The 52,775-nt window shown below is 60.1% G+C and carries 50 protein-coding genes and 1 tRNA gene; 15 read left to right on the top strand and 36 right to left on the bottom strand.

What is annotated here, in order from left to right; translation table 11 throughout:
- The 13 genes from GHO42_RS13495 to ccoN (GHO42_RS13435) all read right to left on the bottom strand — a co-directional run.
- On the bottom strand, nucleotides 1-1,839 hold a 1,839-nt coding region (locus tag GHO42_RS13495), incomplete at its 3' end, for a heavy metal translocating P-type ATPase (protein ID WP_153384157.1).
- 106 nt (nucleotides 1,840-1,945) lie between these two features.
- Complete coding sequence (locus GHO42_RS13490; protein WP_153326542.1) at nucleotides 1,946-2,488, bottom strand: FixH family protein; 543 nt, start codon at nucleotides 2,486-2,488, stop codon at nucleotides 1,946-1,948.
- A gap of 11 nt (nucleotides 2,489-2,499) precedes the next feature.
- Entirely contained in the window at nucleotides 2,500-3,915 is a 1,416-nt protein-coding gene (gene ccoG / locus GHO42_RS13485) for a cytochrome c oxidase accessory protein CcoG (protein WP_095002758.1), read from the bottom strand.
- Nucleotides 3,916-4,130: 215 nt separating this feature from the next.
- A complete protein-coding gene (locus tag GHO42_RS13480) occupies nucleotides 4,131-4,541 on the bottom strand; it encodes a type II toxin-antitoxin system VapC family toxin (protein WP_095002757.1) in 411 nt (136 codons plus the stop codon).
- Entirely contained in the window at nucleotides 4,541-4,792 is a 252-nt protein-coding gene (locus tag GHO42_RS13475) for a type II toxin-antitoxin system Phd/YefM family antitoxin (RefSeq protein WP_095002756.1), read from the bottom strand. The genes GHO42_RS13480 and GHO42_RS13475 overlap by 1 nt, the downstream gene beginning before the upstream one ends.
- A 143-nt stretch (nucleotides 4,793-4,935) precedes the next feature.
- Nucleotides 4,936-5,913, bottom strand: coding sequence for a cytochrome-c oxidase, cbb3-type subunit III (gene ccoP, locus GHO42_RS13470; RefSeq protein ID WP_095002755.1), 978 nt, complete (start codon nucleotides 5,911-5,913; stop codon nucleotides 4,936-4,938).
- Nucleotides 5,910-6,101, bottom strand: a complete 192-nt coding sequence (locus tag GHO42_RS13465; protein WP_003447209.1) for a CcoQ/FixQ family Cbb3-type cytochrome c oxidase assembly chaperone — start codon at nucleotides 6,099-6,101, stop codon at nucleotides 5,910-5,912. Before GHO42_RS13465 ends, ccoP (GHO42_RS13470) begins: the two co-directional genes overlap by 4 nt.
- A 5-nt stretch (nucleotides 6,102-6,106) precedes the next feature.
- On the bottom strand, nucleotides 6,107-6,718 hold the full coding sequence (gene ccoO, locus GHO42_RS13460; RefSeq protein WP_016780305.1) for a cytochrome-c oxidase, cbb3-type subunit II: 612 nt from the start codon (nucleotides 6,716-6,718) through the stop codon (nucleotides 6,107-6,109).
- Nucleotides 6,718-8,160: a cytochrome-c oxidase, cbb3-type subunit I gene (gene ccoN / locus GHO42_RS13455; RefSeq protein ID WP_095002754.1), complete on the bottom strand. Its 1,443-nt coding sequence runs from the start codon at nucleotides 8,158-8,160 to the stop codon at nucleotides 6,718-6,720. The genes ccoO (GHO42_RS13460) and ccoN (GHO42_RS13455) overlap by 1 nt, the downstream gene beginning before the upstream one ends.
- Before the next feature lie 468 nt (nucleotides 8,161-8,628).
- Nucleotides 8,629-9,567, bottom strand: a complete 939-nt coding sequence (gene ccoP, locus GHO42_RS13450) for a cytochrome-c oxidase, cbb3-type subunit III (RefSeq protein WP_095018988.1) — start codon at nucleotides 9,565-9,567, stop codon at nucleotides 8,629-8,631.
- Nucleotides 9,564-9,755 (bottom strand): cbb3-type cytochrome c oxidase subunit 3, encoded by a 192-nt coding sequence (locus GHO42_RS13445; RefSeq protein WP_095002822.1) that lies wholly within the window; start codon nucleotides 9,753-9,755, stop codon nucleotides 9,564-9,566. Before GHO42_RS13445 ends, ccoP (GHO42_RS13450) begins: the two co-directional genes overlap by 4 nt.
- Before the next feature lie 15 nt (nucleotides 9,756-9,770).
- Complete coding sequence (gene ccoO / locus GHO42_RS13440; RefSeq protein ID WP_095002752.1) at nucleotides 9,771-10,379, bottom strand: cytochrome-c oxidase, cbb3-type subunit II; 609 nt, start codon at nucleotides 10,377-10,379, stop codon at nucleotides 9,771-9,773.
- 10 nt (nucleotides 10,380-10,389) lie between these two features.
- Entirely contained in the window at nucleotides 10,390-11,814 is a 1,425-nt protein-coding gene (gene ccoN / locus GHO42_RS13435) for a cytochrome-c oxidase, cbb3-type subunit I (protein ID WP_019826669.1), read from the bottom strand.
- A gap of 72 nt (nucleotides 11,815-11,886) precedes the next feature.
- Between ccoN (GHO42_RS13435) and GHO42_RS13430 the strand changes: the two genes are divergently transcribed.
- Complete coding sequence (locus GHO42_RS13430; protein WP_095002751.1) at nucleotides 11,887-12,570, top strand: alpha/beta family hydrolase; 684 nt, start codon at nucleotides 11,887-11,889, stop codon at nucleotides 12,568-12,570.
- 49 nt (nucleotides 12,571-12,619) lie between these two features.
- Here GHO42_RS13430 and GHO42_RS13425 read toward each other — a convergent pair whose 3' ends face one another.
- From GHO42_RS13425 to acnA, 3 genes are all read right to left on the bottom strand, one after another.
- Nucleotides 12,620-14,185, bottom strand: a complete 1,566-nt coding sequence (locus GHO42_RS13425; protein WP_095002750.1) for a PAS domain-containing methyl-accepting chemotaxis protein — start codon at nucleotides 14,183-14,185, stop codon at nucleotides 12,620-12,622.
- An 80-nt stretch (nucleotides 14,186-14,265) separates the two neighbouring features.
- Entirely contained in the window at nucleotides 14,266-15,057 is a 792-nt protein-coding gene (locus tag GHO42_RS13420) for a CPBP family intramembrane glutamic endopeptidase (RefSeq protein ID WP_153326540.1), read from the bottom strand.
- A gap of 173 nt (nucleotides 15,058-15,230) precedes the next feature.
- On the bottom strand, nucleotides 15,231-17,975 hold the full coding sequence (gene acnA, locus GHO42_RS13415; protein ID WP_095020214.1) for an aconitate hydratase AcnA: 2,745 nt from the start codon (nucleotides 17,973-17,975) through the stop codon (nucleotides 15,231-15,233).
- Nucleotides 17,976-18,179: 204 nt separating this feature from the next.
- Here acnA and rlmM point away from each other — a divergent pair, with 204 nt between their 5' ends.
- Entirely contained in the window at nucleotides 18,180-19,259 is a 1,080-nt protein-coding gene (rlmM, locus tag GHO42_RS13410; RefSeq protein WP_095018984.1) for a 23S rRNA (cytidine(2498)-2'-O)-methyltransferase RlmM, read from the top strand.
- Between the two features lie 14 nt (nucleotides 19,260-19,273).
- Nucleotides 19,274-19,522 carry a sulfurtransferase TusA gene (gene tusA, locus GHO42_RS13405; RefSeq protein ID WP_095002746.1) on the top strand — a complete coding sequence of 83 codons (249 nt, stop codon included), beginning with the start codon at nucleotides 19,274-19,276 and terminating at the stop codon, nucleotides 19,520-19,522.
- Nucleotides 19,523-19,640: 118 nt separating this feature from the next.
- Here the strand turns inward: tusA and GHO42_RS13400 are convergent, their stop codons facing one another.
- The gene (locus GHO42_RS13400; RefSeq protein WP_178126936.1) at nucleotides 19,641-21,041 is read right to left on the bottom strand and encodes an MATE family efflux transporter; all 1,401 of its coding nucleotides are present in this window, start codon (nucleotides 21,039-21,041) and stop codon (nucleotides 19,641-19,643) included.
- Between the two features lie 174 nt (nucleotides 21,042-21,215).
- On the opposite strand from GHO42_RS13400, the gene pdxB reads away from it, so the two are divergent.
- Nucleotides 21,216-22,358, top strand: coding sequence for a 4-phosphoerythronate dehydrogenase PdxB (gene pdxB, locus GHO42_RS13395; protein WP_153326538.1), 1,143 nt, complete (start codon nucleotides 21,216-21,218; stop codon nucleotides 22,356-22,358).
- Nucleotides 22,359-22,450: 92 nt separating this feature from the next.
- Here the strand turns inward: pdxB and GHO42_RS25750 are convergent, their stop codons facing one another.
- Nucleotides 22,451-22,627, bottom strand: coding sequence for a PA1571 family protein (locus GHO42_RS25750; RefSeq protein WP_165446486.1), 177 nt, complete (start codon nucleotides 22,625-22,627; stop codon nucleotides 22,451-22,453).
- 252 nt (nucleotides 22,628-22,879) lie between these two features.
- Here GHO42_RS25750 and GHO42_RS13390 point away from each other — a divergent pair, with 252 nt between their 5' ends.
- Nucleotides 22,880-24,637, top strand: a complete 1,758-nt coding sequence (locus tag GHO42_RS13390; RefSeq protein ID WP_153326536.1) for an ABC transporter transmembrane domain-containing protein — start codon at nucleotides 22,880-22,882, stop codon at nucleotides 24,635-24,637.
- 123 nt (nucleotides 24,638-24,760) lie between these two features.
- Here the strand turns inward: GHO42_RS13390 and GHO42_RS13385 are convergent, their stop codons facing one another.
- Both GHO42_RS13385 and GHO42_RS13380 read right to left on the bottom strand, forming a co-directional pair.
- Nucleotides 24,761-25,042: a pyrimidine/purine nucleoside phosphorylase gene (locus tag GHO42_RS13385; protein ID WP_016780320.1), complete on the bottom strand. Its 282-nt coding sequence runs from the start codon at nucleotides 25,040-25,042 to the stop codon at nucleotides 24,761-24,763.
- Nucleotides 25,043-25,121: 79 nt separating this feature from the next.
- On the bottom strand, nucleotides 25,122-25,664 hold the full coding sequence (locus tag GHO42_RS13380; protein ID WP_095018981.1) for an exonuclease domain-containing protein: 543 nt from the start codon (nucleotides 25,662-25,664) through the stop codon (nucleotides 25,122-25,124).
- Between the two features lie 189 nt (nucleotides 25,665-25,853).
- Here GHO42_RS13380 and GHO42_RS13375 point away from each other — a divergent pair, with 189 nt between their 5' ends.
- The gene (locus GHO42_RS13375) at nucleotides 25,854-26,645 is read left to right on the top strand and encodes an ABC transporter substrate-binding protein (RefSeq protein WP_095018980.1); all 792 of its coding nucleotides are present in this window, start codon (nucleotides 25,854-25,856) and stop codon (nucleotides 26,643-26,645) included.
- 21 nt (nucleotides 26,646-26,666) lie between these two features.
- Here GHO42_RS13375 and GHO42_RS13370 read toward each other — a convergent pair whose 3' ends face one another.
- The 5 genes from GHO42_RS13370 to GHO42_RS13350 all read right to left on the bottom strand — a co-directional run bounded on the left by GHO42_RS13370 (nucleotide 26,667) and on the right by GHO42_RS13350 (nucleotide 31,924).
- Nucleotides 26,667-27,215 carry an RNA polymerase factor sigma-70 gene (locus tag GHO42_RS13370; RefSeq protein ID WP_095002740.1) on the bottom strand — a complete coding sequence of 183 codons (549 nt, stop codon included), beginning with the start codon at nucleotides 27,213-27,215 and terminating at the stop codon, nucleotides 26,667-26,669.
- Nucleotides 27,216-27,419: 204 nt separating this feature from the next.
- Entirely contained in the window at nucleotides 27,420-28,193 is a 774-nt protein-coding gene (dsbG, locus tag GHO42_RS13365) for a thiol:disulfide interchange protein DsbG (protein WP_153326534.1), read from the bottom strand.
- A complete protein-coding gene (locus tag GHO42_RS13360; RefSeq protein WP_095039344.1) occupies nucleotides 28,172-29,044 on the bottom strand; it encodes a TlpA disulfide reductase family protein in 873 nt (290 codons plus the stop codon). Before GHO42_RS13360 ends, dsbG begins: the two co-directional genes overlap by 22 nt.
- A complete protein-coding gene (gene dsbD / locus GHO42_RS13355) occupies nucleotides 29,045-30,787 on the bottom strand; it encodes a protein-disulfide reductase DsbD (protein WP_153326532.1) in 1,743 nt (580 codons plus the stop codon).
- Nucleotides 30,788-30,880: 93 nt separating this feature from the next.
- The gene (locus GHO42_RS13350) at nucleotides 30,881-31,924 is read right to left on the bottom strand and encodes a hypothetical protein (protein WP_153326530.1); all 1,044 of its coding nucleotides are present in this window, start codon (nucleotides 31,922-31,924) and stop codon (nucleotides 30,881-30,883) included.
- A 182-nt stretch (nucleotides 31,925-32,106) separates the two neighbouring features.
- Here GHO42_RS13350 and GHO42_RS13345 point away from each other — a divergent pair, with 182 nt between their 5' ends.
- The 7 genes from GHO42_RS13345 (at nucleotide 32,107) to lipA (ending at nucleotide 40,631) form a co-directional block, all read left to right on the top strand.
- Entirely contained in the window at nucleotides 32,107-32,790 is a 684-nt protein-coding gene (locus tag GHO42_RS13345; RefSeq protein ID WP_095002735.1) for a response regulator, read from the top strand.
- Nucleotides 32,787-34,112: an ATP-binding protein gene (locus tag GHO42_RS13340; RefSeq protein ID WP_095002734.1), complete on the top strand. Its 1,326-nt coding sequence runs from the start codon at nucleotides 32,787-32,789 to the stop codon at nucleotides 34,110-34,112. Before GHO42_RS13345 ends, GHO42_RS13340 begins: the two co-directional genes overlap by 4 nt.
- Before the next feature lie 392 nt (nucleotides 34,113-34,504).
- Nucleotides 34,505-35,914: a D-serine/D-alanine/glycine transporter gene (gene cycA / locus GHO42_RS13335; RefSeq protein WP_153326528.1), complete on the top strand. Its 1,410-nt coding sequence runs from the start codon at nucleotides 34,505-34,507 to the stop codon at nucleotides 35,912-35,914.
- Between the two features lie 85 nt (nucleotides 35,915-35,999).
- Nucleotides 36,000-37,529, top strand: coding sequence for a sigma-54-dependent transcriptional regulator (locus tag GHO42_RS13330; RefSeq protein ID WP_095002732.1), 1,530 nt, complete (start codon nucleotides 36,000-36,002; stop codon nucleotides 37,527-37,529).
- A 424-nt stretch (nucleotides 37,530-37,953) separates the two neighbouring features.
- Nucleotides 37,954-38,331 (top strand): glycine cleavage system protein GcvH, encoded by a 378-nt coding sequence (gene gcvH, locus GHO42_RS13325; RefSeq protein WP_153326526.1) that lies wholly within the window; start codon nucleotides 37,954-37,956, stop codon nucleotides 38,329-38,331.
- 49 nt (nucleotides 38,332-38,380) lie between these two features.
- On the top strand, nucleotides 38,381-39,634 hold the full coding sequence (gene glyA / locus GHO42_RS13320) for a serine hydroxymethyltransferase (RefSeq protein ID WP_153326524.1): 1,254 nt from the start codon (nucleotides 38,381-38,383) through the stop codon (nucleotides 39,632-39,634).
- A gap of 25 nt (nucleotides 39,635-39,659) precedes the next feature.
- Nucleotides 39,660-40,631 carry a lipoyl synthase gene (gene lipA, locus GHO42_RS13315; protein ID WP_130871716.1) on the top strand — a complete coding sequence of 324 codons (972 nt, stop codon included), beginning with the start codon at nucleotides 39,660-39,662 and terminating at the stop codon, nucleotides 40,629-40,631.
- A 153-nt stretch (nucleotides 40,632-40,784) separates the two neighbouring features.
- Here the strand turns inward: lipA and GHO42_RS13310 are convergent, their stop codons facing one another.
- From GHO42_RS13310 to GHO42_RS13260, 11 genes are all read right to left on the bottom strand, one after another.
- On the bottom strand, nucleotides 40,785-41,672 hold the full coding sequence (locus tag GHO42_RS13310; protein WP_153326522.1) for a metal ABC transporter solute-binding protein, Zn/Mn family: 888 nt from the start codon (nucleotides 41,670-41,672) through the stop codon (nucleotides 40,785-40,787).
- Nucleotides 41,673-42,572 carry a metal ABC transporter permease gene (locus GHO42_RS13305; RefSeq protein WP_095018972.1) on the bottom strand — a complete coding sequence of 300 codons (900 nt, stop codon included), beginning with the start codon at nucleotides 42,570-42,572 and terminating at the stop codon, nucleotides 41,673-41,675.
- Nucleotides 42,569-43,324: a metal ABC transporter ATP-binding protein gene (locus tag GHO42_RS13300; protein WP_095018971.1), complete on the bottom strand. Its 756-nt coding sequence runs from the start codon at nucleotides 43,322-43,324 to the stop codon at nucleotides 42,569-42,571. Before GHO42_RS13300 ends, GHO42_RS13305 begins: the two co-directional genes overlap by 4 nt.
- The gene (locus tag GHO42_RS13295; protein WP_095025035.1) at nucleotides 43,321-44,262 is read right to left on the bottom strand and encodes a metal ABC transporter substrate-binding protein; all 942 of its coding nucleotides are present in this window, start codon (nucleotides 44,260-44,262) and stop codon (nucleotides 43,321-43,323) included. Before GHO42_RS13295 ends, GHO42_RS13300 begins: the two co-directional genes overlap by 4 nt.
- 34 nt (nucleotides 44,263-44,296) lie before the next feature.
- The gene (locus GHO42_RS13290; protein ID WP_095002724.1) at nucleotides 44,297-44,851 is read right to left on the bottom strand and encodes a DUF6162 family protein; all 555 of its coding nucleotides are present in this window, start codon (nucleotides 44,849-44,851) and stop codon (nucleotides 44,297-44,299) included.
- Nucleotides 44,848-45,183 carry a hypothetical protein gene (locus GHO42_RS13285; protein ID WP_095002723.1) on the bottom strand — a complete coding sequence of 112 codons (336 nt, stop codon included), beginning with the start codon at nucleotides 45,181-45,183 and terminating at the stop codon, nucleotides 44,848-44,850. The genes GHO42_RS13290 and GHO42_RS13285 overlap by 4 nt, the downstream gene beginning before the upstream one ends.
- Complete coding sequence (locus GHO42_RS13280; protein WP_095002722.1) at nucleotides 45,183-45,722, bottom strand: thiamine pyrophosphate-binding protein; 540 nt, start codon at nucleotides 45,720-45,722, stop codon at nucleotides 45,183-45,185. The genes GHO42_RS13285 and GHO42_RS13280 overlap by 1 nt, the downstream gene beginning before the upstream one ends.
- A complete protein-coding gene (locus GHO42_RS13275; protein ID WP_153326520.1) occupies nucleotides 45,719-46,918 on the bottom strand; it encodes a PepSY domain-containing protein in 1,200 nt (399 codons plus the stop codon). The genes GHO42_RS13280 and GHO42_RS13275 overlap by 4 nt, the downstream gene beginning before the upstream one ends.
- A 292-nt stretch (nucleotides 46,919-47,210) precedes the next feature.
- Nucleotides 47,211-48,161, bottom strand: coding sequence for a siderophore-interacting protein (locus GHO42_RS13270; RefSeq protein WP_153326518.1), 951 nt, complete (start codon nucleotides 48,159-48,161; stop codon nucleotides 47,211-47,213).
- A 70-nt stretch (nucleotides 48,162-48,231) separates the two neighbouring features.
- Nucleotides 48,232-49,557 carry an Nramp family divalent metal transporter gene (locus GHO42_RS13265; RefSeq protein ID WP_095002719.1) on the bottom strand — a complete coding sequence of 442 codons (1,326 nt, stop codon included), beginning with the start codon at nucleotides 49,555-49,557 and terminating at the stop codon, nucleotides 48,232-48,234.
- Nucleotides 49,558-49,571: 14 nt separating this feature from the next.
- A complete protein-coding gene (locus GHO42_RS13260; RefSeq protein WP_153384156.1) occupies nucleotides 49,572-50,522 on the bottom strand; it encodes a 2-hydroxyacid dehydrogenase in 951 nt (316 codons plus the stop codon).
- A 202-nt stretch (nucleotides 50,523-50,724) separates the two neighbouring features.
- On the opposite strand from GHO42_RS13260, the gene gltX reads away from it, so the two are divergent.
- Both gltX and GHO42_RS13250 read left to right on the top strand, forming a co-directional pair.
- On the top strand, nucleotides 50,725-52,206 hold the full coding sequence (gene gltX / locus GHO42_RS13255) for a glutamate--tRNA ligase (protein ID WP_095002717.1): 1,482 nt from the start codon (nucleotides 50,725-50,727) through the stop codon (nucleotides 52,204-52,206).
- 347 nt (nucleotides 52,207-52,553) lie between these two features.
- Nucleotides 52,554-52,629 (top strand) — tRNA-Ala (locus GHO42_RS13250).
- Nucleotides 52,630-52,775: the final 146 nt, after the last annotated feature.

The raw sequence follows: 52,775 nt of genomic DNA, 5'->3' as shown, positions 1-52,775 counted from the left end.
GTCGCCCAGCAGCAGCCATTGGCCGGGTTCGTCCGGCATGTCCGGGATCGGGCACTGGCTCAGCTCACAGGCAAATCCTGGCTGGCCTATGCGCAAGCGCTGCTCGCCGACCAGCCCTTCAAGGCCCAGTCCAGGCACGCTGCGTACTTCTTCAGCGGCTTGCGCAGCGCGGCCAAACGCACGGGCAATCGGGTGCTCGGAGCGGTTTTCCAGAGCGGCCGCAAGGGCCAGGCAGTGGTCGCTGTCCAGCTCGCGCAAAGGGCGAATGGCCCGCAGCGCCAGGCGTCCTTCAGTCAGGGTGCCGGTCTTGTCGAAAATCACTGTGTCGATCTGGTTCAGGCCTTCGATCACATGGCCACGGGTCAGTAGCAGGCCCAGCTTGTGCAGGGTGCCGGTAGCGGCGGTGAGTGCGGTCGGCGTCGCCAGCGACAAAGCGCAAGGGCAGGTGGCGACCAGCATCGCCAGGACAATCCAGAAGGCCCGTGATGCATCAAGTTGCCACCACCACAGGCCGATACCCGCAGCAGCGATCAATGAGAACAGCAGGAACCACTGCGCGGCCTTGTCGGCAATCTCCGCAAGGCGAGGTTTTTCGCTTTGAGCGCGATCAAGCAGGCGCACGATGGCGGACAGGCGCGTGTCCTGGCCCAGCGCCATGACTTCAACGGTCAGCGCGCCTTCCACATTGAGGGTGCCGGCCGTGACGGCGTCGCCAATCTGCCGTGGTTGTGGCAGGTATTCGCCAGTCAGCAGGGATTCGTCGATGCTGGACTGACCATCCAGGATCTTGCCGTCAGCCGGCATGATTGAGCCGGGGTGCACCAGCACCCGGTCGCCGACCTTGAGTTCAGTCAGCAGAATGCGTTCGCTTTGCCCGTCAGCGCTCAGGCGCAGGCATGAGGCTGGCAGCAGGTTGACCAATTGCGCAGTGGCGGCGGCGGTGCGCTCGCGGGCGCGGCGCTCCAGATAGCGGCCGGCCAGCAAAAACAGGGCAAACATGCCCACAGCATCGAAATACAGCTCGCCGACGCCGGTGATGGCCGTCCAGATCCCGGCGATATAAGCACCGCCGATGGCCAGGGAGACTGACACATCCATGGTCAGGTGGCGGGTGCGCAGGTCGCGCATGGCGCCTTTGAAAAAGGGGGCGCAACTGTAGAACACGATAGGTGTTGTCAGAAACAACGCTACCCAGCGCAGGATGGTGTGCATCTCGGGGCTGAGGTCGATATTGAACTCTGGCCAGGTGGCCATGGTAGCCATCATGGCCTGAAACCACAGCAGCCCGGCGACACCGAGCTGGCGCAAGGCCAGGCGGTTTTCGCTGGCCAATTGTTCGGTGGCACGGTCGGCCTGGTACGGGTGCGCGGCATAGCCGATATGGCGCAGTTCGCTGAGGACTTCACTCAATGGCAATTGGCTATCGTCCCAGCGTACCTGCAGGCGATGGTTGGACAGGTTGAGTCGCGCTTCACTGACGGCTGGCAGATGGCGCAGGTGCTTTTCGATCAGCCAGCCACAGGCGGCGCAGCTGATGCCTTCGATCAGCAGGGTGGTTTCGGCTTGCTCGCCCTCATGTCGGACAAAGGGTTTTTGCACATCGGGGCGGTCATACAGCGCCAACTCTTCAACCAGTTGCACGGGCAGGGCTTGAGGGTTGGCGGATGCTTCACTGCGGTGCTGGTAATAGCTTTCGAGACCGCCAGCGACGATAGCCTCGGCCACTGCCTGGCAGCCGGGGCAGCAGAACTCGCGAACTTCGCCCAGAACAACGGCGGTAAACCGGCTGCCGGGGGGGACGGGCAGGGCGCAGTGATAGCAGGGAGCGGGAGTGGTCATGGTGCTCTATCGCGATATTGTGTCACCAGAAAATACGTCATCGCGGACAAGACCGCTCCCACAGGGTTCGCGCATCCCTGTGGGAGCGGGCTTGCCCGCGATGGGGTTATTTCGACTTGTGGTCTTCAGCGCCTTTAATGGGCTCGTCGCCCAGCAGCAGGTCCTTGTCGTGGCCGACCAGTTCTTCTTCGAACAGGCGCCAGGTCTTGCCATCTTCAACACCCAGCAGCTCAACAAAGCGGCGACCTTCAATCTTGTCATCCAGTTGGCCGATATAGCGACCCGGTTCCGTTGCGCTCTGGCTCAGGCTGACCTTGCGGTCTTTTTCCGGCTGGGTCGGTGAAATCAGGTTCAGTTCCAGCACTTGCGGCTTGCTGTTGCCCTCAAGCACCAGCACGACTTCGCCGGTCATTTCATCCAGGCGCAACTTGGCTTTGAGTTGCAGGGTCTGGCCCAGCAGCTCACGGTCCAGTGCCCGATTGATGCCTTTGCCCGCCTCGTAGTAATTATCGTTGACCAGGTTGTCCGGGTTGTTCACGGCAATGGTGACCATCGACAGGGTCAGGGTTACCGAGCAGGCCAGGATGGCAATGATGATCCATGGCCAGATGTGCTTGTACCAGGGGCTGGAAGCATTTGCTGCGGGCATGTCGAGTTCTCTTATCTGATTTGTGGGCCGATGAATCGGCTCTTGGCTTTAACGTTGACGTCGTTGTTGTCGGCGTCCTTGAGGATAAAGAACACCTCGTTGGTACTCGACGGCAGCTTCTCGGGGGCAATTGACAGCTCGACCGGCAGGCTGACGATATCGCCGGCCGCGACCTTGATTTCGCGTTTGCCCTGCAGCTTGAGATCCGGCAGGCCGGTGGCCTCCAGCACGTAGGTGTGGTCGTGCTGGTCCTTGTTCATGATCTTCAGGCTGTAGACGTTTTCGATCCGCCCTTCGGCGTTCTCGCGATACAGCACGCGGTCTTTGCTCACGTCGAAGCCTACCAGCGTGCGGGTAAAGAACGCAGCGGCCAGCAGACCCATCATGGTCAGCAATACCAGGGCATAGCCGATCAGGCGCGGACGCAGCTTATGGGTTTTCTGGCCGGAGAGGTTGTGCTCGGTGGTGTAGCTGATCAAGCCGCGGGGGTAGTTCATCTTGTCCATGATGCTGTCGCAGGCATCGATACAGGCCGCGCAGCCGATGCACTCGATCTGCAAGCCATCGCGGATATCAATCCCGGTCGGGCATACCTGCACGCACATGGTGCAGTCGATGCAGTCGCCCAGGCCCATGGCCTTGTAGTCGGCGTCCTTTTTGCGCGGGCCACGGACTTCACCACGACGCGGGTCGTAGGAAACAATCAGGGTGTCTTTATCAAACATCACGCTCTGGAAGCGCGCATACGGGCACATATAGATGCACACCTGCTCGCGCAGCCAGCCGGCGTTGCCATAGGTGGCGAGGGTGAAGAAGCCGACCCAGAAATACGCCCAGCCATCAGCCTGACCAGTGAAGAAGTCGATCACCAGTTCGCGGATGGGTGAGAAGTAGCCGACAAAGGTCATGCCGGTGACAAAGCCGATCAATAGCCAGAGTGTGTGCTTGCTGAACTTGCGCACAAACTTGTTGGCGCTCATCGGTGCCTTGTCGAGCTTGATGCGCTGGTTGCGGTCGCCTTCAGTGACCTTCTCGCACCACATGAACACCCACGTCCAAACGCTTTGCGGGCAGGTGTAGCCGCACCACACGCGCCCGGCGTAAACCGTAATAAAGAACAGGCCAAAGGCCGCGACGATCAGCAGCCCCGAGAGCAGGATGAAATCCTGTGGCCAGAAAGTGGCGCCAAAAATAAAGAATTTGCGTTCGGGCAGGTTCCACCACACCGCCTGGTGACCGCCCCAGTTGAGCCATACCGTACCGAAATACAGCAGGAACAACAGCGCTCCGCCGCCAATGCGCAGATTGCGGAAAAGCCCGGTAAAGGCGCGGGTGTAGATTTTCTCCCTGGCCGCGTACAGATCAGTGCTTTCAGCGGGTTTTTTGGCAGGTGGAGTGACGTTGTGTACAGGAATCTGATTGCTCATTAGTGCGTCCCACGGCAGTGGAAAATGCCTCGGTCAGTACGTGCCGACCGCGGTCAGAAGGTGTTGCGATAGCGTAATGATACCCCTGTGACTCTAGCTCAAGGGTGCGACCTTTGGTCGCGTTCCGGAAAATGGCAAGTTGGTATAGGAGTTGTAACAACTCATGACATGGATCAATTGACTTACACCTGCAGGTGAGTTGCGTTCTGGCCGAGTCAAAGCTCCCAAGGGTTGAGTACAGGGGCGCCGCTAAAGGCAAAGTCCCGGGTATTGCGGGTAACCACGGTCATGTCATGCACCAGTGCGGTGGCCGCGATCAGGGCGTCGCATTCATTGCTGCGGTCAGGCACATGCAGGCGGGCGCAGCGTCTGGCAACGGCGCCATCGACTGACAGCACGCGCCCGGCAAAAGCAGACATAACATGTACTTCAAGCCAGTTGCGCAAGGGGGCTGCCTGCTCCGGGTCGCGGCGCTCCAGGCGCAAGATGCCAGTTTCGATTTCCAGCAGGGTAATGGCCGAGATATACAGTTTGTAAGCCGGGACGCTGCGGGCCCAGGCCACCACTGCAGGGTCGGCCTGGGTTTTGCGCAGTTCAGAAACTACGTTGGTATCGAGCAGGAACATTAGAAATCCACTGGGCGCGGCGTGATGACTGCGCGTTCGGGTTCGAATTCAACCGGCGTTGTTTCGGGCATCACCAGCAGATCGACAATGCTGGTGTCCAGGCCGGTTAGCCGTTGGTACTCCTCCATGCATAGCAGTACATGGGCGGGGCGGCCACGGTCCGTGATGTAAACAGGCCCTTGTTGCGATGCTTTTTTGGCACCGCTTGTGTCCTGGTTGAATTCGCGGCTTGAAATGGTGGTGATGGTCATGGGCTGATCCTCCCCAAAAATACAATGTAGAAACGTTACTACCTTGTGGGTGCGTACGGCAATAGCTGCTGCAGCCCTGAAACAAAATGGCCCCGCCAACTGTCGTTGGCGGGGCCATTTTTTGCAGCGTTCAAACTAACGCGTTACTCGTCTGTCTTGGCTTCATCACCATGGGACAGGCTGTACACGTAGGCAGCCAGCAAGTGAACCTTGTCGTTCCCCTGCAGGTCAGCCTGGGCAGGCATCTGGCCCTGACGGCCGTAGCGGATGGTCTGCTGCAGTTGAGCAAAGCTCGAACCGTAGATAAACGCCCCCGGGTGAGTCAGGTTGGGTGCGCCCATCAGCGGGTTGCCCTTGCCCTCCGGCCCGTGGCAAACCGCACAGTTGGTCGCGTAGATTTCCTTGCCTTTGGCAGGGTCGGCTTTCGCACCTTCCGGCAGCTTGCGCCCGTCGAGACTGGTCAGCACGTAGGCGGCCACGTCGCTGACGCCTTGCTCACCGATCACTTCGGACCAGCCCGGCATGACCGCGTGACGGCCGGCCATAATGGTGGTCTTGATGTCGGCAGGCGTCCCGCCCCAGCGCCAGTCGGCGTCGGTCAGGTTGGGGAAGCCATAGGCGCCTTTGGCGTCGGAGCCGTGGCACACCGAACAGTTGGAGGCGAACAGGCGGCCACCCATTTTCAGTGCTTGCGGGTCCTTGGCCACTTCTTCAATGGGCATGGCGGCGAATTTGGCGAAGATCGGCCCAAACTTGGCGTCCGATTTGGCCATTTCCTTTTCCCACTCGTGTACACCGGTCCAGCCGGTCTGACCATTGGCAAACGGCGTCTGCTCTTTGGTGTCCAGGTACTGGTAGCCCGGCAGCAGGCCTTTCCAGTTACCCAGGCCCGGGTACAGCACGAGGTAGCCGAGGGCGAAAATGACGGTGCCCACAAACAGCATGAACCACCATTTCGGCATTGGGTTGTCGTACTCTTCGATGCCGTCGAACGCGTGGCCGACTTTCTCGTCGGTCTGCTCGCTGCGCTGGCCCTTGCGGGTGGCCAGCAACAACCAGGTCAGGGCGAAGATGGTACCCAGAGTGAGGACTGTAACGTACAGACTCCAGAACGTAGTCATTCTTTGTTACTCCTAGAAGCTTGCTCTTGCTCGACGTGCTTGATGGCTTCGGGATCATCCTTGAACGGCAACAGGGTCGCGTCGTCAAATTCTGACTTGCGTCGCGGGCTGAAGACCCACAATGCCAAACCGATAAAAGCCACCATCACGACGACAGTGCCCAGGCCACGAATCATCCCGATATCCATTCAGATCACCGTTTGCTTTTGATGATGGTGCCCAAGCCCTGGAGGTAAGCCACCAGTGCGTCCATTTCGGTTTTGCCCTTCACTGCATCCTTGGCCCCGGCGATGTCTTCGTCGGTGTAAGGGACGCCGAGCGTGCGCAAGACTTCCATTTTTTTCGCGGTGTCCTTGCCGTCCAGCTTGCGCTCAACGAGGAACGGGTAAGCCGGCATGATCGATTCGGGCACGACGTTGCGCGGGTTGTACAAGTGCGCGCGCTGCCAGTCATCGGAGTAACGCCCGCCCACTCGGGCCAGGTCCGGGCCGGTGCGTTTGGAGCCCCACAGGAACGGGTGGTCCCACACGCTTTCACCGGCAACCGAATAGTGGCCATAGCGTTCGGTTTCGGCACGGAACGGACGGATCATCTGCGAGTGGCAGCCGACACAGCCGTTGGCGATATAAATGTCACGGCCTTCAAGTTCCAGCGCGCTACGCGGCTTCATGCCCTCGACCGGGGTGTTGGTCACGTCCTGGAAGAACAGCGGAACGATTTGGGTAAGGCCGCCGATGCTCACGGCGATAACCATGAAGAAGGCCATCAGGCCGATGTTCTTCTCGATTGTTTCGTGCTTGATCATCAGTGCGCTCCAACTACAGCGATCTTGGTCGCCGCTTCAGCTTCTACCGGGTTCGAGGCACGCACGGTGCGGAACACGTTGTAGGCCATGAACAGCATACCGCTGGCGAAAATGGCACCGCCAAGGGCGCGAACAATAAAGCCCGGGTGGCTGGCTTGCAGTGCTTCGACAAACGAGTAGGTCAGGGTGCCGTCGTCGTTGATCGCACGCCACATCAGGCCCTGGGTGATGCCGTTGACCCACATCGAGGCGATGTAGAGCACGGTACCGATAGTCGCCAGCCAGAAGTGAACGTTGATCAGGCCGGTGCTGTACATCTGCTTCTGGCCATAGACTTTGGGGATCATGTGGTACATGGCACCGATCGAAATCATCGCCACCCAGCCCAGAGCGCCGGCGTGTACGTGGCCGATGGTCCAGTCGGTGTAGTGCGACAGCGCGTTGACGGTCTTGATCGCCATCATCGGGCCTTCGAAGGTCGACATGCCGTAGAAGGCCAGGGATACCACGAGGAAGCGCAGGATCGGGTCGGTGCGCAGCTTATGCCAGGCGCCCGAGAGGGTCATCATGCCGTTGATCATGCCGCCCCAGCTGGGTGCCAGCAGGATGATCGACATCGCCATGCCCAGAGACTGGGCCCAGTCCGGCAGTGCGGTGTAGTGCAAGTGGTGCGGACCGGCCCAGATATACAGGGTGATCAGCGCCCAGAAGTGCACGATGGACAGGCGATAGGAGTAGATCGGACGTTCGGCCTGCTTGGGCACGAAGTAGTACATCATCCCCAAAAAGCCGGTAGTCAGGAAGAAACCTACCGCGTTATGGCCGTACCACCACTGAATCATGGCGTCAGTCGCACCGGCATAAGCCGAGTAGGACTTGAAGAAGCTCACCGGCAGGGACGCGTGGTTGACGATATGCAGCATTGCCGTCACGACAATGAATGCACCGTAGAACCAGTTACCGACATAGATATGCTTGGTTTTACGCTTGGTAATGGTGCCGAAGAACACAATGCCGTAGGTCACCCAGACAATGGCCAGCAAAATAGCCAAAGGCCATTCCAGCTCGGCGTATTCTTTGGTGGTGGTGTAACCCAGTGGCAGGGTGATGATCGCGCCGACGATAACCGCTTGCCAACCCCAGAAGGTAAACGAGGCCAGCGAATCGGAGATCAGTCGTGTCTGGCAGGTTCGCTGCACGACGTAGTAGGAGGTGCCAAACAATGCACAGCCACCAAAGGCAAAGATCACAAGGTTGGTATGCAGGGGACGCAGACGGCCGAAGGTCGTCCACTCGAGGCCAAGGTTCAATTCAGGCCACACAAGCTGTGACGCGATGAAAACCCCGAGCCCCATGCCAAGGATCCCCCAGACCACCGTCATGATGGCGAACTGGCGGACTACCTTATAGTTATAAGCAGTCGGGCTGATTGCTGTGCTCATTCTAAGGTTCCACGGTTTAGGTATTTTATTAGGATAAAAATCGGTCGCAAGTATGTATAAAGCGTAGGGCTATTGCAACGAACCATGACCCCGGTCAATGCTTTCCAAGGCTTGTTCTGCGGCCTTTCCATGCGCGGAGTAAGGTCAAAGTGACCTCGCCAAAAACGCCGCATGCAGGGCAAAAGTGGAGGGGTCGAGGCGGGCGGGTTGAGGTGGGGGCAAGGCGCGGCAAACATCGTAATGCACGATAGCCGGTGCAAACCCACCATTGTGGCCCGTAACGCTGCCCTTCAACTTACCGGTTAGTTTCACTTGACGTGGCGCTGCACAGATCCGGCTCACACAAGCGTTGAGCTTAGTCCTGAATGGCGGGAGAGCAATGGCGGGGCTGAAAGAGGTGCGACACTTGGTCGCGCTTTGAGGCGGGAACTGCCGCACCAAAATGATGCGGCAGGAAATGTCCGGTAATTATTCGGCTGTTTTTTCCTCTTGATTACCGTGTGACAAGCTGAACACGTAGGCCGCCAGCAGCTGTACCTTGTCGTTGCCCAACAAATCGTTTTGCGCAGGCATGTGGCCCTGACGGCCGTGGCGAATGGTTTGTTGCAATTGCGCCAGGCTGGTGCCGTAGATAAAACCCGCTGGTTGGGTCAGGTCTGGCGCGCCCATCAGCGGCATGCCTTTACCGTTTGCCCCGTGGCAGGCCACGCAAGTGGTTTCGTAGGCTTGCTTGCCAGCCGTCAGATCGACAGTGGCGCCTTCAGGGAGGGGCAGGCCCGCCAGGTCGTGGCGTACATAGGCGGCGACGTTTTTGACTCCGTTTTCACCCAGTACTTCACCCCAGGCCGGCATTGCCGCGATGCGACCGCCCATGATGGTGGCCTTGATCGTGTCGGCGTCGCCGCCCCAGCGCCAGGTGTTGTCGGCCAGGTTAGGGAAGCCGAAAGCGCCCTTGGCATCCGAGCCGTGGCACACCGAGCAGTTGGAAGCAAACAGGCGCCCGCCCATTTTCAGTGCTGCCGGATCCTGAGCGACTTGTTCAACGGGCATGGAGGCATATTTGGCGTAGATGGGCCCAAATTTGGCGTCCGCCTTGTCCATTTCCTTTTCCCACTCATGTACACCGGTCCAGCCATTCTCATAGCCGGGCAGCAGGCCTTTCCAGTTGCCCAGGCCCGGGTACAGGATCAGGTAGCCCACGGCAAATACCAGCGTGCCGACGAACAACATGAACCACCATTGTGGCAGCGGGTTGTCGTACTCCTCGATGCCGTCAAAGCTGTGGCCCATGGTTTCGACCGTATCGCTTTTGGTCTCGCCCTTGCGCGTGCTGACCAGCAGCCAGGTCAGGCCGATCAGCGTGCCGATAGTCAGCACGCATATGTACAGACTCCAGAAGGTGGTCATGCTTTTTTACTCCTAGACGCTTGTTCTTTCTCGACGTGTTGAATCGCCTCTGGATCGTCCTTGAATGGCAGTAAGGTCGCGTCTTCAAACTCCGATTTGCGTCGCGGGCTGAACACCCACAGCGCCAGGCCTATAAACGCCACGGCCACCACCACGGTGCCCAGGCCGCGAATCATTCCACTACTCATCTCCAAGACCATGGCTCACCTCTTGCTCTTGATGGCAGTGCCCAGCACTTGCAGGTAGGCGACCAGAGCGTCCATCTCGGTCTTGCCCTGCACGGACTGCTTGGCGTTGGCGATGTCTTCGTCGGTGTAAGGCACGCCCAGGGTGCGCATCACTTCGAGTTTTTTCTCGGTATGGCTGCTGTCTACCGGCGAGGCCACCAGCCATGGGTAAGCTGGCATTTTTGATTCGGGCACGACGTTGCGCGGGTTGTACAAGTGCGCGCGGTGCCAGTCATCCGAGTAGCGGCCACCGACGCGGGCCAGGTCCGGCCCGGTGCGCTTGGAACCCCACAGGAAGGGGTGATCCCACACGCTCTCACCGGCTACCGAGTAGTGACCATAACGCTCGGTCTCGGCACGGAACGGACGGATCATCTGCGAGTGGCACTGCACGCAGCCTTCACGGATGTAGATGTCGCGACCTTCCAGTTGCAGTGCGGTGTAAGGCTTCATGCCCTCCACCGGGGTGTTGGTCACGTCTTCAAAGAACAGCGGGACGATTTGCGTCAGGCCGCCCACGCTTACGCACAGGATCATCAGCAACAGCATCAGGCCGATATTTTTTTCAACGACTTCGTGTTTCATTGCCAACTCCTCAGGCCATCTGCGCGGCGGCTACGACTTCAGCGGGCTCGGCGTTACGCACGGTGCGCCAAGTGTTGTAAGCCATCAGCAACATGCCGCTGAAGAAGATTGCACCACCGACCAGTCGCACGACATAACCTGGATGGCTGGCCACCAGAGTTTCGACGAAGGAGTAAGTCAGCGTGCCGTCTTCGTTGACTGCGCGCCACATCAGGCCCTGGGCAATGCCGTTGACCCACATCGAGGCGATGTAGAGCACGGTGCCGATGGTGGCCAGCCAGAAGTGCGCGTTGATCAGGCCCAGGCTGTACATCTGCGGGCGGCCGAAGATTTTCGGGATCATGTGGTACAGCGCGCCGATCGAAATCATCGCCACCCAGCCCAGGGCACCGGCGTGTACGTGGCCGATGGTCCAGTCGGTGTAGTGGGAGAGGGCGTTGACGGTCTTGATTGCCATCATCGGGCCTTCGAAGGTCGACATGCCGTAGAAGGCCAGGGACACCACGAGGAAGCGCAGGATCGGATCGCTGCGCAGCTTATGCCAGGCGCCCGAGAGGGTCATCATGCCGTTGATCATGCCGCCCCAGCTAGGTGCCAGCAGAATCAGCGACATCACCATGCCCAGCGACTGCGCCCAGTCCGGCAGCGCGGTGTAGTGCAGGTGGTGGGGGCCCGCCCAGATGTACAGGGTGATCAATGCCCAGAAGTGCACGATGGACAGGCGATAGGAGTAGATCGGACGTTCGGCCTGTTTAGGCACGAAGTAGTACATCATCCCCAAGAAGCCAGCTGTCAGGAAAAAGCCCACAGCGTTATGCCCGTACCACCACTGCACCATGGCGTCAGTGGCGCCACCGTAGAGCGAGTAGGACTTGGTGAAACTGACCGGAATTTCCAGGTTATTGACGATGTGCAAAATCGCCACGGTCACGATAAACGCGCCGAAGAACCAGTTGCCCACGTAAATATGCTTGGTTTTGCGCTTCATGATCGTGCCGAAGAACACGATGGCGTAGGCCACCCAGACAATGGTGATCAAAATGTCGATCGGCCATTCCAGCTCGGCGTATTCCTTGGAGCTGGTGTAACCCAGCGGCAGGCTGATGGCCGCCAGGACGATGACCAGCTGCCAGCCCCAGAAGGTAAACGCCGCGATTTTCGGCGAAAACAGGGTGGCCTGGCAGGTGCGTTGCACCGAGTAGAATGAAGCCGCGAACAGCGCGCAGCCGCCGAAGGCGAAAATCACCGCGTTGGTGTGCAATGGGCGCAGGCGCCCGAAACTGGTCCAAGGCAAATTGAAGTTAAGTTCTGGCCAAACCAACTGCGCGGCGAGAAAAACGCCGAGCCCCATACCGACGATGCCCCAAACCACCGTCATAATGGCAAATTGGCGGACCACCTTGTAGTTATAGGCGGTACTTGTAGAAGTGTTCATGGTTCCCCATCCACGGTTCAGGCGCGTCAAACGCACGCCTGGAGTTATAGGCAGACTAAAAGCGAGGCAAGCATGGTCGTAGCGGGCAAGGCCGGTATTGACGGGGATCAATGGGCGCAGTGCGTGCAGGACAGGGGCTGGCTGTGGAATGGCGCGTCAGCGGGTTCAACCGCGACCCTTATCCTGGCCCACGGCGCGGGTGCGCCGATGGACAGCAGCTGGATGAACGGCATGGCTGCACGCCTTGCTGCACGCGGGGTGAGCGTGTTGCGCTTCGAGTTCCCGTATATGGCGCAGCGCCGTCTCGATAATGGCAAAAGGCCTCCTAATCAGCAGGCGAAACTGCTCGAAAGCTGGCGTGAAGTTTTTACCGAGGTGCGACCGCATGTCGCTGGGCCATTAGCCATTGGCGGCAAGTCAATGGGTGGGCGTATGGCCAGTCTGCTGGCCGATGAGCTGCAAGTGGACGCGCTGGTGTGCCTGGGTTATCCGTTCTATGCCGCAGGCAAGCCGGAAAAACCCCGGGTGGCGCACCTGGCTGAATTAGCAACGCCGACGTTGATCGTACAAGGCGAACGCGATGCCTTGGGCAACCGCGAAGCGGTAGAGGCCTACACGCTGGCGCCGGGCATTGAAGTGTCGTGGCTGCTATCGGGGGATCACGACCTTAAGCCGTTGAAGGCCTCCGGGTTTACCCATGAGCAGCATCTGGATGCGGCGGCGGACCGGATTGCGCGGTGGTTGCAGCAACCTTGAACGATTTGTGGGAGCGAGCCTGCTCGCGATTGGATCGCTCCCACAAGGCTCAGCGGTTAAACCGCTCCACCAGCGAATACTGGGTGTTGACGGTCTGGGTCAGTTCTTCGCTGAGCAGCGCCGAATGCTGCGCCTGCTCTGAGGTCTGGTCAGCCAGGTCGGCAATGGTGCTGATATTGCGGCTGATTTCTTCAGCCACGGCGCTTTGCTCCTCGGTCGCTGCCGCGATTTGGGTGGTCATGTCGGTGATATTGGCCACCGCTTCGCTGATGCCCACCAGTGCCTGATCTGCTTCCAGTACCCGCGCTACGCCTTCTTCCGCCTGACGATGGCCAGCGTCCATGGTTTGCACCGCGGTGGCTGCTGTCTGCTGCAGCTTGGCGATCAGGCTGTGAATCTGCCCGGTCGAAGCGCTGGTGCGTTGCGCCAGCTGGCGCACTTCGTCAGCCACCACGGCGAAGCCCCGGCCCATTTCTCCAGCCCGTGCCGCTTCGATGGCGGCGTTCAGGGCCAGCAGGTTGGTCTGGTCGGCAATGCCCTTGATCACATCGACCACGCCGCCGATCTCGTCACTGTCCTTGGCCAGTTGCGTTACCGTGGCCCCGGTTTCACCCACCACAACCGACAGGCGCTGGATCGCTTCGCGGGTTTCGCCGGCAATATCGCGACCGCGACTGGTCAGACGGTTGGCTTCCTGGGTCGCGTCGGCAGTGCGCTGCACATGGCTGGCCACTTCCTGGGTGGTGGCAGCCATCTGGTTGACGGCGGTAGCCACTTGCTCGGTCTCGACGCGCTGGCGCTCCAGCCCGGTCGAGCTTTTGTGCGCCAGAATGTCGGACTGACGGGCCTGGCCGCTGAGGTGTTCGGCGGTATCCTGCAGGCGTGTCAGGCAGGTCTTCAGGCGCGCTTCCTGGCTCAGGATGGACATTTCCAGACGCGCTTGCGGGCCACGGCTGTCGGTGTACATCTGGGCAATCAACGGGTCGGAGGTGGTCTGCTCGGCCAGACGCAGCAGGCGTTTGACCCCGCGCTGTTGCCAGCTCAGGCCCAGCAGCCCCAACGGTATCGACAGCAGGGCTGCCAGGGCAAAACCCCAGCTCGAATTGAGCATGGCGCCAATCATGAAGCTCAATTGGCTGACCAGGATAAAGGGCAGCCAGTCCTGCAGCACCGGCAGCCACTTGTCGCGCTGAGGCACCGCGGATTTGCCGCGGTTGAGGCGTGTGTACAGGGCTTCGGCGCGGCGGATCTGTTCGGCCGTTGGCTTGACCCGCACCGACTCGTAGCCCACGACCTGCTCATTCTCGAAAACCGGCGTTACATAGGCGTTAACCCAGTAATGGTCGCCGTTTTTGCAGCGGTTTTTGACGATGCCCATCCACGGCGAACCCTTTTTCAGGGTGCTCCACATATGCTCGAAGACTGCTGAGGGCACGTCCGGGTGGCGCACCAGATTGTGCGGCGCGCGTATCAGCTCCTCACGCGAAAACCCGCTGATTTCCCTGAACGCATCGTTGCAGTAGGTGATCACGCCTTTGGCATCGGTCGTGGAAATCAACCGTTGTTGCGCGGGGAATGTGCGTTCGCGTTGAGTGATGGGCTGGTTGTTACGCATGTCGTTTCAATCCGCAAGACTTTGACAGGCTGTCGGCATGCTCAAGGAATTGTTTAATTTATATTTCAGGCATCTGGTCGTCAGGGGGTGAGCATCGGGTAGGTAAAAAACAGGAAATGCAGCACATTGAGGCCAAAGTGGGTGGCGATCGCCGCACCCAGCCCGCCAAAGCGGTAGGCCAGGCCGTAACCGACACCGGCCAGCCCGGCCAGTAGCATCCATTGCCAGCCGGCGGGTGCATGGGCCAGGCCAAACAGTATCGAGGCCAGCACCAGCGCAATGCTCTGCCCATGGGGCAGCAACTTGAACTTGCGGCTCAGTCCGCCCTGGATGTAACCGCGAAACAGCGCTTCTTCAACCAGGGTTACCAGCAGTAGATTATTCAGCAGCCAGAGGGTGCTCTGATGAGGCCATTTCGGTGCCCAGGCAATCATGCCCAACAGCATCGCTCCGCCCAGCGCCGTAATGGCGGCCAGGGCCAGACCCATTGCAGTGGCCCCCAGGCCTACCCGCCAGGCAAAGCGCGGTGCTATCCAGGGGCATACCAGCAGCAGCCAGAAGCCAATCAGCGGTTTGTCCAGATTGAAGTACATCGAGAAGGGCACGGCATCAGGGGTCAGTCGCGTGGGGGTGATGGCGCGACCGTTATGGAAACCTGGCAGCCAGTGCAAGGCCAGCGCCAGCGCCAGCAGCACAAACAAGGCATGCCCGGCATAGCGCAGCAAATGGCTTTTGTTCTGCACAACGGCAAACCCGCTGACAGTCAACAAGGCTAGCGCGATGAGGGTTTGAGCGCCTAATTGCCCGTAGCTGAGGGCAAGGCCGTAGCCCAGGGTCAGTAGTGCCAGATAAGGCCAGGGCAAAGCAACCATGTGAATCCTTGCAATCGTTAAAAAACACCCCGGATCCAGTCCGGGGTGCGCAAGTATAACGATTCGTGGCCCTGTGGGAGCGGGCTTGCTCGCGATGGCATCACCTCGGCCTTGCTGACAGACCGTGTAGTCCGAATCGCGAGCAAGCCCGCTCCCACAAGGTTGAGGTGCGTCTATGAAGCAATCAGCTGACGCAGCACATAGTGCAAAATCCCTCCGGCCTTGAAGTATTCCACCTCGTTAAGGGTATCGATCCTGCAGAGCACTTCGACTTTTTCCTGGCTGCCGTCCTCGCGGGTGATGACCAGGGTCAGGTTCATTCGCGGTTGCAGTTCGGTACCGGTCAACCCGAGGATATCCAGGGTTTCCTTGCCTGTAATGTTCAGGCTTTTGCGGTTCTGATCGAGCTTGAACTGCAAGGGCAGCACGCCCATGCCCACCAGGTTGGAGCGGTGGATGCGCTCGAAACTCTCGGCAATCACCGCCTTGACCCCCAGCAGATTGGTGCCCTTGGCCGCCCAGTCGCGGCTTGAGCCAGTACCGTATTCCTGGCCGGCTATCACCACCAGCGGAGTGCCTGAGGCCTGGTAACGCATGGCCGCGTCAAAGATCGGCAGTTTTTCACCGGTGGGGATGTAGATCGTATTGCCGCCTTCTTCACCGCCGAGCATTTCGTTGCGAATGCGAATATTGGCGAAGGTACCGCGCATCATCACTTCATGGTTGCCACGCCGCGAGCCGTAAGAGTTGAAGTCCCGTGGTTCTACGCCCTTGTCGCGCAAGTAGCGCCCGGCGGGGCTGTCAGCCTTGATATTGCCGGCCGGGGAAATATGGTCGGTGGTGACCGAGTCGCCCAGCAACGCAAGGATGTTTGCGCCTTTGACGTCGGCAATCACCGGTAGTGGCCCGCTGATTTCGTCGAAGAACGGCGGATGCTGGATGTAGGTCGAGTCCTCTTGCCAGACATAAGTTGCGGCTTGCGGTACTTCGATGGCTTGCCACTGTTCGTCGCCGGCAAACACCTCGGCGTATTCCTTGTGGAACATGCCTGTGGTCACCTGGGCCACGGCGTCGGCGATTTCTTTCTGGCTAGGCCAGATATCGCGCAGGTACACCGGTTTGCCGTCTTTTCCGGTCCCCAGCGGTTCACGGCTGATATCAATGCGTACTGTGCCCGCAAGGGCATAGGCCACCACCAGGGGTGGCGAGGCCAGCCAGTTGGTTTTCACCAGCGGATGCACGCGCCCCTCAAAGTTGCGGTTGCCAGACAGCACTGAAGCCACGGTCAGGTCGGACTGGGTAATGGCCTTTTCTATGGGTTCGGGCAAGGGGCCAGAGTTGCCGATACAGGTGGTGCAGCCGTAGCCCACCAGGGCAAAGCCCAACTGGTCGAGGTACGGGGTCAGGCCGGCGGCCGCGTAATAATCGGTGACTACCTTGGAGCCCGGTGCCAGCGACGTCTTGACCCACGGTTGGCGTGTCAGGCCTTTTTCGACGGCTTTTTTTGCCACCAGGCCTGCAGCCATCATCACACTGGGGTTCGAGGTGTTGGTGCAGGAAGTAATGGCGGCAATCACCACAGCGCCGTTTTTCAGGCGATAGGTATGGCCTTCGTAACTGTAGTCCGCTTCACCGATCAAGTCGGCATTGCCCACGGCAACACCGCCGCCACCTTCGCTTTCGAGGCGACCTTCCTCTTTTTTAGTTGCCGGCTTGAATTGCAGGCTGAGAAAGTCGTCGAAAGCTTGCCCGACATCGGGCAGTGCAACCCGGTCTTGCGGTCGTTTTGGCCCGGCCAGGCTGGCTTCGACGGTGCCCATGTCCAGGGCCAGGGTTTCGCTGAAAACCGGCTCCTGGCCTGCGACCCGCCATAGCCCTTGGGCCTTGCAGTAAGCCTCGACCAGTTTGACTGTGGCCTCTGGGCGGCCTGAAAGACGCAGGTAATCCAGGGTGATCTCATCCACCGGGAAAAACCCGCAGGTGGCGCCGTATTCCGGGGCCATATTGGCAAGCGTGGCACGGTCGGCCAGCGGCAGATCCGCCAGGCCATCGCCATAGAATTCTACGAACTTGCCGACCACACCCTTGCTGCGCAGCATTTGCGTCACGGTCAGCACCAGGTCGGTGGCGGTGATGCCTTCTTTGAGCTTGCCGCTGAGCTTGAAGCCCACGACTTCGGGGATCAGCATCGACACGGGCTGGCCCAGCATGGCCGCTTCGGCTTCAATGCCGCCCACGCCCCAGCCCAGCACACCCAGGCCATTGATCATGGTGGTATGGGAGTCGGTGCCTACCAGGGTGTCGGGGAAGGCGTAGGTGCGGCCGTCTTCATCCTTGGTCCAGACCGTGCGGCCCAGGTATTCCAGGTTCACCTGATGGCAAATCCCGGTACCGGGTGGGACCACGCTGAAATTGTCGAAGGCATTTTGACCCCAGCGTAAAAACGCATAGCGTTCGCCGTTGCGCTCCATCTCTATATCGACGTTTTGCTCGAAGGCGCTGGCGCTGGCAAACCGGTCGACCATCACCGAGTGGTCAATTACCAGGTCCACGGGGGACAGCGGGTTGATACGTTGCGGATCACCCCCGGCTTTGGCCATGGCGGCGCGCATGGCGGCCAGGTCTACCACTGCCGGTACGCCGGTGAAGTCCTGCATCAGCACCCGCGCAGGGCGGTACTGGATTTCCCGGTCGCTGCGCCGTGCCTTGAGCCAGGCGGCCAGAGCTTTGAGGTCGGGCTCGGTGACGGTTTTACCGTCTTCCCAGCGCAGCAGGTTTTCCAGCAGCACTTTGAGTGACATGGGTAGCCTGCTCAAATCGCCGAGTGATTTGGCGGCGAGGGCAAGGCTGAAATAGTGATAAGTCTTATCGTCGACTTTTAGTGTGGCTAGGGTGTTCAGGCTATCGAGGGAGGACATGAAATGACTCCTTTAGACGGATCACGTGGCACAAGCAGAGCTTCTAACCTAGCTCTGATTAGGGGCTGTGGCTAATAACTGGACTGTCTATGCGGGTTCAAGGTTCCGAACTCGGCTATCATGCCGACCTTTTCGTGACAGTCCTTGCGCCAAATCAAGGATGCGCAGCCGGGCAATTCCTGCCCGCTGCCCAGGAGTAATTCAATGAACACCGTTTTTATGCACTGCCGGCCCGGGTTTGAAGGCGAAGTCTGCTCGGAAATCGCCGAGCACGCCGCCCGCCTTAATGTGGCTGGCTACGCCAAGGCCAAGCCTGGCACTGCCTGTGCCGAGTTTGTGTGCACTGAAGAGGGCGGCGCTGAACGGCTGATGAACAGCTTGCGTTTTGCCGAACTGATTTTCCCGCGTCAATGGGCTCGTGGCGGCTTTGTCGAGCTGCCGGAGACCGACCGGATCAGCGTGATCCTCGAACACATGGCCGACTTCCCGGTGTGCGGCAGTCTGTGGCTGGAAATCGTCGACACCAATGACGGCAAGGAACTGTCCAACTTCTGCAAAAAGTTCGACGGCCATCTGCGCAAAGCGCTGATCAAGGCCGGTAAACTGACTGAAGAAGAGGACGGGAGCAAACCGCGCCTGCTGCTGACGTTTAAAAGTGGTCGTGAAGTGTTTCTTGGCCTGGCCCCGGCCAACAACTCGGCCATGTGGCCCATGGGCATCCCGCGCCTGAAATTCCCCCGCGAAGCGCCTAGCCGTTCAACCCTCAAGCTTGAAGAGGCCTGGCACCATTTTATCCCCCGCGACCAGTGGGACGAGCGCCTGCACAGCGACATGACCGGTGTTGACCTTGGCGCTGCGCCGGGTGGCTGGACCTGGCAACTGGTCAACCGTGGCATGATCGTGACTGCCATCGACAATGGCCCTATGGCTGAAAGCCTGATGGATACCGGTCTGGTGCAGCACTTGATGGCCGATGGCTTTACCTTCAAGCCCAAGCAGCCGGTGGACTGGATGGTCTGCGATATTGTGGAGAAACCGGCGCGCAATGCGGCCATGCTCGAAGAGTGGATTGGTGAAGGTCATTGCCGTGAAGCGGTAGTCAACTTGAAGCTGCCGATGAAACAGCGTTACGCCGAAGTACGCCGTTTGCTCGACCGTATTGCAGACGGTTTCAAGGCACGCGGCATTCAGGTTGAAATCGGCTGCAAGCAGCTGTACCACGACCGTGAAGAAGTGACCTGCCATTTGCGTCGACTGGACGTTAAAAAAACCAAATCTCGCTGATCTGGGAGTAAGTGATGAGTTTTACCGACCTGCCGGTTGACGGCACCCTGGACGCTACCGGCCTGAACTGCCCGGAGCCGGTGATGATGCTGCACCAATATATTCGCGACCTGGCGCCGGGTGGCTTGTTGAAAGTCATTGCGACGGATCCTTCGACCCGCCGCGACATTCCCAAGTTCTGCGTGTTTCTGGACCATGAACTGGTGGGCCAGCAGGAAGAGGCGGGCACGTACCTGTACTGGATCCGCAAGAAGCAGGATTGACGGCGCCCATAGCAATTGCGCCGGTCTTGTGGGAGCGGGCTTGCTCGCGATGCAGGCGCCACGGTCTGTCAGGCAAACCACGCTGATGCCATCGCGGGCAAGCCCGCTGCCACCGCATTTATGTGCGGCGGCGGATATGTTTTTTCGCACTGCGCGCCAACCGCACACCCAGCATCAGTGCCGCGCAGGTCAGGCCAACGATCAAGCCCTGCCATAGCCCGCTCGGGCCATTGGCCGGGCCGAACCAGTCGGTCAGCCCCAGGGCGTAGCCCACCGGCAAACCAATCCCCCAGTAGGCAAACAGGGTCAGGATCATCGTCACTCGTGTGTCCTGATAACCGCGCAGGGCACCGGCAGCGGTGACCTGGATCACGTCCGAGAACTGATACAGCGCAGCAAACATCAACAGCATGGTCGCCACCTCGATCACCATGGGATCGGCGGTGTAGACGGTGGCAATCTGCTCACGCAGCAGCAGGATCAGACTGGCGGAAATCGCCGCCCAGACCAGTGCGGTGCCCATGCCCACGCCCGCTACAAAGCGTGCCTCGCGCGGTTGCTGGCGGCCCAGGGCCTGACCCACGCGCACGGTAATCGCCATACCCAGTGAGTATGGAATCATAAAGACCAGCGAACTGAAGTTCAGGGCGATTTGATGGCCCGCCACCACCGTGGCCCCCAAACTGCCGATCAACAGCGCAATCACCGCAAAAATGCTCGATTCGGCAAAGACCGCGATGCCAATCGGCAAGCCCACACTGAGCAAACGCTTGAGGATCGCCCATTTTGGCCATTCAAAATGGCTGTAGACCTTACTCGACTGGTAGATGGCCCCTCTGAACGTCCAGACCACCATGCCCAGAGCCATAAACCACATCACAATGGCCGTGGCCCAGCCGCAGCCCACGCCGCCCATGGCCGGGACGCCAAAGTGGCCATAGATGAAGATGTAGTTGATCGGGATATTCAGTGCCAGGGCACTGAGCCCCAGGATCATGCTTGGCCGGGTTTTTCCCAGGCCATCGCTGAAATTACGCAACACGCAATACAGCCCTACGGCGGGCATGCCGCTGGCGATTCCATGCAGGTAATCCATGCTGGGGGTGATCAGCTCAGGGTCGACCTTCATCAGATGCAATAGCGGCTCGGCCGCGATCAGGATCAACGCTGCGCACAGGCCGGTAATCAGTGCCAGCCACAGTGCCTGACGTACGATGGGGCCGATTTCGCCGTGTGCATTGGCGCCAAACCGCTGGGCGACCTTGGGCGTGGTCGCCAGCAGAATGCCGGACATCAACAAAAACACCGGAACCCAGATCGAGTTGCCCAGTGCCACGGCGGCCAGATCCCGAGGGCCGACGCGCCCGGCCATCACGGCATCGACAAAACCCATTGCCGTGGTTGCGATCTGCGAAATGATGATGGGAAATGCCAGCGCCAACAGCGCGCGCACCTCGGTGCGTACCCGGGCCGGGCGGCTGACAGGGAGGGAAGAGGGGGGGTGAGTCACAGAGTTCACTGGCTTGTATCCACAGGGTTAAACGCGCAAAGCCGGGGATTGTACGCCTGACCATGTGGTCAGTTAATACCGAGTTGTAGGCCCTTTGTAAGCGTGCCCGCAAGTACCTGCACACCCGGCTGGCCCATTGCGCGTAACAACGCCTACACTGCCACTCCGCGAAAGGAGCCTGCCATGTTGATTGTTGCTGATGAAAATATTCCGCTGATCGAAGAATTTTTTGCTGACTTCGGTGAAATACGCCGCTTGCCGGGGCGCCAGATCAACCGTGCAGACGTTCACGATGCCGATGTTTTGCTGGTGCGCTCGGTGACCAAAGTGGACCGCGAGCTGCTTGAGGGCAGTGCAGTGCGGTTTGTCGGAACGTGCACCATCGGTACTGATCACCTGGCGCTGGACTACTTCCAGCAGTCTGGTATCCACTGGTCCAGTGCTCCTGGCTGCAATGCGCGTGGCGTCGTGGACTACGTGCTCGGCAGCCTGCTGACGCTGGCTGAAATCGAAGGCGCCGACTTGACCCAGCGCACCTACGGCGTGATTGGTGCCGGTGAAGTGGGCGGTCGCCTGGTCAACGTCTTGCGTTCACTGGGCTTCAATGTGCTGGTTTGCGACCCGGTGCGGGCGGCGGCCGAGGGCGGTGACTATGTCAGCCTTGAGCACGTGATCGAGCAGTGCGATGTACTCAGCCTGCATACGCCGCTGGACAGGACCGGCGATTACCCGACCTGGCATCTGTTTGATCAGCAGCGGCTGGAACAGCTGAAACCGGGTACCTGGCTGATCAACGCCAGCCGCGGCCCGGTGGTGGATAATGCCGCGCTGCGTGAAGTTTTGACCCGCCGGGATGATCTGCAAGCGGTACTCGATGTATGGGAGGGTGAGCCGCAAGTAGACCGCGAACTGGCGGATCTGTGCGTGCTGGCGACCCCGCATATTGCCGGCTACAGCCTGGATGGCAAACAGCGGGGTACGGCACAGATTTATCAGGCATTGTGCGATTTTCTGGGGCATAGCCCTGAAGTCAAACTGGCCGACCTGCTGCCGTCCCCCTGGCTGGCCAAGGTTGAACTGAGTGCTGACAGCGACCCGGCATGGGCCCTGGCCATGCTCTGTCGCGGTGTGTACGACCCGCGCCGTGACGATGCCGACTTTCGCCGCAGTTTGAGTGGAACCGTCCAGGAGCAAAAGCTGGCATTCGACGGACTGCGCAAAAACTACCCGATTCGCCGCGAAATTGAAGGCTTGCCGGTGCATATCGCGGGTGATTCAGTGGCCCTGAAGCAACTGGTAAAAGCCTTGGGCGCCGTGCCGGTCTGAATGTGCAGGCCTAAAAAAACCGGCCCTACGCAGTAAGGCCGGTCAGTGACGCGAATGCTGTTTAATCATGTACAGGGTCTTGTTGGCAAGGATCAGCCCTTGCGTGATGGCGTGACCAGGCGTTGCTCCAGCTCATGGCAGGCGTCCTGAATCATCGCCTCGGTGATCAGGATCTCCTGACCATTTTCGTCGATAAACGCGCACCCCAGAGATTGCTGTGGCTGGGTACGAATCACCGGTACGGCTTGAGCGTTCTGTTGCAAATCCATGGCCTGTCTCCTCATCAGGGTGTAGCGCTACTGTAGATCCGTTTAATGACCAAGCTGTTACAAACTTGGCGACCACCCCAGTCCAACAGAAATATCCTGAAACTTCCAGCCCGACTTTAGAACATTACTGTCTAGGGTTTGTGGTGACAGGTCATATTCAAAACGAGTGAGAAAGATTTACCGGTTTTAGGCGAACTTCGTTGTAGGCTGTGTAAGGCTTTTTATGCTGATCCTCACTGCGGATACCCTCCCATGCTTTCTTCCCGTCATCGCCGCGCCATTCGTCTGGCAGCGCATTTTATTGCACCCTATCGTTGGCAGGCTCTTGGCGCCCTGCTGGCGCTGATTGTTACGGCGGGTATTACCTTGTCGATGGGGCAGGGCATCCGTCTATTGGTCGACAAGGGTTTCATGACCCAGTCAGCGCATTTGCTAAACCAGTCCATCGGCTTTTTTCTGTTGCTGGTGCTGGGCTTGTCAGTGGGCACTTTCGTGCGCTTTTACCTGGTGTCATGGATCGGTGAACGGGTGGTCGCCGATATTCGGCGCCAGGTGTTCAATCACCTGATCGGTCTGCACCCGGGGTTCTACGAGAACAACCGCAGCTCGGAAATCCAGTCGCGGCTGACCACGGATACGACCTTGCTGCAGTCGGTGATCGGTTCATCGCTGTCGTTGTTCCTGCGCAACAGCCTGATGGTGATCGGCGGCGTGGTGCTGTTGTTTGTCACCAACCCCAAGCTCACCAGTATCGTGGTGGTGGCCTTGCCACTGGTGCTGGTGCCCATCCTGTTTTTTGGTCGCCGGGTGCGCAGTCTGTCGCGCCAGAGCCAGGACCGTATCGCTGATGTCGGCAGTTATGTCGCCGAGGCCCTGGGCCAGATCAAGACGGTGCAGGCTTATAACCATCAACAGCAAGACCAGCAACGCTTTGCCAGTACCGTGGAGCAGGCGTTTGCCACTGCCCGCAAACGCATCCTGCAACGGGCGTGGTTGATCACGCTGGTGATCTTGCTGGTGCTGGGCGCCGTGGGGGTGATGCTGTGGGTCGGCGGCATGGACGTGATCGCCGGGCGCATCACCGGCGGCGAGCTGGCCGCCTTTGTGTTTTACAGCCTGGTGGTGGGCAGCGCATTCGGCACCCTGAGCGAAGTGATTGGCGAGTTGCAACAGGCGGCGGGCGCGGCCGAGCGAATTGCCGAGCTGTTGCAGGCGAAAAGCTTGATCCTGCCACCGAGCACGGATTTGCACGTGTTACCCGCACGGGTGAAGGGCAATTTGCAGCTTGAAAACTTGCGCTTTTCTTACCCTTCACGGCCCGAAAGCCATGCGATCGATGGCCTGAGCCTGACGATCAATGCGGGAGAAACCCTGGCGCTGGTCGGCCCTTCCGGGGCGGGCAAGTCAACATTGTTCGACTTGTTGCTGCGCTTTTACGATCCGCAACAAGGGCAAATCCTGCTTGAAGGGCAGCCGATCACTCAGCTTGACCCGCAAGACCTGCGTCGTTGTTTTGCCCTGGTGGCGCAAACTCCTGCGCTGTTTTTCGGCACCATTGAAGACAACATCCGTTATGGCAATGCCGGGGCCAGCGATGAACAGGTCCAGGCTGCGGCGCGAATTGCCCACGCCCACGACTTTATTCTGCAAATGCCCGAGGGTTACAAAACCCACTTGGGTGATGGCGGCCTGGGCTTGTCGGGCGGTCAACGCCAGCGTCTGGCGATTGCCCGGGCGTTGCTGGTGGATGCGCCGATCCTGTTGCTGGATGAGGCCACCAGTGCCCTGGATGCCCAAAGCGAGCATCTGATCCAGCAGGCTTTGCCGAGCCTGATGCAAGGCCGTACCACGCTGGTGATTGCCCACCGTCTGGCCACCGTGCAAAACGCTGATCGTATCGCGGTAATGGATCAGGGCAAGCTGGTCGCCATCGGCACCCATACCCAATTAATCGCCGCCAACCCGCTGTATGCACGGTTGGCGGCGTTGCAGTTCAACGTAGGGGTGTAGCTGTGGGAGCGGGCTTGCTCGCGATGGCATCAACGCGATTCAACAGACAGACCGGGTCGTCTGTATCGCGAGCAAGCCCGCTCCCACATGGCAGCATCAAGACAGTTGCTGCCAGAGGGAGATTTAGCGGTACTCACACAGGTAGGCGGTATCCACTGCGACCTTGAGCTGGAACTTGCTGTTGGCCGGCACGTTGAACTGGCTGCCGGTCTTGAAGGTTTCATATTCGCTGCTGCCCGGCAACTTGACGCTCAGCTCGCCCGAGACCACGTGCATGATTTCACGCTCGGCGGTGCCGAACTCGTATTCACCTGCAGCCATGACGCCAATGGTGGCCTTGCCTTCGGTTTGGGCGAAGGCAATCGACTTGACGGTGCCGTCGAAGTATTCGTTGACTTTAAACATGGCGATTCCTCGGAATGGGCTAAAAAGGGCTGGCCAGTATGCAGAAGCGGTTTTATCCCGTCACGCCCTTTTATGGCCGTCACCCCTTGAGCACCAGGGGCAATAAACGCGCAGTATTACGGGCATCTTCCAGGGCCCGGTGCTGTTGACCATTGAATTGCATTCCGGCCAGTTGCAACGCGCTGTTCAGGCCCAGCGGCTGCTTTAACTGGCGGGCCCTGGCAAATTGCTGCTTGAGGTTCATATGCGGCAATTGCTGCAGGGCGCTGTGCAGTTGTTTGTGCTGCCATTCCTGTTCCAGTTGTTTTCGGTCGTACTCGCCCCAGCTGGCCCAGCCTTCAAGCTTGGGCAGGTGCTGGCCGAGCCAGCGTTCAAATTGCTCCCAAACCAAAGGCATCGATGCAGCGGCATCAATCTTGGCCTGGGTGATACGGGTCAGTTGCCGACAGAAAGGGGTCAACAGCGGACGACGTTGCGGGCGAATAAATCGCTGAAAATGATCCACCTCACGACCTGCGCGGGTGACCACGCTGGCGCCGATTTCGATCACTTCCATTTCCTCCAGGGGCCAGCCGCCATCATCGGTAGTGGCTTCCAGGTCAATTACCAGCCAGTGAGGCATGTGCAGCTTCCTTTAACAGCATCGGCGTTGAAGTTGGAGCGTAGCTAAAACACTGAGCACGGTGCTTATTTTGTAGTGGGCCAGTCGACCCCTTGCTTGCTAGTCTATATGCGCTTTAATGGTGTGCGTGCCCGATCTCAGGTCGTGTGTCGATCAATAAGTTCCAGCCATGAACGGCGTCAGGTGTGTATGGTTTTGAAGTGTTCGCCAATTCAATTAGCCCACAGCCTGTTGCTGACCCTGGGAATGGGCTGGCTGGCACCGGTGTGGGCGATTCAGGAAATCAGGGTTGGAGCTGCGCACTTTCCGCCTTATATCGTACGTCCCGAGCGCGGCACCGACACGGGCCTGTTGTCGCAACTGCTTGCAGCCCTCAACCAGTTGCAAGGCGACTACCGCTTTGTCCTTGTGCCCAGTTCCATTGCCCGGCGTGTGCGTGACTTCGAGCGTGGGCGGGTGGACATGCTGATGTTCGAGAACCCGGCCTGGGGCTGGCAGGCGTTCTCCTATGCTGCAGTTGATATGGGCCTGGAAGACGCTGAAGTGTTTGTTGCCCGGCAGCATCCTGACCGTGAACAAGGCTATTTTGATGACCTCAAGGGCAAGCGCCTCGCCCTGTACAGCGGCTATCACTATGCCTTTGCCGGGTTCAACGCCTCGCCGAAGTTTCTCACCGAGACCTTCGGCGCAACCCTGACCTATTCCCACGAAAGCAATTTATTGATGGTCTTGAGGGGGCGGGCGGATATTGCCTTGATGACACGTTCCAACCTGATCGACATGCTGGGCTGCGACCCGCAGGCCAAGGCGCAGGTGATGGTGTCAGAGCGTATCGATCAGACTTATCGTCACTTCGCCCTGCTGCGGCCACAGGCACCGATCCAGAGTCAGCAGTTTGCACAAATGCTGCAAAAGCTGCGCGACAACGGCCAGTTGAAGGCGATTTTTGCGCCTTACAAAATTGCCGTGGTTGAGATGTAGGAAGGTGCAAGCCCGGTTGTATCAACGCCGCGCGTAGGTATCTGCGTGGGTGCCCGACACTGCGCGGCAATGGATCAGGGCATCGCGGATCATGAAGTTGACCAGGGTGGGAGATACGCCCAGTTCCTTGGCAATATCTTTTTGCTGTACGCCATGCAGGCGATACATCTCGAAGGCATAACGGGTACGGCTTGGCAGCTCGGTGAGTGCCACCGCGATATGTTCCAGAGTCGAGAAATTGATCAGCGAGGTTTCCGGGGAGGCGCCGTGGATCACCACGTTCATGCCTTCTTCTTCGGTGCCGGAGTATTTTTGCTCCAGCGCCTGCTTGCGGTAGTGGTCAATTGCCAGGTTACGCACGATCTGGAACAGGTAGCTCAGTTGTGCCTTGAACGATGAAGTGATCTGCGGTGCGGACTGCAAACGGAAGAAGGCATCCTGAACCACATCTTCAGCCCGGTATCGGCAGCCCGTTATGCGGGCTGCGATTTTGACCAGGACCAGTCGGTTATCAACAAAGGCTTGAAGTAGGGGTGAGTCGCACTTGCCTGTGGACATTGGTTCCGTCATGGAGATCACCTGCTGCGAATGAGTGAGTGAGGACCTCTTCGTGGGAAGCGTCCTACACAGCTGTTCACAAGCTAGGCTTAATGATAATGATTGTCAATTGAGAAATAGAATTAATAGCGCTGCAGGTGGTGAACTGAGACATGCCTCACGCCAGCATCGGCGTGGGCTGCGAACGCTTTGTAGCGCGATCGCAGCCCTCGGGTTTTACTTGGGCCCCAGGATCTGGACCAGTTTCTCCGGCGATGGCGCGCCTTGCTGCTGTTGCAGGTTGCCTTGTGCGTCCTGGTAGAAAATGGCCGGGGTGGCGGCCACGTCCAGCTCTTCCATCAACTTGGCATTGGCATCGAGCTTGGCTTGAATGTCAGCCGGGATTTTGGCCAGGGGCTTGAGGCTACTGGCCTTGCCGGCTTTTTCGTGTTCGTGCAGGGCTTGCTGCGGGTCCTTGGCGGCCAGCAGGGCGGCAGATTTGGCCGGGCTGTCTTCGCGGATGATGCCCACCATGATATGGCGCAATTGCACTTTGCCCGAGTCAACCCAAGGGCGGGCCTGCTCCCAGAACATGTTGCAGTACGGGCAGTTGGGGTCGCTGAACAAGTACACGATACGCGGTGCATTCGCCTTGCCGTCGGCAATCCAGTTGCTCTTCTCCATTTCGCCCCAGACCTGCTTGGCCATCGGCTCGTACACCAGCTTTTGCAGCGGCGCCAGGCTCAGGTCTTTGCCGTCGGCATCATACAAATTACCCACCAGAACGTTACCGTCCTGGGTCAGGTACAGCGCCATGCCACGGTTCTGGTACTGGGCGGCATAGCCACGCAAGCCGCCGGGAGCATCGAAGCTGCCAATGATTTTTGCACCCTTGGCTTCAATCTTCTTGATCGCCGGCGGCAGCTCTTCTGCCTGCAATACAGGCGATTGCAGGAGCGCAGCTCCCAGCAGGGAGGCCATGCCCAGGGTTAGCAGTTTGCGGTTAAACATTTTTGCTCATTCCTTGCAGGGTCGACCTGTTGGGCCGACATTGAATGGTTCAGATTGAAAGGCTCCATGGCCCGGGCCAGACTGGCTTTTGACAGCTCGCCCAAATGACTGCCCAGCAGTCGACCATCAGCGCTGTAGAACAGCGTAGTCGGCAGGGCCATCGAACCGACTTTTTGTGCCAACTGGCCGCCGCTGTCGAACAGCACGTTGCTGAGGTTCAGACCCTGGGTTTCAAGGAAGGTGCTGACGCTCTGCATGCTCTCGCCCTGATTGACGAACAGGAAGGTCACGTTTTGATGTTGATGCTGGGCGTTTTGCAGCACCGGCATTTCGCGCCGGCACGGCGGGCACCAGGTGGCCCACAGATTGATCACCAGCGGGCCGCCCTGATAGCTGCTCAACTGCACCGACTCGCCATTGGCATTGCGCAATACCATTTCCGGCAGGCGCGTGCCTTTTTCGTAAAGGCTGGACGACAGGCTGGCCAGCAGCCAGAACGCCAGCCCGCTGGCCAGCCCCCAACCTAGCGGGCGACGCAAACCGACGCGGCGCCAGCCCCAGATAAGCCCACCCAGCAGTACCGCCACCAACCCCGGCCACAGTAAAAAACCGCCATCGCGCAGGTCGAGAATTTGCAGTGGGTCGTCCTTGAAGTAGCGCCAGTAGCTGAGCACAAAGCCGATGCGTGCGCTCAGCAAACCCAGTAAGAACAGGCTGAACAGCACTGATTCGGGGTTTTCTCCACCGCGTTTGGCCACACGCCACCCCACCAGTGTCGCCAGGGCAAGGGCCAGTATCAGCAGCAAGTGGTTGATGGCCAGCGCAAACGAACCGATGGTCAGGGTCAGCATTTAGAGGAGTTCCCGAGTGGCGTTCCAGTTATTCAAAAAGGTCTGGGCGTTGACTTCGCCAGTGATGCGTTGTCCGCGCCGCTCAACACCATTGGGGCCGATCCAGACAAAACTGGGCGGGCCGGGTACTTGATAGCGGCTGAGCAGCTCGCGGCTGGCGACATTATCGGCGCTCACGTCAAGACGCAACAGGCGCACGCCTTGCAGGGCATCCATCACCTGGGGTTTGGCAAATACCTGCTTCTCCATGACCTTGCATGACACGCACCAGTCGGCGTAGTAGTCGAGCATCACCCATTGGCCTGCTGCCTTGGCATCTGCCAGCTCGCGGTCCAGGCTGGCCGGGTCCTTGAGGGTGATAAAGGCGTCATGGGCGGAGTTTGTCGTGCTGCCCGCCACGGTTGTGGCGGTATACACCTGCAGCGGTTGCCACAGCTCGGTCCCGCCCCCGGCCGCTCCCACCAGCAACAGGCTGCCCCACAGGCCGGCCAGCAGGCTGAGCGGGCGGAACAGCGGTTTGGCGCGAAGGAATGCCTGTGCCTGTTGCCACAGGCTGGACGCCAGAACGACCAGCAGCACGCCCCACAAACCGACCCACAAGGATTCATCGAGGACCGGGCGTACCAGCAACAGCGCAGTACCCAGGAACAAAAAGCCGAACAGGCCTTTCATCAGGTTCATCCACGCACCGGGCTTGGGCAGGAAACGGCTGCCCACGGTGACCAGCAGCAACAACGGCACGCCAATGCCCAGGCCCATCACAAACAGCACCAGGCCACCTTCAACGGCGTTGCCGCTTTGCGCGATATACAACAGGGCACCGGCCAGCGGTGCGGTCATGCAGGGGCCCACCAGCAGGCCAGAGAGGGCACCCAGAATACCCGCACCCAGCAAGCTGCCGCCCTTGCGGCCACGCCCGGCGCTTTCCAGGCGGTCACGCAGGCCGGCAGGCAGTTGCAGTTCAAAAAAACCGAACATTGGCAGTGCCAGCACTACGAACAGGGCAGCAAAACTACCCAGCAACCAGGGTTGTTGCAGCAACGCCTGCAAGTTGGCGCCGAGCAGGGCCGCCAGCACGCCCAGCCCGGCATACACCAGCGCCATGCTGATCACATAACTGCCGGCCACGGCAAAACCGCGCCCGGCCGTGGCGCCACTGCCCACCACCAGCCCGGCCAGAATCGGCAGCATGGGCAGCGAGCAAGGCGTAAAGGCCAGCAGCAGGCCCAGGCCGAAGAACAGCAGCAGGCTCCAGCCCAGGGAGCGCTGCTGCAAGGTGGCCGCCAGCGACTGGTCCTGGGCCTGACCCTGCGCTGCGGCAGATTGCATGCCGCCCAAATCGATGGTCCGGCTTTGTGGCGGATAGCACAGGCCGGCATCGGCGCAGCCTTGCCAGCTGACCTTGACCTGACCGCTGGCACCTGCCGGAATCACTAGCGCAACGTTGTCGCGATACACCTCTGTGGCGCCAAAAAACTCATCGCTGTGTTCCAGCCCTTTAGGCAACTCGGGTGTGTGTGCGGCATCCAGCCCGTCAAACTTGAAGCGTTTTTGATACAAATAGTACTTGTCGGCTATTTTCCACTGCAGGCGGGTTTCACCAGAGGGCAGATCTTCGCTGCTGAACACAAACGCCTTGGCGACCGGAAGGAAGTCCGGCTTTTGTGCAAACGGATCTTCACTGGCATGCGCCTGGCTAAAACCGGCGACCAGCAGCAGGAGAAAGAAAAACAAACGAGACATGCGCCCAACCTTGGAGTGTACGGATACGCCACACCTTGGCGGGCGTTGATTAACCGAGTGTTAATACGCGAGAGGTTCAAGCCGGTTGAGGGCTTAGAGCAAGCAGGCGCGCAGGCGGAATTCGGACAGCAGCGGGTAGTGCTCACGCCACTCATGGGCAATCTCTTTGGCGGTAATGACTTGGGCCGGGCCCAGCTCCGACTCAAGATGATGGAGTTTGTCCTGGATATTATAGGGATTGCTCCCCCGGCCCTTTACCTGGTTGACCAGCCATAACAGGGCATACCCCCCTGTGTAATCGGCTTCGAAACCGCTGACGGTATCGTTATGGGTGCCATCGCTGTTCATGCCGGTCAGGGCCAGGCCATATTGCTGGACAGCATTGATGCTGCCGGCCTGGGCTTCCTTGAGTATCCAGTGTTGAATAAGCGCAAAGTTCCGGCGGTTTTCAATGCGGTTCGCAAACCAGTTCATGGCAGGAGGATATCCACCATAGGCTGAGCTGCTGATCAGTTCATAGATGACTTCTTGGGGATCCTCGGCGCTGGCCAGCATTGTTGGGTTTTTATCGTAGAGGGTTGCCAGCAAGTATTGAGCGATGGCATGTCCTGATGCCGCCGAATGCTTTAGCCAGTTCAAATCCCTGGTCAAGGCATACATGTCCAGCAGTGCTTCGGGGGTATGGACTCGCAAGCCGCCTTCGAGCTGTGCGCGCACTTTTGCGTTCCACGCATCACCACCCAGACGCAGCATCGCGTCAATATTGCCGTGCTCCGCGGCAGCCTCGTAGAGGGGCATATACTGCGCCTTGAGGGTGATCTGCAGTCTTTCGATCATCTGTGAGGCCTGTGTTACCAGGTGCCAGTGATGCTCTTTCTGGAGACTGATTTGCGTTATCCCTGCAATTTGTCGCCTGAGCGTGGTGATCTGGGACGAGATTTCAGTAGGGCTATGCTCGATGATGCTGGCCAGTGCAAACTGAGCCTCGGCATCGCCCACCGTCGCGGGTAATTGCAAAAACTGCCGGGCATGTTCAAAGGCGCCAAGGTCGTAAAGACGCATGCCTTTTTGATGAAGTGTGGTGTAGGTGGGGAGCCCTTCGAAGAGCCACGAAAACTCATCACTGGGTGCCAGCATGTGAAGTTCCTTCAGGTTGTTGGCGAGGCGATCTCCAGCTTAGGGATGGATTGGAGTGCGAGTGCGTTACATAAATAGGCACTGTCCGCACCGCGCACAGTGCCACGAGCCACGGTTTGCCCAGGCATAATCGGGCCTTAATCCCATGACCTTTTAATCGGCTTATTTACGCGGGTATCAGCATGCATGTACTGGTTTGCGAAGACGACGAACTGATTGCCAGCGGCATCAAGGCCGGGCTGACGGCACAGGGGCTGACGGTTGAGCATGTGAGTACCGCCGCCGCAGCACGGGCCATGCTCAAGGCTGCCGAGTTCGACGTCATGGTGCTCGACCTGGGCCTGCCCGATGAAGATGGCCTCAAGCTGCTGCAGCAGTTGCGCCAGCAGGGCCTTGAATTGCCGGTGCTGATCCTGACCGCCCGTGACTCGGTCACCGACCGTGTCGACGGCCTGCAGGCCGGTGCCGATGACTACCTGCTCAAGCCCTTCGACCTGCGTGAACTCGCTGCCCGCCTGCATACCTTGTTGCGCAGGGTGGCCGGGCGCAGCGTCAACCTGATCGAACATGGCAGCCTGACCTACGACCCCAGCAGCCGCGTGACCCTTCTGGGCGGCCAGCCGGTGGACTTGTCCCGTCGCGAGCAGGCGCTGCTGCAAGCCTTGCTGCACAACCGTGGACGGGTGCTGTCCAGCGAGCAACTCAAGGACAGCATCTATGGTTTTGGCGACGAGCTGGAAAGCAACGCCTTGAACGTGCATATCCATCATCTGCGACGCAAATTGGGTAACGGTATCGTTGAGACCGTGCGTGGCCTGGGCTATCGCCTGGGCCCGGCCGACAGCGCAGAGTCCGAAGCACGATGAGCTTGCGTCTGCGTCTGAGCCTGACCATCGGTTCGGCGTTTGTGCTGGTGTGGGCTCTGGCTGCGGCCTGGATGCTCAGCGACCTGCGTCAGCAGATGATGTTCTCCCTCGACCAGCGCCTGGTGGCTTCGGCTCGCATGGTCGCCGGGTTGCTGGAGCAGCTGCCGCAATTGCCGGTCAAGGGCGAGGGCACCCATTTCAGTGCCGAGCAACTGACCATCCCCGGCGGCATGGCCTGCCAGGTCAGTTCGCTGCGCGGCGAGGTTCTGGCCCGCAGCCACAACAACCCTGACCAGCCGATGCAATCCCAGGCGGCGGGTTTTCATGATCAGGTCATCGATGGCGCGACCTGGCGCACTTTCACCCTGGACCGTGGCGATGTGCGTATCACCACGGCCGATCGCCAGGTCGAGCGCGAGGCCTTGAACCTGTCGGTGCTGCTGGCGGCCTCGGTGCCGGTGGGCATGGCATTGATCGTCTGCTTACTGCTGCTGTGGCTGGGGATCGGCCAGGGGCTGGCGCCACTCAACCGCATGCGCGATGCCCTGATGCGGCGTGATGCCGATTCGTTGCAGCCGTTGCACATTTCACCGTTGCCCGGCGAACTGAAACCGCTGCTCGATTCACAGAACCAGCTGTTTGCCCGTATCGCCAAGACCATCGAGCGTGAACGCCGCCTGACCGGCGATGCGGCCCACGAGCTGCGCAGCCCGCTGACCGCGATCAAGACCCACCTGCAAGTGGCGCGCATGACCGACGGCGAGGCCCGCGAACAGTCACTGGCCCATGCCGAGGCCGGTGCCGACCGCCTGCACCGCACCCTGGAGCAATTGCTGTTGCTGGCGCGGGTCGAGGGCAGCCTGTCGTTTGACGACGGGGTCAATTGTTCGGCCGCACAGGTGGCGCATTTCGCGGTGCACGATGCGGCGGCTGGCGATGGTGAGCGTATCTGCCTGCAGCTGCCGCCCGATCTCCCGGACACGGCGCTTGAAGTACCGTCGGTACTGGCCATCGCTGCGCTGCGCAACTTGCTGGACAACGCCTTGCGTCATACCCCGGCGGGCACCCGGGTGGAGTTGACCGTGGCCGTTGAAGGTTCACAGGTTAAATACCAGGTCCGTGACCACGGCCCCGGTATCCCTGCCGAAACCCTGCAACACATGACCCAGCGCTTCTGGCGCAATGGCAACAGCAACGGCTGCGGCCTGGGCCTGGCGATTGTTCAGGCGATTGTCGAGCGTTGCCGCTGTGAACTGAGATTCGACAGCCAGCCCGATGGTTTGCGGGTTGAATTGCGCATGCCGTTGAAAAGGAGCGCTTGAGGCGCATCCCCTGTGGGAGCGGGCTTGCTCGCGATACAGGCAACGGGGCCTTGCAGGTCGTTTGAGGTGATGCCATCGCGAGCAAGCCCGCTCCCACAATAAAAGCGACTTTCGGCCGCCCACGGTACGAATACGCTCCAATGTACTGATTTCGTTACAACTTCAGTCGGACCATGGTTTACAGTACCCGCGCTCCACTGAACCACCCGCAAACGCTTATTTGTGGAGTGATTCCATTACACACAAACAGACTCCACGGCGCATAAACGGCCCGCTTGACCTCTTGTACGGTGCTGGCACAGAACGTGCTCATGTCCCTTTGTCCGCTCTGGGTAAACATGATGTTTATCTGGTCCAGGGACCCCGTACAAGAACAATAAAGAGGATGATTCATGCAAATTCACCGACCTGATACCCAGGAACCGGAGCTGCAACGCAGCCTGTCCAATCGCCATATCCAGCTGATCGCCATTGGCGGGGCCATCGGTACCGGTCTGTTCATGGGCTCGGGCAAGACCATCAGCCTCGCCGGTCCCTCGATCATCTTCGTCTACATGATCATCGGCTTTATGTTGTTTTTCGTGATGCGTGCCATGGGCGAGCTGTTGCTGTCCAACCTCAAGTACAAATCCTTTATCGACTTCTCCGCAGACCTGCTGGGCCCCATGGCCGGATACTTCACCGGCTGGACCTACTGGTTCTGCTGGATTGTGACCGGCATTGCCGATGTGATCGCGATCTCCGGCTATACCCATTTCTGGTTCCCCGATATCCCGTTATGGCTGCCTGCCATCGGCTGCGTCGCGTTGCTGCTGTCACTGAACCTGATCACGGTGAAGATGTTCGGCGAACTGGAGTTCTGGTTTGCCATGATCAAGATCGTGGCCATTTGCGCACTGGTCTGCACCGGGCTGTATATGGTGACCACGGCGTTTCAGTCACCCACCGGCAATTCGGCATCGCTGGCCAACCTGTGGAATGACGGCGGCATGTTCCCCCATGGGCTGATGGGCTTTTTCGCCGGTTTCCAGATTGCCGTGTTTGCCTTTGTCGGCATCGAGCTGGTGGGCACCACTGCGGCGGAGACCAAAAACCCGGAGCGCAACCTGCCGCGGGCGATCAACTCGATTCCGCTGCGTATCATCATGTTCTACGTGTTTGCGCTGATTGCGATCCTGGCGGTCACCCCGTGGCGTGATGTGGTGGCTGACAAAAGCCCGTTCGTTGAACTGTTCATGCTCGCCGGTTTGCCCGCAGCCGCAGGCATCATCAATTTCGTGGTGTTGACCTCGGCAGCGTCTTCGGCCAACAGCGGTGTGTTCTCCACCAGCCGCATGCTGTTCGGTCTGGCAATGGATGGCGACGCGCCGAGCAAGTTCAAGAACCTGTCGAGCCGTGCGGTACCGTCCAATGGCCTGATCTTCTCCTGCATCTGTCTGCTGGCGGGCGCGCTGGTGATTTATGTGGTGCCCAACCTGATGGAGGCCTTCACCCTGATCACCACGGTATCGGCCACCTTGTTCATGTTTGTGTGGACCATGATCCTGCTGTCCTACCTGGCCTATCGTAAAAAGCGCGATCACCTGCACCGTGCCTCGAAGTACAAAATGCCGGGTGGCAAGTTCATGGTCTGGGTGTGCCTGACCTTCTTCGTGTTTATCCTGACTTTGCTGGCGCTGGAAGATGACACTCGCCAGGCGCTGTACATGGTGCCGGTGTGGTTTGTGGTGCTGGGCCTGGGCTATCGCACGGTGCTGCGCAACAAGCAGGAGGCTGCGGACCTGGCTTGCCAGACCGACTGATGGCCGCTTCACGACATTGATTCTGCCCGGGGGGCGGCACAGGGCGTGCCGCCCCTCGTTGTTTGCTGTCAGGGAGTGCCAGGCCATGCGAATTCACGTTACCTTCAAAGACCGCGTCGGCATCACCCAGGAAATCCTGATGCTGCTGGGCGCGCGCAATCTCAACCTGGACGCGGTGGAGATGAGCCCGCCGAATGTCTATATCGATGCACCCACTCTGTCGCAAAAAGTGCTGGAGGAACTCCACCACGCCTTGCTGGGGGTAGCAGGGGTGCAGGCTGTGGACCTGGTGGACATCCTCCCGGGCCAGCGCCGCCGCCTGCAACTGGAGGCCTTGCTGGCCGCCATGAGCGACCCGGTGATGGCGGTGGATCCCGACGGCTGCGTGCTGCTGGCCAACCCCGGGCTGACGGATCTTTATGGCAGCGACCCCACCGGAGAGCCGTTGTCGAATCTGTTCGCGGCCCCTGACCTGGCCCGTACCCTGATCGATAAAGGCTTTCGCCTGCCCATGTGCGAAGTGAATTTCAAGGGTCGCGACCTGCTGCTCGATGCCACGCCCATCAGCGGCGGCAGGGATGTTCTGGTGGGCGGGCTGTTGACCCTGTATCCGCCGAGCCGTATCGGCGAGCGGCTGGCGTCCTTGTTGCGCGACCCGGCTGAAGGGCTGGAGGCATTGCTCGGCAAGTCACTTGTGCTGGAAGAACTCAAGACGCGGCTGCACAAAGTGGCGAGCCTGGATGCGCCGCTGCTGATCCAGGGCGAAACCGGCACCGGCAAGGAACTGGTGGCCCACGCCTGTCATGCCATGAGTGCCCGCCGCGATGCGTCGTTCCTGGCCTTGAACTGTGCAGCGCTGCCCGAGAGCCTGGCCGAAAGCGAGTTGTTCGGCTATGCCGCCGGGGCCTTTACCGGTGCCCAGCGTGGCGGCAAGCCGGGGCTGCTGGAATTGGCAGACCGTGGCACGGTGTTTCTCGATGAGGTGGGGGAGATGTCTCCGTACCTGCAAGCCAAGCTGCTGCGGTTTCTCAGCGACGGCTGCTTTCGACGTATCGGCGGCGAGCGCGAAGTGAGGGTCAATGTGCGGGTGCTCTGCGCGACCCACCGCGACCTGGAGCGCATGGTGAGGGAGGGGACTTTCCGTGAGGATCTGTATTACCGTCTTAACGTCCTCAATCTGCTGGTGCCACCGTTGCGCGACCGTGGCATGGACATTCTGCTGCTGGCCGAACACTTTCTGCGCCAGGCCTGCGAACAGATTCACCGCTCGCCCTGTCAACTGGCTGTGGCGACCCATCCGCTGTTGCTGGGCAATCGCTGGGCGGGCAATGTTCGGCAACTGCAAAACGTCATCTTCCGTGCGGCAGCCACCAGCGAGGGCGATGTGATTGATTGTGGGGATCTGGAACTGGCGGGTACCGAGCTAACCGGCCAAAAGGCGGCCAGCGAAGAAGTGACCAGCCTGGAAGCGGCGGTGCAAGGCTTTGAAAAAACCTTGCTGGAGCGTTACTACGTGGCCTATCCATCGACCCGGCAGTTGGCCTCCAGGCTGCAGACGTCGCATACCGCCATTGGCCAGCGGTTGCGCAAATACGGCATAACCTCGCGTTCGTAACCCGCACCGCTGAACGGTAGATACTCTGTTGGAGATCAAGCCCTATCGTGGGAGCGAGCCTGCTCGCGAACGACCTTCGCGAGCAGGCTCGCTCCCACAGTTGCAGTTTTTCCTGTGGCCGCTGCGCTCCTCAGCGGCTGCATTCAGTGCGCGCAGCGTGCGTTGGTTCGAGTGGTGTGATTCTGCTCCAGTGGAATGATTTCGCTCCGTGCCCATCCTGACCCCGCCCTTGCGGGATCAACCCGCCAGACCCTCTCCAGAGCTGGAGCAGTTTCACTCCACTGCTTTCGTCACAATGCTTTCTTTTTTATTTAAGTTATTGATTTTAAAAGTTTTTTAAAACTTGGCATTGCCTTTGCTCTTGTCCTGTCAGTTGCGCCTGTTCGTCCTGCACCAGGACACATTGATAACAAGAGAAAAGTCCATGAGCACTCTGCGTTTTACTCCTGAACACGAATGGCTGCGCCTGGAAGCATCGGGCCAGTTGACCGTTGGCATTACCGACTTTGCCCAGCAGGCACTGGGTGATGTGGTGTTTGTGCAGGTACCCGAGCTGGGGGCGTTCGAGGCAGGTCACGAAGTGGCCGTGCTGGAGTCGGTCAAGGCAGCCAGCAATATCACCATGCCGCTCACCGGAGAGGTGGTGGCCGTTAACCAGGCTCTGGCCGATGACCCGGCACTGGTCAATGCCTCACCCATGGGCGAAGGCTGGTTCTTTCGTATTTGCATCGAAGACATGTCGGCTTTCAACGATCTGCTCGACCAGCAGGCCTATGACGCCTTTGTTGCCGAAAACGGCTGATATCGCCGCGCAGGCATTGCTTGAATCTCTAATAAAAAGGAAATCCCTCATGTTCCATAAAAGCCTGACCCTGTCCGATTTCGACCCCGCCCTGTTCGACGCCATTACCCGCGAGGCGCAACGTCAGGAAGAGCATATCGAGCTGATCGCCTCGGAGAACTACACCAGCCCGCAAGTAATGCAGGCCCAGGGCACCGAGCTGACCAACAAATACGCCGAAGGCTACCCGGGCAAGCGTTATTACGGCGGCTGTGAGCACGTTGATGTGGTCGAACAACTGGCCATCGACCGCGCCAAACAACTATTCGGCGCAGGCTATGCCAACGTCCAGCCGCACTCCGGTTCACAAGCCAACGCGGCGGTGTACCTGGCGTTGCTGCAAGCAGGCGACACTCTTCTGGGCATGAGCCTGGCTCACGGCGGCCACCTGACTCATGGAGCCAAAGTCAGTTCTTCGGGCAAACTGTACAACGCGGTGCAATACGGCACCGACGCCAATGGCCTGATCGACTATGACGAGGTCGAACGCCTGGCCCTGGAGCATCGGCCCAAAATGATCGTGGCCGGGTTCTCGGCCTACTCCAAGACCCTGGATTTCCCGCGTTTTCGTGCCATTGCCGATAAGGTCGGGGCGTATCTGTTTGTGGACATGGCCCATGTCGCCGGGCTGGTGGCAGTCGGTTTGTACCCCAACCCGCTGCCTTACGCCGATGTGGTCACCACCACCACCCACAAGACCCTGCGCGGGCCGCGGGGCGGGCTGATTCTGGCCAGGGCTGATGCCGATCTGGAGAAAAAACTCAACTCGGCAGTATTCCCCGGCGGGCAGGGCGGCCCTCTGATGCATGTAATCGCTGCCAAGGCGGTGTGCTTCAAGGAGGCGCTGCAACCAGGCTTCAGGGACTACCAGTTCCAGGTGATCAAGAATGCCCAGGCCATGGCTGAAGTGTTCAAGCAGCGCGGCTATGACGTGGTTTCCGGCGGCACCGACAACCATCTGTTTCTGGTCAGCCTGATCCGCCAGGGCATTACCGGCAAAGATGCCGACGCGGCACTGGGCCGTGCCCATATCACCGTCAACAAAAACGCCGTGCCCAACGATCCGCAGTCACCGTTCGTGACCTCGGGCCTGCGTATCGGCACCCCGGCGGTGACCACCCGTGGCTTGCAGATTCCCGAGTGCCGTGCGCTGGCCACCTGGATCTGCGACATCCTCGACCATCCGGGTGATGCGGCGATCGAGGCCCGGGTTGCCCGTCAGGTCGGCGAGCTGTGCGCACTGTTTCCAGTGTATTCGGCCTGAATGCATACCCGTGTGGAGCCAAGCCATGAATGCACCATTGCCTGTTACCAGCCGCCCGCAGCCCTTGCAGACCGGGGTAAAACTGCGGGGAGCCGAGAAGGTGGCGCGTATCCCGGTGAAGATCTTGCCCACCGAAGAAATCCCGCGCAAGCCAGAGTGGATCCGCGTGCCCATTGCCACCTCGCCCGAGGTGGCACGGGTCAAGGCGCTGCTGCGTAAGCACAAGCTGCACAGTGTGTGCGAAGAAGCGGCCTGTCCAAACCTGGGCGAGTGTTTTTCGGGCGGTACTGCGACCTTTATGATCATGGGGGATATCTGCACCCGGCGCTGCCCGTTCTGCGATGTGGGGCACGGCCGGCCCAAACCTCTGGACAGGGACGAGCCGAAAAACCTGGCGATTGCCATTGCCGACCTGGGCCTCAAGTATGTGGTGATCACTTCGGTGGACCGTGATGACTTGCGCGACGGCGGCGCGCAGCACTTTGTCGATTGCCTGCGTGAAATCCGCAAGCTGTCGCCCGGTGTGCAACTGGAAACCCTGGTGCCCGACTATCGCGGGCGCATGGATGTGGCGCTGGCGATCACTGCGCAGGAGCCCCCCGATGTGTTCAACCACAACCTGGAAACCGTACCGCGACTGTATAAAGCCGCACGCCCGGGGTCGGATTTCGGGTGGTCACTGGACTTGCTGCAGAACTTCAAACACCGGGTGCCCCATGTGCCGACGAAGTCGGGGCTGATGCTGGGGCTGGGCGAGACGGACGAAGAGGTGATCGAAGTGATGCGGTGCATGCGCGAGCATGAGGTCGACATGCTGACCCTGGGCCAGTACCTGCAACCTTCGCGCAGCCACCTGGCGGTACAGAGGTTTGTGCACCCTGACACCTTCGCCTGGTTTGCCGAAGAAGGGTTGCGCATGGGCTTCAAAAACGTCGCCTCGGGGCCGTTGGTGCGCTCGTCCTATCATGCCGACAAGCAGGTACTTAACACCTTGTAGCAGCTGCCGGAGGAACGAGGCTGCGTTCGGCGGCGCAGCCGTCGTAAAACCGGATACAGCGGTGTGTCAGACAAGTGCCGGATTCAGGTTTTACGGGCGCTGCGCACCCGAACGCTGCCTCGTTCCTTCGGCAGCTGCTACGGTACGTGGCGTTCAATCCTTATTCAGTGCCTTGATGATCGCTTCAAAATTGCCCTGCAACTCAGTCACGGGATCGGTGCCATCGGCACCGATCACCACCAGCGTGCTGCCACCCTCGGCAATGGCTTTTTGTACCTCGGCTGAAGGCTGGCGATGGTCCAGCACCAACGCCACTTCATTGTTTTTCAGGGTTTGGGTCAACCCTTGCAGTGATTCAGGTGTCCAGGTTTCATCACCCTTGTGATTGACCTCGACCCGCTCCAGATTCAACCCGCCAATCAGATAATCCAATCGGTCGGACAGGCTCACCACACTCAAGTTGTCCGCCTGGGCCAACTGCGCTTCGCTGTCGGCGCTGAGCCTGAGCAGGCGCTGCTTGAGGCTCGCCAGATTGGCTTCGATCTGCGGCTTGGCATCCGGTGCCAAGCGCACCAGATCGGCAGCGATCACATCCGCCATGCGCCCCATATTGTTGCTGGTCAGCCACGGTTGGCTATTGAGACCATCGACATGAACACCTGGTTGCACGGCAATGCCCGGCAGGCTGCCGTCCACCGGCCGCGCCGCGTCCACTTCAACAATGCGGATATTGCTGCGCCGCGCCATCGGGTACAGCGGATCGTCGCTCCACAGGGAGCGCAGGCCGATCACCGCATCGGCTTCTGTGGCCAGCGAGTGCAGGGCCGGGGCACCACGGCTGCTGAAATAGGCACTCTGGCGGCTGCCCGGCAGGTTGGCCGGTGCTGCCCGTTGCAGTTTCACGCCGCTGTCCTTGAGCAGCAGTTCGCTCAACCCAAAGGTAATCGGCAGGCTGGCCAGTACGGTGGTTTCGGCCAGCACCGGGGTGCTCAACAGACCGGTGAGGGCCAGGGCGAGGGTCAGTTTGCGCAGAGTGAACATTTATCCAATATTCCCTTTCAGGCTGGGCACCACGCCACGGGCGATGGCGGCGAGGGCGAAGGCGATGCCGGCCATCAGAATGATCGCGGCACCGGACGGGATCGGCAGGTCAAACACGATGGGCAGCAGAATGCCGCACAGGGTGCTGACGGTGGCGATCAGCACCGAGATCCAGAAAAACCCTTTCAGCGACTGGCTGAGCAATCGTGCCGCCGCCGCAGGAATCACCAGCAGGGCGCCGACCAGAATCGCGCCGATAACTTTAACGGCGGCGACGGTGATCAGCGTCACCAGAATCACGAACAGGTAGTCCAGCGCCTTCACGGCCACCCCGCGTACAGCGGCCAGTTGCGGGTTGAAGCTGGCCAGCATGATGCGGTTGTACAGCGGCAAGCTGAGGCCCAGCACCAGCGCGCCGACCACGGCCAGTACCAGCAGGTCGTTACCGTTGACCGTCAATACCGAACCGAACAGCACGTTTTCGAGGATGTGCACGTTGATCTTGCCGGCCAGAATCAGCAGCAGGCTCGCGCCCAGGGCCAGCGACACCGAGAGGAACACTCCGATCAGCGTATCCGGTGCCAGCCCGGTGCGGTTGCGCAGGTAGTTGAGCGAAATCCCGAACAGCAGGCAGTAGCCGAACAAGCTGCCATAGGGGCCGGTGTAGGGTTCGCCGAGCAGGATGCCGATGGCCACGCCGGTCAGTGCGGCATGGCCCACGGCCTCGGAAAAAAACGCAAAACGCTTGACCACTACCAGGGTGCCCAGGCCACCCAGCACGGGGCCGATCAGCAAGCCTGCGAGCAGGGCGTTGACCACAAAGCCATACGCCAGTACTTCTGGCAGATAACCGGCAGACGCCCAGCCCTGGACTAGCAAGCGGAAGGCTTCGTAACTCATGAAAGGGCGCTCCCGTGAGCCTTGGGATGGGTCGAAAACAGCGTGAGCAAACGTTCCGGGCTCAGGGTTTGTTCCGGCGCCCCGTCGAACAGCACTTGGCGGTTGAGCCCAGTGACACGCTCGGCCAGGCGCTTGACGGCGGCCAGGTCGTGTTCGATCCACACCACCGTGACCCCGGCCCGGCGCCAGTCCGTCAGCAGTCGTTCAAACACCTGGGCACCGGCTTCGTCCAGCGCCGACATGGGTTCATCCAGCACCAGCAATTGCGGTGCCGGGATCAGCCCCTGGGCCAGCAGCACCCGCTGGCGTTCCCCGCCGGACAGCGCGCCCATGCGCCGCTTGCGTTTGTCTTGCATGCCCACCCGTTCCAGCGCTTCGCCGATGGCCGGGGCGACCTTGCGCGACAAGCCCATAAAGGCCGGGCGACGCTGGCACATGGCGGCCATAAAATCATCGACGGTCATCGGCAGGCCACGGTCGAATTCCAGCGCCTGGGGCACATAACCAATAAGCCCCGGCTCACCGGGCCAGTTCAGGCACAGGCGACCCTGATGGGGCATTTGCCCCAATAGCGTCTTGATCAGCGAACTTTTACCGCCGCCGTTGGGCCCTACCAGGGCATGCACACTGCCGGGGCGGATGCTGAAGCTGACATGATCGAGAATGGGCGTGCGCCCCAGGGTCAGCGACACCTGGTCAAACTCCACCCCCGGCCCGCAGGCCGTGACGCAGAGGCGTTCGGCGGCGGTCATGCGCCGGCCTCCTGGATTGCCCGGACCACGGTATTGAGGTTGCCGGTCATTTCTTTTTCGTACTTGTCGGCGCTGTAGTCACCGTAGGAAATATGCGACAGCGGGTACAGCCTGACCCCTGACTCGCGCTGAATGGTGTCGACGTAAGTGGACGGGAAATCCATCTCGGAGAAGATCACCTTCACGTCCAGTTCGCGCAATTGGTCGATGGTTTTCTTCAGCTGGCTGGGGCTGGGCTCGATACCGTGGGCAGGTTCGACCACGGCCGTCACTTCCAGGCCAAACTCGCGCAGCAGATAGTCGTAAGCCGCGTGCACCGTGGCTACGCGCAGGTCGGCATTGGGCGCCTGGGTCAGTTTGGCCAGGGCATCGGCGCGCATCTGGCGCAGGCGTTTGCCGTAGGCGCGGGCATTGGCGGTGTAAGCCTTGGCGTTGGCCGGGTCGAGCTTGCCCAGTTCACGAGCAATGTTGTTGACCTGAGCGATCGAGGCGCTGATGGACAGAAAGGTATGCGGGTTGACCACCTTGCCTGCACCCCGTGCCGCGTTACCCGTGGCGGCCAGCAGCGGTACGTTCTGGTTGGCCTCGATCACCGGGATCTGCGGTTTTTCGCTGGCCTCGATCATGCGGTCGGCGAAGTCATCATGGCCCACACCATTGAGCACGATGACATCCAGGGTGCCGATGCGCTTGATGTCTTCAGCGCGGGGCTCGTAGGCGTGCGGGTTGAACCCGGCCGGAATCAGCGGCACCACTTCAGCCCTGTCACCGACGATGTTTTTCACATAGCTGTAGTAAGGGTGCAGGGTGATGCCGATACGCAGCGGCTTGGCCAGGGGCGCGGGCGCGGTGTCGGCGCTGACCAGGGGAGACAGGCAAAGGGCGAACAGGCTGGCCAGCAACAGGGTGCGGCGGCGCAATACAGATGAAATCGACATGGCGAGCAGTCTTCTCTCAGGGCAAGCGGTGGGTTCAGTGGCGGTGCTGACGGGTAACCCCGGCATCGAATTGCGCGATCACTTGTTGCCAGCCACTCTGGTTGAGGGCGGCATCGTCAAGGTCGGCAGGGACACTGGCGCCGGGATTGCGGTTAAGCCACACGTCCGGTTGATCGCCAATGCGCAGCAGAAACGAGCCTGCCACTTCAGGGCTGGGGCTCAGGCCCAGGTACGCCTGCTCGCCGAGCAACTGCCAGGCGTGGTTGCCACGGCTCACCGAACTGGCGTCTTGGGCAAAGGGCGCGAAGCCTTCTTCGGCCAGTTGCGCGGGTTGGGGCAGGGCGGCGGACTCTTCGCGCAGCAGCAGGATTTCGTCCAGGGTGACCCGCAGGTCGGCATAGATCCCTTGTTCGGCGGCATTCAGGTCGCGGCGCGCATCCAGCTGATGGGCCGCCACCGACGTCACTTCGCTGGATTCATGACGCCAGGCCACCACCGAGCCGGCCACGGTCACAATCAGCAGGCACAACAGCAGCACATACAGGGTTTCATGCCCCGCCCCGGCCGGGCGTACGACTTGAGTACTCATGGGGCCTCGATATCGGCTTGGTCGATTTCAACGATATGGCCGGGGCCGGCGTCGAAGAGCACATAAAACTCGGCATCCGGACGTTTGAAGGTCAGGGTCGAATCGGCCCCCAGCTTGCCGGGTACCAGGATGGTTTCGTCGTAGCCGATCACGTCCAGGGTCACCCCCGGTGCGCCGCTGCCATCAGAAAACCCGCCGGTGCAGCGGATTTGTCCGTCTTCAATGGCCTTGCATTCGCACATCGGGTTGTGGGCCTGTGCCTGGCTGCAAACGCCGATCAAGGCGATCAGGGCCGTTGCCAGGGCAGGTGTTTTAAACAGGCGCGCATGCATTATTTCGCTCCTCGTTGGGCCAGCCAGGCGAGGGTTGCCGGTGAGGCCTGGCTCAGGGGAATGGCGGCCTGGTGCATGGAGCCGTCCCACCCTTCGAGGGTGATCCACAGCTCGGCATCGGCCTTGGTGCGTTCCGGGATGGGCAGGGTGGCGCCCATGCGATAAGGCGTGCCGAAGAAAATCACCCCGGCGGCGCGCAGGCTGCGCGGTTTGCCGATACGCAGGTAGGCGGCCTTGACCTGATCGATGCAGGTGTCACACAGGGCCGCGTTAAAACTTTTCATATAACCTGCCGGGCCATCGGGGCGCGGGGCCTCGTTGCGCAGCTCGGCCAGTTGCAGGCTCCAGGGGCCGACCTGCACGGTGCCGATGTCGCGCTCGCCCAGGCCGCTGTCGCCGCGAAACAGGGAAGCGTCGGCAAAGTACTTGGGCATAAAGCCCAGCGGCACCAGTAACAGCAGGACATTGATGTGAAAGCGCCATTTGTGCCACAGCCGGCTCAGGGTGGACGCAGGCTGTGCAGCCGCTGCCTTGCTCATACATTGGCCTCTTCGTGCTGTGGTTTATGCGTCGAGACCGCGGCTGCCCGCCGGGGTTTTTCGCTGCGTTTGAGGGCATTGGCGGTGGCCAGGGCCGTACGTTTGGTCCAGATCAACAGGCCGCTCAACACCATCATGCTGAGAATCAGGCCGAAGAAGAACCAGATCAGCTTGACCCACAACCCGCCAAAATCGCCGGTGTGCAGCGGGCGCATGGACTCGGTCACCAGCTCCAGCCCGGAGCGGTCGGCAATCATCCGTGAGCCTTCGATTGCGCCGTTGTACGGGTTGATGTCGGCAGTCTGGAACAGCAGCGGGTACCAGCCCGGGCCGCCCACTTCGATATGCCCGTAGGCATTGCTCGGCAGGCTGACAAAGCTGGCTTCCAGCCCCGGGATGTTGTCGGCGGCAATCTTGACCGCCTGATCGAGGCTGATCTGCGGTGCTGGCTTGCCGTCCGGCATAATCGGCACATCCTGGCGGGCCACAACCGGCGGGTTGCCTGCGGTCGAGATGGAGATCTGGTTATCAAACATGAAAGCCTGGATCAGGAACCACAGACCGGTGATGGAAATCACTGCAATAAACCAGATCGACCAGATGCCGCACAGGCGATGAAAATCCCCCCAAAAAATCCGCGCCCCGTGTTTGAAACGCAGATTGGGCTTGAAAAAGCCTTTCCAGAACTTCTTGTAGACCACCAGCCCGGTGATCAGCGATGCCAGCAGCGGCAGGCCGAGGAATGACACCAGGTACCAGCCCCAGCTATAGCCGTTGGTAAAGGGCACCAGCCACCAGCCGTGGAGGGCGCGGGTAAAGGCCTTGAAGTCAAAGCTGGGGCTTTCGCCCTGGATCACCCCGGTATAGGGACTGATATACAACGATGGCGAGCGGCCGTCCGGGTACACCACGCTGGCCACCAGGGCAAAGTGCGACTCGTCCGGGCGGCTGATCGACTGTACGGCCAGCGTCGGTTCGGCCTTGTGAATGGCGCTCAGTACCTGCTCGTAAGTCAGCAGGGGTGCATCATCGGCCGGTTGTGTGGCACGGGCCTCGGGGGTGGCCAGCCAGACGATCTCCTGGCTGACCACAGCCAGCGTGCCGGTCACGCAGACAATCAGCACAAAGAACCAGATGGGCAGGGTCATCCAGCTGTGAACCAGGAACCAGAGTTTTGAACGGGATTTTTTGGACATGGGAAACGGCAAACTCGCGGCGGGGCGGGTGTGTAATCGCCATTGAGAAGCGACTGCTTATCCATGTAGGACGGATGAGAAGAGCAAAACCCGAAGCTAGATATGTAAAAAATTGTTTCTTGTTCTCATTCGCTTGTAGCAGCTGACGAGCGGAGCGAGGCTGCGTTCGGCGGCGCAGCCGTCGTGAAGTCAAGCGTCTCGGTGTGTCAGGTAGATTGAGTGTTCAGGTTTTACGACGGCTGCGCCGCCGAACGCAGCCTCGTTCCTTCGGCAGCTGCTACAAGGGCCAGTATCACCCTAGAGACCGCCCCAATTTCCAGTACCCCATCAAGGTCAGGCCCGAACGGTCCATGCCGCACTCATGGACGAAAAACCGCCTGATTGCCATCACCGCCATCGATTCTCCGGCTACCCAGGCATAAAACTCATTGTGTTTGGCGCTGGCCCGATCCCATAGGCGCTGGTTATCCAGATCCAGTTCTTGCAGTTCAGCGCACGCCCGGGCCTGCATGCGTCTGGGCGGCAGGCTGGCCAGTTCGCGGGCGGCCAGAAGCATGCCATCGCCATGCTGTTTGCCCAGGCTGGCACGCGGCAACCAGTGCACCTTGGTGTTCGGGCCACAGAGCAAGGGCTGGCAGTCAGCTTCTTGAGGAACTTCAATAAAGGCCTGGACCTGGGGGGTGTCGGGGTGCAGGGCAAGTTCTTCAAGGATGCCGGCAATGGCTGGCAGCGCAGTTTCGTCGCCGATCAGCAACAGTTTGCGCATGCCTTGCGGTGGCTGCCATTCATAGCCACCGGGGTCGTCGGTGCAGGCTGCATTGGGCGCTGCGATCTGCAGGCGATACCCCGCCCTGGCCTGGCTAGCCCAGCGTGTGGCGGGGCCGGTGACGCCGTGGAGAACGAAGTCGATATCCAGTTCGCCGGCCTCTGTGCGCAGGTTGCGAAGGGTGTAGGAGCGCATGGGTGGCACTGACTCGGGGCTCATATCCCGCAGGGGCGCTCGCCAGTCGCTCTGTTTGGGCAGGTTGGCGGTGGCGCCGTTGGCGCTGGGGAACAGTAGCTTGACCCGTTGGTCGGGTGCCAGGGTGCGCATCAGCGCCACATCGCTACCGCTGAACACAAAGCGCGTCAGTGACGGGCTCAAGGTGATGCGGTGCTTGAGCTGGATATCGAACAGACGATATCCCGCAGGCTTGCTCAGACGATTGCGCAGGTTTTGCACCAGGGTGGCAGCGGCGGACATAACAGCACCTCAATAGCAGGAGTCGTCTTGTATAACGAGCCATTGCGCGCCGAATTTAAGGGGCTGGGGGTTAGGCACCGAACCCGATCTGTGCAATCAGCCACAGGTTGGCGCAACTGATGACTGCAAACAGAAACCACGCCAGCAGCCGCGTCGGCAGTCGGTTGGCGAACGGGCCCATAAGTCGTTTGTCGCTGGTCATGCGGATCAGCGGGTACAGGGCAAAGGGCAGTTGCAGGCTGAGTACCACCTGGCTGAGGATCAGCAGCTTGCCCACCGCATCGTCGCCCATCAGCCACACGCCCAGGAATGCAGGCACCAGCGCCAGCCCGCGGGTGATCAGGCGCCGTTGCCAGCAGGGAATCTTCAGGTTCAGATAGCCCTCCATGATCACTTGCCCGGCAATGGTGCCGGTGAATGTCGAGCTTTGCCCCGAGGCCAGCAATGCCACGCCGAACAGGATGCTGGCCATGGCTCCGCCCACCAGCGGGTCGAGCATGCGGTAGGCGTCCTGGATCTCGACCACGTCGGTATTGCCGGTCTGGTGGAAAGCGGCCGCAGCGAGGATCAGGATGGCGGCATTGACCAGCAGCGCCAGGGCCAGGGAGCCGATGGTGTCGATGCGTGAAAGGCGTACGGCATCCAGTTTGCTGGCGTAGTCGCTGCCGGTCAGGCGTGTCTGGACGATGGAGCTGTGCAGGTACAGGTTGTGCGGCATCACGGTGGCGCCAATGATGCCGATGGCGATGTACAGCGGTGCTGCGTCGCTGATGGCCGACAGTGACGGTTTGAAGCCCTCGAACACGTCGGGCCAGTAAGGTTTGATCAGTACCAGTTCGACAAAAAAACAACCGACGATAGTCATCACCAGCGCCAGCATGATCGCTTCCAGTCGGCGAAATCCACGCCCTTGCAAGGCCAGCACCAGCAAGGTGTCGAAGGCAGTGAGGGCGATGCCGGTGGTCAGCGAGCAGCCCAGCAGCAGATGGAACGCCAGCGCGCAGCCGAGTACTTCGGCCAGGTCGGTGGCGATGATCGAGATTTCCGCCAGCAGCCATTGCACCCGCGCCGAGCGCTTGCTGTAGCGCTCACGGCACAGCTGCGCCAGATCGCGGCCGGTGGCGATGCCAAGGCGCGAACACAGGCATTGCACGGCCATGCCCGCGAGGCTGGCGAGCAGTACCACAAACAGCAGGTGGTAGCCGTAACGTGAGCCAGCTTCGATGGCGGTGGCCCAGTTGCCGGGGTCCATATAGCCGATGCTGATCAGCAGGCCGGGCCCGGCAAAGCGCAGCACGCGCCTGAAAAACGGCGCGCTGGCGTCGACGGGCACGCTGCCACTGACTTCGGAGGGGCAGAAGGGCGCAGTGGCGGTTGTTGGCAGGCGGAATTTCAAGCGCAGGCTCCGGGTCAGGCAGGGTGGGGCAATGGCACCGGGGTGAGAACGGGTTTGCCGGCAAAAAACGCCCGCAGGTTATCGACCACCAATTGCACCGTGGCTTCGACCGCGTCGGGTGACTGGCCGGCCACATGCGGGGTCATGACCACGTTGCCGAGGGTTTTCAGCGGGTCGGGTACCAGGGGTTCGTCTTCGAACACATCCAGCCCGGCCCCGGCGATTTTGCCGGCGGTCAGGGCGCTGATCAGCGCCTGGGTATCGACCACGCTGCCGCGGGCAATATTGATCAGGTAGCCCTCGCTGCCCAGAGCGTCCAGCACACGGGCGTTGACCAGGTGATGGGTGGCACTGCCACCGGGGGTGGCGATCATCAGGAAATCCACCGCAGCGGCCAGTTCCAGCACGCTGGCACAGTAGGTGTAGGGCGAGTCGGGGTGCGGCTGGCGGCTGTGGTAGTGGATGCTCATGTCAAAGCCGTGGGCCGCACGTTTGGCGATGGCAGCGCCGATGGCGCCGAGGCCGATAATGCCCATGCGTTTGCCCGACAGTGACGGCTGGCGCACCTTGACCCATTCATTGCGGCGGATGCTGGCGTCGGCCTGGGGGATGCCGCGCACCACGGTCAACAGCAGCGCCATGGCGTGGTCGGCAACCGATGAAGCATTGGCCCCGGCGCCAAAGGTCACGGTAATGCCCAGGTTGCTGGCGGCCTGCAAATCGACCTGTTCGAAGCCGGCGCCGATCACGCAGATGATTCGGAGCAGGGGCAGGGCAGCCATTTCATCGGCCTGCAAGCCCAGCGGGCCGCGAGTCAGCACGGCGTCGATGCGGGCGCCGTGTCGGGCTATGGCTTCGGCGCGGCTGGCGGGGGTGGGCGCAAGGATCAGCTCGTAGCCCTGGTTCTCCAGCATATGCAGGTAATCGTTAACGCTCTCTACCAGCACCAGCACAACGTGGGGCATAGGTCTCTCCAGCCAGGGGATGTCGGGAATGAGCCGAGATTAACACCGGTATAGGCTGTTTTTCCCCGTATCAATTCGATACAAACGCTCTATTACAGCTTTTTTCAACCGTGTGGCGGCCGGGCTGAGTCCTGTACTGGAGCCGGGCCGGGTCGGCCTGTTACCATTCGCCCTTTGTTTTATCTTCACTTCGAGACCGCCCATGACCACCGTTCGCACGCGCATTGCGCCATCGCCTACCGGCGACCCCCACGTCGGCACCGCTTACATTGCTTTGTTCAACTACTGCTTTGCCAAGCAGCATGGCGGCGAATTTATCCTGCGGATCGAAGATACCGACCAACTGCGCTCGACCCGCGAGTCCGAGCAGCAGATCTACGATGCCCTGCGCTGGCTGGGTATCACCTGGAGTGAAGGCCCGGACGTCGGCGGCCCGCACGGCCCGTACCGTCAGAGCGAACGTAGCGACATTTACAAGAAATACACCCAGCAACTGGTGGATATGGGCCATGCGTTCCCGTGCTTCTGCACGAGTGAAGAGCTGGACCAGATGCGCGCCGAGCAAATGGCCAAGGGCGAGACCCCGCGCTACGACGGTCGTGCGCTGCTGTTGTCCAAGGAAGAAGTCGCTGAACGCCTGGCCGCTGGCGAACCTCACGTAATCCGCATGAAAGTGCCGACCGAGGGTGTCTGCGTGGTGCCGGACCTGCTGCGCGGTGACGTTGAAATCCCGTGGGACCGCATGGACATGCAAGTCCTGATGAAAACCGATGGCCTGCCGACCTACTTCCTGGCCAACGTGGTCGACGATCACCTGATGGGCATCACCCACGTACTGCGTGGCGAAGAGTGGCTGCCATCGGCACCCAAACTGATCCTGCTGTATGAATACTTCGGCTGGGAACAACCGCAGCTGTGCTACATGCCGCTGCTGCGCAACCCGGACAAGAGCAAGCTGTCCAAGCGCAAGAACCCGACCTCGGTGACGTTCTACGAGCGCATGGGCTTTATGCCTGAAGCGATGCTCAACTACCTGGGCCGCATGGGCTGGTCGATGCCGGACGAGCGCGAGAAGTTCTCGCTGCAGGAAATGGTCGACAACTTCGATCTGAGCCGTGTATCGCTGGGCGGGCCGATTTTCGACGTTGAAAAGCTGTCCTGGCTCAATGGCCAATGGCTGCGTGATTTGCCGCTGGACGAGTTCGCCAGCCGCGTACAGCAATGGGCGCTGAACCCCGAGTACATGATGAAAATCGCGCCGCTGGTACAGGGCCGTGTCGAGACGTTCAGCCAGATTGCACCGCTGGCCGGGTTCTTCTTCTCGGGCGGCCTGCAACTGGATGCCAAACTGTTTGAGCACAAGAAACTGTCCAACGAGCAAGTGCGTCAATTGATGCAGTTGATCCTGTGGAAGCTGGAAAGCCTGCGTCAGTGGGAAAAGGACGCCATCACCGGCAGCATCCAGGCCGTGGTTGAAAGCCTGGAGTTGAAGCTGCGTGATGCCATGCCGCTGATGTTTGCCTCGATCACGGGGCAGGCCAGCTCTGTGTCGGTGCTGGACGCCATGGAAATCCTGGGGCCGGACCTGACCCGTTTCCGTCTGCGTCAGGCGCTGGACCTGCTGGGTGGCGTGTCCAAGAAAGAAAACAAAGAGTGGGAAAAGCTGTTTAACGCGATTGGTTAACAGGGCGTAAAAAACCGTAGCAGCTGCCGAAGGAACGAGGCTGCGTTCGATTGCGAAGCAATCGTAAAATCTAAATGCACGGTTTTTCAGTCAAATCGAGCATTCTGCATTTACGACGGCTATGCCGCCGGACGCAGCCTTCGGCAGCTGCTACAAGGTTTTGGTTGGGGTTTGGCCCCGTATTTACGGGGCGGGAAGGGTAAGTGGTTGTTCTCACGGCAAATTTTTTTAAAAAAGTTTAAAAATAAGTTTGACAGCCTACCCATCCAGTCTTAATATGCGCCCCGTCAACACAGCAACACGAAACAAGCAGAACGCAACACAGCAACACCCAAGACTGAAAGTTTGGGGCTATAGCTCAGCTGGGAGAGCGCTTGCATGGCATGCAAGAGGTCAACGGTTCGATCCCGTTTAGCTCCACCAAATTTACTGTTCAATGCCTGGCCACACCGGCATTGAATCGACCAGCACTCAGCGCTGGTCAAGTTAGAAGGTTTGTGTCCCCTTCGTCTAGTGGCCTAGGACACCGCCCTTTCACGGCGGTAACAGGGGTTCGAGTCCCCTAGGGG

Origin of the sequence: Pseudomonas sp. FSL R10-0056, from assembly GCF_009600105.1 — a bacterium.
In the GTDB taxonomy this organism is placed as follows: Bacteria; Pseudomonadota; Gammaproteobacteria; order Pseudomonadales; family Pseudomonadaceae; genus Aquipseudomonas; species Aquipseudomonas bubulae.
The sequence above is the reverse complement of the archived record's forward strand: the minus strand, read 5'-3'. Positions and strand labels throughout refer to the sequence as shown.

Coding starts and splice junctions, on each gene's coding strand:
- GHO42_RS13490 (WP_153326542.1), bottom strand. CDS start 2,488: ATGCCCGCAGCAAATGCTTCCAGCCCCTGGTACAAGCACATCTGGCCA.
- ccoG (WP_095002758.1), bottom strand. CDS start 3,915: ATGAGCAATCAGATTCCTGTACACAACGTCACTCCACCTGCCAAAAAA.
- GHO42_RS13480 (WP_095002757.1), bottom strand. CDS start 4,541: ATGTTCCTGCTCGATACCAACGTAGTTTCTGAACTGCGCAAAACCCAG.
- GHO42_RS13475 (WP_095002756.1), bottom strand. CDS start 4,792: ATGACCATCACCACCATTTCAAGCCGCGAATTCAACCAGGACACAAGC.
- ccoP (WP_095002755.1), bottom strand. CDS start 5,913: ATGACTACGTTCTGGAGTCTGTACGTTACAGTCCTCACTCTGGGTACC.
- GHO42_RS13465 (WP_003447209.1), bottom strand. CDS start 6,101: ATGGATATCGGGATGATTCGTGGCCTGGGCACTGTCGTCGTGATGGTG.
- ccoO (WP_016780305.1), bottom strand. CDS start 6,718: ATGATCAAGCACGAAACAATCGAGAAGAACATCGGCCTGATGGCCTTC.
- ccoN (WP_095002754.1), bottom strand. CDS start 8,160: ATGAGCACAGCAATCAGCCCGACTGCTTATAACTATAAGGTAGTCCGC.
- ccoP (WP_095018988.1), bottom strand. CDS start 9,567: ATGACCACCTTCTGGAGTCTGTACATATGCGTGCTGACTATCGGCACG.
- GHO42_RS13445 (WP_095002822.1), bottom strand. CDS start 9,755: ATGAGTAGTGGAATGATTCGCGGCCTGGGCACCGTGGTGGTGGCCGTG.
- ccoO (WP_095002752.1), bottom strand. CDS start 10,379: ATGAAACACGAAGTCGTTGAAAAAAATATCGGCCTGATGCTGTTGCTG.
- ccoN (WP_019826669.1), bottom strand. CDS start 11,814: ATGAACACTTCTACAAGTACCGCCTATAACTACAAGGTGGTCCGCCAA.
- GHO42_RS13430 (WP_095002751.1), top strand. CDS start 11,887: ATGGTCGTAGCGGGCAAGGCCGGTATTGACGGGGATCAATGGGCGCAG.
- GHO42_RS13425 (WP_095002750.1), bottom strand. CDS start 14,185: ATGCGTAACAACCAGCCCATCACTCAACGCGAACGCACATTCCCCGCG.
- GHO42_RS13420 (WP_153326540.1), bottom strand. CDS start 15,057: ATGGTTGCTTTGCCCTGGCCTTATCTGGCACTACTGACCCTGGGCTAC.
- acnA (WP_095020214.1), bottom strand. CDS start 17,975: ATGTCCTCCCTCGATAGCCTGAACACCCTAGCCACACTAAAAGTCGAC.
- rlmM (WP_095018984.1), top strand. CDS start 18,180: ATGAACACCGTTTTTATGCACTGCCGGCCCGGGTTTGAAGGCGAAGTC.
- tusA (WP_095002746.1), top strand. CDS start 19,274: ATGAGTTTTACCGACCTGCCGGTTGACGGCACCCTGGACGCTACCGGC.
- pdxB (WP_153326538.1), top strand. CDS start 21,216: ATGTTGATTGTTGCTGATGAAAATATTCCGCTGATCGAAGAATTTTTT.
- GHO42_RS25750 (WP_165446486.1), bottom strand. CDS start 22,627: ATGGATTTGCAACAGAACGCTCAAGCCGTACCGGTGATTCGTACCCAG.
- GHO42_RS13390 (WP_153326536.1), top strand. CDS start 22,880: ATGCTTTCTTCCCGTCATCGCCGCGCCATTCGTCTGGCAGCGCATTTT.
- GHO42_RS13385 (WP_016780320.1), bottom strand. CDS start 25,042: ATGTTTAAAGTCAACGAATACTTCGACGGCACCGTCAAGTCGATTGCC.
- GHO42_RS13380 (WP_095018981.1), bottom strand. CDS start 25,664: ATGCCTCACTGGCTGGTAATTGACCTGGAAGCCACTACCGATGATGGC.
- GHO42_RS13375 (WP_095018980.1), top strand. CDS start 25,854: ATGGTTTTGAAGTGTTCGCCAATTCAATTAGCCCACAGCCTGTTGCTG.
- GHO42_RS13370 (WP_095002740.1), bottom strand. CDS start 27,215: ATGACGGAACCAATGTCCACAGGCAAGTGCGACTCACCCCTACTTCAA.
- dsbG (WP_153326534.1), bottom strand. CDS start 28,193: ATGTTTAACCGCAAACTGCTAACCCTGGGCATGGCCTCCCTGCTGGGA.
- GHO42_RS13360 (WP_095039344.1), bottom strand. CDS start 29,044: ATGCTGACCCTGACCATCGGTTCGTTTGCGCTGGCCATCAACCACTTG.
- dsbD (WP_153326532.1), bottom strand. CDS start 30,787: ATGTCTCGTTTGTTTTTCTTTCTCCTGCTGCTGGTCGCCGGTTTTAGC.
- GHO42_RS13350 (WP_153326530.1), bottom strand. CDS start 31,924: ATGCTGGCACCCAGTGATGAGTTTTCGTGGCTCTTCGAAGGGCTCCCC.
- GHO42_RS13345 (WP_095002735.1), top strand. CDS start 32,107: ATGCATGTACTGGTTTGCGAAGACGACGAACTGATTGCCAGCGGCATC.
- GHO42_RS13340 (WP_095002734.1), top strand. CDS start 32,787: ATGAGCTTGCGTCTGCGTCTGAGCCTGACCATCGGTTCGGCGTTTGTG.
- cycA (WP_153326528.1), top strand. CDS start 34,505: ATGCAAATTCACCGACCTGATACCCAGGAACCGGAGCTGCAACGCAGC.
- GHO42_RS13330 (WP_095002732.1), top strand. CDS start 36,000: ATGCGAATTCACGTTACCTTCAAAGACCGCGTCGGCATCACCCAGGAA.
- gcvH (WP_153326526.1), top strand. CDS start 37,954: ATGAGCACTCTGCGTTTTACTCCTGAACACGAATGGCTGCGCCTGGAA.
- glyA (WP_153326524.1), top strand. CDS start 38,381: ATGTTCCATAAAAGCCTGACCCTGTCCGATTTCGACCCCGCCCTGTTC.
- lipA (WP_130871716.1), top strand. CDS start 39,660: ATGAATGCACCATTGCCTGTTACCAGCCGCCCGCAGCCCTTGCAGACC.
- GHO42_RS13310 (WP_153326522.1), bottom strand. CDS start 41,672: ATGTTCACTCTGCGCAAACTGACCCTCGCCCTGGCCCTCACCGGTCTG.
- GHO42_RS13305 (WP_095018972.1), bottom strand. CDS start 42,572: ATGAGTTACGAAGCCTTCCGCTTGCTAGTCCAGGGCTGGGCGTCTGCC.
- GHO42_RS13300 (WP_095018971.1), bottom strand. CDS start 43,324: ATGACCGCCGCCGAACGCCTCTGCGTCACGGCCTGCGGGCCGGGGGTG.
- GHO42_RS13295 (WP_095025035.1), bottom strand. CDS start 44,262: ATGTCGATTTCATCTGTATTGCGCCGCCGCACCCTGTTGCTGGCCAGC.
- GHO42_RS13290 (WP_095002724.1), bottom strand. CDS start 44,851: ATGAGTACTCAAGTCGTACGCCCGGCCGGGGCGGGGCATGAAACCCTG.
- GHO42_RS13285 (WP_095002723.1), bottom strand. CDS start 45,183: ATGCATGCGCGCCTGTTTAAAACACCTGCCCTGGCAACGGCCCTGATC.
- GHO42_RS13280 (WP_095002722.1), bottom strand. CDS start 45,722: ATGAGCAAGGCAGCGGCTGCACAGCCTGCGTCCACCCTGAGCCGGCTG.
- GHO42_RS13275 (WP_153326520.1), bottom strand. CDS start 46,918: ATGTCCAAAAAATCCCGTTCAAAACTCTGGTTCCTGGTTCACAGCTGG.
- GHO42_RS13270 (WP_153326518.1), bottom strand. CDS start 48,161: ATGTCCGCCGCTGCCACCCTGGTGCAAAACCTGCGCAATCGTCTGAGC.
- GHO42_RS13260 (WP_153384156.1), bottom strand. CDS start 50,522: ATGCCCCACGTTGTGCTGGTGCTGGTAGAGAGCGTTAACGATTACCTG.
- gltX (WP_095002717.1), top strand. CDS start 50,725: ATGACCACCGTTCGCACGCGCATTGCGCCATCGCCTACCGGCGACCCC.